The organism is Aeromonas sp. QDB11 (assembly GCF_027705265.1).
GTDB lineage: Bacteria > Pseudomonadota > Gammaproteobacteria > Enterobacterales > Aeromonadaceae > Aeromonas > Aeromonas allosaccharophila.
On record NZ_JAPDBM010000018.1, the window covers coordinates 1 to 57,671 of the forward strand.

Sequence of the window (57,671 nt, forward strand, 5' to 3'; positions counted from 1 at the left end):
ACCGCAGCGCCAACGGAAAAGGAACGGTAGATACCTCTTACTATGTCAGCTCGTTATCCCCCAAGCACAAGCTGCTAGGGCACTATATACGGCAGCACTGGCGGATAGAGAACAGCCAGCATTACATTCTTGATGTGGTGTTCAACGAGGATGCTTCCAGGATAGCGATGGAGGATGCGGTCGAGAATATGGCGCTATTCCGGCGGTTCGTATTGAATATCGTAAAACAGAGCAATTGTGGTGCTCGAAGTCAGAGAAACAAGCTAAAAAGAGCCGGCTGGAATGACGACTATCGGGCTCAGTTATTCTTTGGTTAAAATATCAACAAAGTGTGCTCCCGCCCTGCACTAAACACGCAGAACTAAACAAGAGTGAGACACCATGCTGGCAGCGCGGGAATGCAAAGACAGGCCAAGATACGGCAGTGGGTCAGAACACAAGATGCAAGTGGATGTAATAAGCCTCAGGAGAGGCTGAATCACAACCATGAACATCAATGAGAATAGGCAAGATGTTCGCGGATCAATGAAGTATCAGAAACGAGGCGCTATTGAGGTGACAACAGCAAAAATAGGCTGCGGTGTAATCACAGAGATAAAACGATTGATGAAAATATATCAACTGACCTGACGATATTGCTCGGTCACGGTAATACGCGGTTTCATCCGGTTATTCATCACCTTGATCACCCCGAAGCGAGGCAGGGTTTTGCTGGTAGTCAATACCAGATCGGCAGTGAGGTTCAAACAGACGCTGGCCTGCTCCCCAGCCTCAATGACCATAAATTCGCCGTTGCCATGCGGTGTATTCATCCAGACCAGATCACCGTTTTGCGGGATCACCAGCGGATGCTGTTCACCAAAAAACCAGCTTTGCGGCATCAGGGGTTTATAAAAGCGACTGACCGCGATGGCGTTGAGCACCAGTTGCACCTGATGGGGAATACTCCACTCAAGTTCGGCTGCTTTATCCATCAACTGATAATAGAGGGCGGCATCATCGACACAAAAAGGCTGGGTCGCAAACGAGCTGGGCACCAATTGTCGCCCTTGATACTCGGTCGCAAATAACATGTTATCAGACAGGTCCAACATCAGACGGTCACTCTGGGCATCATAGTGCCATTGCCAGCTATCGGTCGGTTGGATAAACATGTTGGAGCCCTTACTTGAATTTCGTCTGTTGACTTTATTCCATGTCGATAAAATCAGCAACGTCAAATAAAGGGCTCCTCCCTATTTCTTATATATTGGTCACGATCTCTTTGACCAGACCCGGTCCTTTATAAATAAAACCGCTATAAATTTGCACCAGACTGGCACCGGCGGCCAATTTTTCACGGGCGGCCATGGCACTATCAATACCACCTACACCGATAATTGGCAGGGCACCATTTAGCGCCTTGGCCAGATGACGGATCACCTCGGTGCTCTTGTGTTGCAGCGGACGACCACTCAGGCCACCCGCCTCACCGGCATGGGGCATGTCGTAGATCATCTCGCGCTCGAGGGTGGTATTGGTGGCGATAACACCATCAATGCCATTACGCACCAGCGAAGCGGCCACCTGATCTATTTCTTCAAGGCTTAAATCCGGGGCAATTTTAACCGCCAGCGGCACATATTTTTTATATTGGGCGGCCAGCTCCTGCTGACGCACCTTGAGGGCGGCCAGCAATTCATCCAGCGCCTCGCCATATTGCAGCGAACGCAAACCCGGTGTGTTGGGGGAAGAGATATTGACGGCAATATAACCGGCGTGATCATAAACCTTGTCCATACAGATCAGGTAATCATCCTTGCCCTGTTCGATGGGGGTATCTTTGTTCTTGCCGATATTAATGCCGATCACCCCCTGATATCTGGCCTCTTTCACCTTGGCCACCAGATGATCCACACCCTTGTTGTTGAATCCCATCCGGTTGATGATCCCCTCTGCCGGAATAACCCGGAACAGACGAGGCTTGTCATTGCCGCTCTGGGGTTTGGGGGTGACGGTACCGACCTCGATAAAGCCAAATCCCATGGCGCCCAGCGCGTCAATGCACTCACCATCTTTATCCAGACCGGCCGCCAATCCCAGCGGATTGGCAAAAGAAAGCCCCATAACAGTGACGGGGCGTTTCGGCAAATTCTGGCGGAAGAAACAATCGAGTGGCGTACCGAGAAGGCGGGGCAAATATTTCATGGAGAGATCGTGCGCCTGTTCCGGGTTGAGCTTGAACAGGAAATGCCTGGCGATGGGGTACAACATCTTTGCTCCTTAAAGAAAGCCCCGGCAACTGGCCGGGGCTTTGGGTGTAATGTCGGTGTCATGCCTTAATCTGGCAATTAAAGTGCCCGACAGTTCAACTGGAGCAGGTTCAACTCTCGCAAGGCCACCGAGAACTTGGCGAACTCGTGAGTGCTGGTGGTCTTGAAGTCGGCCAACATGTGGGTCCAACGGGACAAGAGTTGCTCATGCTCCGAAATCCAGTCGGCCAGTATGGTAGCGCATTCTCCCTCTCCTTTGCACCCTTCCAGTACCACAGAAGTGAGACTGCGTTGCTGCCAGTCCAAATCTTCGCGGAAAGAGGCGCGCGCCATCGCCTGCCAATGGTTACCGACCGGCTGATGGTTGATCTGGTCGAGGAACCAGTGCAGATCCAGTTTGGCCCCGAGGCGATAGTAGACATTGGCGGCGCGCAGGATATCGGTCTTGTGCTCCGCGGCAATCTGCGCCAGATCCAGACTGGAGAAGAGGCTGCTCATATGGGCGACCTGACGGGCAATGGCCTCGGGCACCTGCTTCTCCATCCATTTGGCAACAGCCTGACGATGCTCTGCAACTTCGCTCTCATCCATCACTTCGTAAAGATGTGTGCCCAGGGTTTCGAACGCCGGACGGAAGAAGGCGATGTTTTCGCTGATGCTCCAGCTGCGATTGCGGGCGCGCAGGAACCAGCGGGTGGCACGACGCACGATGCGGCGGCTGTAGAACATCAGCTCAAGCTGAGTCTGGGCATCCACCAGGTTGTCGCACCCTTCGATATCGCGCCACAGCTGGTTCATGCCAAACACTTCGCGGGCCATGGCAAAGCAGCAGGCCACTTCGGCGACCGAGGCACCGGTCTCGTCCTTCATCCGGCTGGCGAAGTTGAGCCCCATGTCGTTGACCAGCATGTTGGCCACCCGGGTCGCAATGATTTCGCCACGCAGCGGGTGCTGGGCAAGCGCTGCACCAAACTGCTGCTGCAACTTGGCCGGGAAGCTGGTGACTAGCATGTTGGCCAGGAAAGGCTCCTCGGTGATCTCAGGGCAGTTGAGTTGCTCCTTGAGCACCATCTTGCCATAAGCCACCAGCACCGCCAGTTCGGGTCGGGTCAGCCCCTGCCCGGCCGCCATCCGCTCGGAGAGCTCTTCATCGGAGGGCAGGAACTCCAGCGCACGGTCCAGCTTGCCTTCCCGCTCCAGCCCCTGAATAAAGCGCTGCTGCTCTTTGAGTTGTTCAGCACCGCGGAAGCTGGTGACCGAGATGGACTGGGACTGGCGATAGGCGTTGGTGATCACGATCTGCGCCACGTCGTCGGTCATTTCGTAGAGCATCTGGTTACGTTGCTTGAGGGTCAGATCCCCTGCTGCCACCAGCTGGTTGAGCAGGATCTTGATGTTCACCTCGTTGTCGGAGCAATCCACCCCACCCACGTTGTCGGTAAAATCGGTGTTGATGCGACCACCCTGGCTGGCGTACTCCACCCGACCGAGCTGGGTAAAGCCGAGGTTGCCCCCCTCGCCCACGATACGGGCCCGCAAATCGCGACCATTGACCCGCAATGCGTCATTGCTGCGATCGCCCACTTCCCCATCGCTCTCGCGAGCGCTCTTCACATAGGTGCCGATGCCGCCGTTCCACAGCAGGTCGACATTGAGGCAAAGCAGCGCCTTGATCAGCTCGTTCGGCGCCATGCTGGCCTTGTCGGTACCTAGCAGGGTCTGTATTTCCGGGCTCAGCTTGATGGACTTGGCCGAGCGCAGGAAAATGCCGCCGCCCTGTGATATCAGCTCGCGGTTGTAGTCATCCCAGCTGGAGCCCGGAAGATCGAACAGGCGCTGGCGTTCGACAAAGCTCTTGGCCGCATCCGGGGTCGGGTCAACGAAGATGTGCATGTGGTTGAACGCGCCCACCAGCCGGGTGTGCTCGGAGAGCAGCATGCCGTTGCCGAACACGTCCCCCGCCATGTCGCCGATCCCGACACAGGTAAAATCTGTGGTCTGGCAGTTGACGCCAATTTCACGGAAGTGACGCTGGACCGACTCCCAGGCCCCGCGTGCGGTGATACCCATCTTCTTGTGGTCGTAACCGACCGAGCCGCCGGAGGCGAATGCATCACCGAGCCAGTGACCGTATTCGAGGCTGATCTCATTGGCGATGTCGGAGAAGGTCGCGGTACCCTTATCGGCAGCCACCACCAGGTAGTAGTCATCCTCATCGTGACGCACCACGGATTTTGGCGGGATCACCTCGCCGCCGATGATGTTGTCGGTCACATCGAGCAGGCCGCGAATAAACAGGCGATAGCAGGCCTTGCCCTCCTCCTGAATGACCGCGCGGGGCGCCCCTACCGGCATCTGTTTGCAGTAGAAACCGCCCTTGGCACCGACCGGCACGATCACGGTGTTCTTGACCTGCTGGGCTTTCACCAGACCCAGCACTTCGGTACGGAAGTCCTCCTTACGATCGGACCAGCGCAGACCGCCACGGGCCACCTTGCCCCAGCGCAGATGCACCCCTTCCACTCGCGGCGAGTAGACGAAGATCTCGAACTTCGGCAACGGCAGCGGCATGTCGGTGATGCTGGACGGAGCCAGTTTGAAGGAGATGTAGGGCTTGATGTTGCCCGCCTTGTCCAGCTGATAGTAGTTGGTGCGCAGGGTGGCGTCGATCATCTCCACATAGCGGCGAATGATGCGATCGTCATCCAGGTTGGCCACCTGATCCAGCTTGGCGGCAAGCGCCTCGTGCAGCTTGGCTTCTGCCTTGGCGTCCTGTTTGCCAGCGGGGTCGAGGCGCTGCTCGAACAGGGTAAACAGCAGTTGGGCGATATCGGGGTAGCGGGTAAGCGTCTCTTCGATATAGGACTGGCTGAAGGAGACGCCGGTCTGGCGCATGTATTTGGCGTAGGCGCGCAGCACCGACACCTGACGGCCAGTGAGGCCCGCCCCCAATACCAGTCGGTTGAAGCCGTCATCTTCCAGCTGCTTGTTCCAGATGGCGGCAAACGCCTGCTGGAAGCGCTGCTGGCTCTGGGCCAGATCAAACGGCTGCTCGCCGTGCAGCAGCATGGAGAAGTCGAGGATCCAGAACAGATCACCGCTCGGGGTGCGTACCTGATACGGGGTCTCGCCGATCACCCGCAGCCCCATGTTCTCCAGCATCGGCAGCACGTCGGAGAGATGAATAGGTTCGGTGCGATGGAACAGCTTGAGCCGTACCCGACGATCGTTCTCCTCCTCCTGCGCTCGGTAGAACAGCATGCCCAGCGGCTCGGCTTCGCTCAGGTTATCGAGCGCCATGATGTCGGCCACGGCAGAGCCCGGCAGCACATCTTCCTTGTAAGCGCGCGGGAAGGCAGTGCTGAAACGGCGACGCAGTTCGTTGCCGCGGGCTTCACCGTAGTGAGAGAGCAGCACGGAGTCGAGTCGGTCATCCCAGCTGCGGGCCGCTTCAATCAGGTTGTTCTGTACTTCGTTCACATCCACATCCACGTTGTTGTTGTTGACCCGCACTATGTAGTGGGTCCGTGCCAGCACGCCCTCGGTGAAGTAGACGTTGAACTCCACCTCTTCGTTGCTGCCAAAATATTTCTGCAAAATTTGCTGGGTCTTGATCCGCAGCGCGGTGTTGTAGCGCTCCTTGGTGACATAGACCATGCAGGAGAAGAAGCGACCATAGACATCCCGGCGCACAAACAGCCGCAGCATGTCCCGCTCCTGCATCTCCAGCACGCCAAGACCGGTGGCCAGCAGCTCCTCTTCACGAGCCTGGATCAGTTCGTCGCGGGGATAGGTTTCCAATACGTTCAGCAGCGCCTTGTAGGCGTGGGAGCCCTTCTCGTGTCCGGAGGCGGCCATGATGCGCTCGAGACGATGGCTGATGAGCGGGATCTGGGTCGCGCTGGTGTTGTAGATGGAAGAGGCGTAGAGGCCGATGAAGCGATCTTCCCCCACCACCTTGCCGTGCTCGTCAAAGCGCTTGATGCCGATGTAATCCACATAGGCCGGGCGGTGTACCCGGGACTTGCTGTTGGATTTGGTGAGGATCAGCAAGTCGGAGCTCAGGGCTGCGTGACGGGCGCTGGCCGGCATGTTGCCAAGACGCTGGCCCACCTCCTTGATGGAGTTCTTCATCAAACCCAGGCTGGAGCTGGCCTGCGGCAGGATCTCGTGATCCCCCTCCACCGCCTTGACGTCGTAACGGCGATACCCCATCAGGGTGAAGTTGTGGGCAGCCACCCATTTGAGGAAAGCAACGCAGGAGGCTACCTCCTCCTTGCTGGCCGGACTCTTGCGCTTGGGCAGTTCGTCGATGATCTCATTGAGCTTGGCCAGCATCGGCTGCCAGTCGCCGACTGCCAGCGCCACTTCACCGGCCACCGAGTTGAGCTCGGCAGCAAGCGCAGCCATCTGCTCCTCGCTGGTGAGGTGATCGATCTCGATAAGGAAGGCGGTTTCAACCGAGGTCTGCCCGTCGGTGTTGTCGAGCGCCAGAATGGCGTCAATCTTGCCATCCGTGCCACGAATGAGGTGCAGCGGTTGGTGCAGCATCATGTGGGCGGTGATATTGAGTCGCTTGAGCGCCATCCGGATGGAGTCCACCAGGAAGGGGGAATCCTGCAGGATCACCTCGACGATGGTATGGGGCGATTGCCAGCCGTGACGGGTCAGCTCGGGGTTGTAGACCCGGATATAGGGGTCGGTGCTGCTGCGCTGATTGAGGGCATTCCACAAGCTAAGGGCCGCGCCATAGAGATCGCTGTCATTACGATCATGCAGATCGGAGCTCGCCATGTTGCCGTAGAACTTGGCAACGAAGCGCTCGACCAGAGAGGCACTGTTTTTGGGCAACTTCTGATGGATCAGGCTGAGAACGTTTTCGAGCAGAACTGAGGTAGGGGCGTCTTTCAATGCCATTTTTATATTCCTTATCGGACGACATTAACCACCGACGCAGAGGCAACCACCCTGGTTACCCGCTGGTGCAGAGTTGTTGCGAAGTGTAATGGCTTGGATAAGGGAAGGCGAGGAAAGGTGCTAACGAGATGTTAAAAACAAGGTGCAGATCACGGCTTAAACTGTGAGAAATTTTGCAAATAACCAAAAATACAGAAATTCCCACTACCTTTGTGCCAGTTTGCCGGATAGATAGTGACTCAAAGCAGATAAACAGTCGGTAATCTGTTCACTTTTTGTTAATTTATGCGTTCGAGACTGATAAAGCGGTAATCGTCCTGGGTTTTCAGCCGAAAGTAGCCATGCACACCATTGATGGCGACAAAGGGCCGTATTTTTTCTATGCCAAGTTCCAGGGTCAATCCCTGTTCGCTGCGCACCACCAGCCGTCTGGCATGGCCCTGATACATCAGCATCACCTCATCGCTATTCAATGAGAGCCGAAAAGTAAACTGCTTCACGCTTGCTCCTGATCACACGACAAATCACACAATAGGGGCAGGCGCATTCACGCCCCTGCCCCGTCGACACTTACTGCTGCAGCGCCTTGCTGACCTTCTCGAACAGATCCCGTGCCAGCCCCTCAAGGTTGGCCAGACGGGTCAGCTCGGCGCGGATAAGGGCCTTGCGCGCGTCATCCAGTCGCTTGAACTGGATAAGAGGCGTGATGAGGCGGGAGGCCACCTGCGGATTGACCTCGTTGAGCTCGATCAGCAGATCGGTCAGGAAGCGGTAACCGCTGCCATCCACCGCATGGAACTGCACCTGATTGCTCATGGCGAAGCTGCCGATCAACGCCCGCAGCCGGTTCGGGTTGCGAATGCTGAAGGTGGGGTGATTCATCGCCTGCTTCACTTCGCCGAGCACATCGGCAGCCGGTTTGCTGCCAATCAGCCGCAGCCAGTTGTCCAGCACCAGTCCATCCTTGGCCCACTTGCCCTCGAAATCGGCCAGCAGCGCGGCGCGACATGGCAACAGATAGCCGTTGGCCACCTGCAGCGCCGCCAGGGTATCGGTCATGTTGTCGGCAGTTGCATACTGCTCGCGCACCATCGCATCGGCATGCTCCGCATCCAGCGCCGCCAGATAGCCAAGCACCACCCCCTTGAGGGCTCGCTTGGCCATGTCGGCGTGCACCACCTGATAACCATTCAGACGCAGGCTCTGATAGGTAGCCGCCAAGCTCGCGCCAAAGGCCTCGGCAAGACGGGTGTGGATCGCGTCGCGCACCTGATGGATGGCATCGATATCGGCCACCTCGAACAGCTCGGCCAGGGTCGCCTCGCCGGGCAGCGCCAGGATCTCCGCCTTGAGGGCCAAATCCAGCTCGCTGTCGTCCAGAATGGCGACGAAGGCGGCCAGCAGGGTCTGGGAGAGCTCGACCCCCTGCCCGTGCTGTACCCGCGCCACCCCGTCGATGACCGCCTTGTTGATCAGCATCTGGGCCGCATCCCAGCGGGCAAACTCGTTGCGAGCAAAGCGCATCAGGAAGGCGAGCGCTTCATCACTGTAGTCATAGTGCAGCTTGACCGGCGCGGAGAAGTCCCGCAGCAGGGAGGGAACCGGCTTGACCGGCACCTGATCGAACTCGAAGGTCTGCTCCGCTTCCAGCACGTCGAGCACGTTGCCGATGGCCTTGCCCTGATATTGCAACGCAATGACGGCACCTTGTTGGTCATAGAGCTCGATGTCGAGGGGGATATGCAGCGGCAGCTTCTGCGGCTGATCCTGAGTCGGCGGGGTGTGCTGGCTCACATGCAGACGGTAAACACCGCTCGCGGCATCGTACTCGTCGGTCACAGTCAGCTCGGGCGTGCCGGACTGGCTATACCAACGGCGGAAACGTCCGAGATCCACGCCAGAAGCATCCTCCATCGCCTGCACGAAATCATCGCAGGTGGCGGCAGAACCGTCGTGGCGCTCGAAGTAGAGACGCATACCCGCCTGGAAGGCAGCTTCACCCAGCAGGGTGTGCATCATGCGGATCACTTCCGACCCCTTCTCGTAGACGGTCAGGGTGTAGAAGTTGTTCATCTCGATCACCACATCTGGGCGGATCGGGTGCGCCATGGGGCCGGCATCTTCGGCAAACTGCGGGCCGCGCACGGTGCGCACGTTGTTGATGCGGTTGACGCCACGGGAGCCCAGATCGGAGGAGAACTCCTGATCCCGGAATACCGTCAGTCCCTCTTTCAGGCTGAGCTGGAACCAGTCACGACAGGTGACGCGGTTGCCGGTCCAGTTGTGGAAATATTCGTGACCGATCACCCGTTCGATACCGTGGTAGTCGCTGTCGGTAGCGGTGGCCGGATTGGCCAGCACGAACTTGGAGTTAAAGATGTTGAGCCCCTTGTTCTCCATGGCGCCCATGTTGAAGAAGTCCACCGCGACGATCATATAGATGTCGAGATCATACTCGAGGCCGAAACGCTGCTCGTCCCAGCGCATGGAGTTGATGAGACTCTCCATGGCAAAACCGGCTCTGTCCAGGTTGCCCTTGTCGACGAAGATCTCGAGGGCCACCTTGCGGCCGCTCTTGGTGGTGTAGTGGCTGCGCTCCACATCGAAATCTCCGGCCACCAGCGCAAACAGGTAGCTCGGTTTGGGGAAAGGATCCTGCCACTGTACGAAGTGACGGCCGCCATCCAGATCACCGCTGTCGACCTTGTTGCCGTTGGAGAGCAGGAAGGGGAACTGCGCTTTGTCAGCAGTAATGCGGGTGCTGTAACGCGCCAGAATGTCGGGGCGGTCCAGATAATAGGTAATGCGGCGAAAGCCCTCCGCTTCACACTGGGTGCAGTAGGCATCGCCAGACTTGTAAAGCCCTTCCAGCGCGGTGTTGGCGGCCGGATCCAGCAGGGTGACGATGGTCAGCACACATTCGGCAGGCAGGTTGAACAGGGTCAGGCTGCTCTCGCCTTGCTCGTAGTGGTCACAGGGAATGCCATCGATGGCAACGCTCTTGAGGGTCAGCTGCTCGCCATCGAGGACCAGCGGAGCATTGTGCTCGCCGTTGCGGCGAATGCGGGTGATGGCGGTGACCTGGGTCAGCGGCTCCTGCAGTTGGAAATCGAGGTCGATGGTGTCGATCCAGTAGAGCGGCGCCTGATAATCCTGGCGATATTTGGCCGTCATGGCCTGGGAGTGATCGGTCATTATTGTCTGCTTCCACGCTTGTTAAAGGCGAGAAAGAGGCTGTCACAACCAACTGACGGGGTCAAACAATTTGCATTACGTCAGATACGCCAGACAAAAAGAAAGGGCGACCGCAGTCGCCCTTGTGCATTATGGGTCGCCTTGTCAGCTGCGTTTGCTGACCTTGGCCAGATCCGCCGTGATATTGGCCGCTTCGATGAGATACTCATCGGGCGCTTCAAAATCAGCGGGCAGTTCATCCAGACTCTTCACCGCCGGCTTGCCAAGACGTGCCAGACGCTCATTGGTACGTTTGAGCGCTTTCTCATCCTGTTTCGCCTGCTCTGCAACACGCTCTGCCTCGTTGAGGGAGACCGACTTCTTGTCTTTCTCCTCCTTGTAGTCAGCGATGTCCTGCATCACATAGGCAAACTCGGGATCCTTGGCGATCCGGGCATCGTGCGCCGACTGCAACTTCGGCAGCAGGCTGGCGAAGTTGCCGAGTTTCTCGTAGTTGGCGGAGGCAATCTTGTCCCACGGCAACGCATTGAACTCACGGCTTTCGCCCGTCTCTTCCGGGGCAACCGGTGTCGGGAAGCTGATATCCGGCGCAACGCCCTTGTTCTGGGTGCTGCCACCGTCGATCCGGTAGAACTTGGCGATGGTGTACTGCACGTGACCCAGCGGCTGCTCGTAGAAGTCATAGACCTTGGCGAGGCTGCGATGCTGCTGCACCGTCCCCTTGCCGAACGAGTTTTCACCCAGGATCAGGGCGCGGCCATAATCCTGCATGGCGGCAGCGAAGATCTCGGAGGCCGAGGCGCTGTAGCGGTCGATCATTACCGACATGGGGCCGCCGTAGTAGACGTTGCCATCATCATCACCATTGACCGTGATACGGCCCATGTGATCACGAATTTGCACCACGGGACCGCTGGCAAAGAAGAGACCGCTCAGGGCGGAGGCTTCGGTCAGGGCACCACCGCCGTTACCGCGCAGATCGATGATCAGACCATCGATCTTCTGCTTGTTCAGGCTGGAGAGCTCCTTGATCACGTCGTCGTGCAGATTGACGTAGAAACTCGGGATCTCGATGACGCCAATCTTCTTGCCTTCGGCGTTAATCACCTTGGACTTGGCGGCCCTGTCTTCAAGACGCACCTTGTCGCGGGTCAGCTCGATCTGCTCGGTCTTGGCGGTTGCGCCCTTGCCGCGCTGGATCTCCAGCTTGACCTTGCTCCCCTTGGGCCCCTTGATGAGCTCGACCACGTCATCAAGACGCCAGCCAATCACATCGACAATCTTGCCATCTTCCTGCCCTACCCCGGTGATCTTGTCATCGGGCTTGAGGTGGTTGGATTTGGCCGCCGGGCCACCGGGCACCAGCGAACGGATGACGGTAAAGTCATCTTCCGCCTGCAACACGGCACCAATCCCCTCCAGCGAGAGGTTCATCTCGGTGTTGAAACGATCGGCACTGCGCGGTGAGAGGTAACTGGTGTGCGGTTCGATGGCGCGAGCGAAGGAGTTCATGAAGAGCTGGAAGACATCCTCGCTCTCGGTCTGGGACATCCGCTTGATGGCATTGTTGTAACGCTTGCCAAGCAGCTCCTTGATCTCGGGCCACTCCTTGCCGCTGAGCTTGAGGCTCAGGGCATCGAACTTGACCCGCTGACGCCACAGCTCGTTGAGCTCTGCTTCATCTTTGGGCCAAGCCGCCCCTTCCCGATCAAACACATAGTTGTCGGTCTGGGTAAAATCGAAAGGAGTATCAAGCAGTTTGAGGGCGTATTCGAACCGCTCATAACGCCGCTGCTGACTCAGGTTGAACATCTCGTAGGCGGGAGCCAGACGGCCTCTTTCGAGGTCGGTGTCAAAACCGTTACGGTACTTTTCAAAACGGCTGATATCAGAGGCCAAAAACAGGTTGCGGCTGTAGTCCAGATTCTCCAGATATTTATCGAAAATCACGGAGGAAAAGGCATCGTCCAGCTTGAACTGTTTATAGTGCGAGCGGGTAAACAGATTGGTAATTCGCTTGCTGGCCGTAGCATGTTGGCTCTCTTGAGCCAACACAGGCAAATCACTCTCCTTGAGCACCGGCTCGATGGCCTGTGCAAGCCCGGCAAGCGCCAGGCTACAGGCAACGAGGGAAAAACGAATTACGCCATGCTTCAACATTTGTCTCCTTAGAGAACCAAGTGCTCTGATTTGACCCGCACCATCATGCCGGTCTGCAGTTGGACCTGTACATCGTCCTTGGTTACTTCCTTGATGGTTGCCGGAACCGGGAATTTACCCATAACGACGCGCACATCCTGGCCCACTTTCAGCGTAGCGGCATCCACTTTAACCAGCGGAGCTTCGGCGACCGGTGCCTTGGCGGCAGCTTTCGGCTTGGCAGCTACATCAGCTTTCTCGGTTTTGCGCACAGCAGGACGACGGGGCTTCTTGGCCTTCTCATCCTTCTCTTTGGTATTGGTACGACGGCTGGCGAATACGCGCTCTTTGCTCTCTTTCAGAGCTTGCTTGGCGTGCTCGATGTGCTCTTCGGTCAGCAGTTCGCCCGGGTTGCCGTCCAGATCAACGCGAGCCTGGCCAGCTTTGAGGCCGTGCAGGTAGCGCCAGCTGGAGGTGTATTGACGCAGTGCGGAACGCAGCATGGTCTTGGAGACTCTGGCATCGTCAGCAAGACGCTCGGCCAAATCCTGGAAGATGCCAATCTTGAGCGGCTTGGCCTCTCCTTCAGCAACGAAGCAGGCCGGGAATTTCTCGACCAGGTAGGCAACGATCTCTTTACTGTTCTTCAGCTTCTCAGTGTTTTCCATGTATAACCTTGGCTTTCATATAAACGCACGGGCACGTCCCGAGCACAACAAAGGCCCCATTATAGAGAGCTTGGGGCCTTTTGCGAACCATCTAGCAATGACTTAGAGCATGCTTTCCAAAATTTGCACCGTTTCTTCGAGGCCAATCCGGTCTTCCTGGTCGAAACGGTTAAAAATCGGACTGTCGATATCGAGCACTCCGATGATCTCGCCACCACGGCGCACCGGGATCACGATTTCCGAGTTGCTCGCGCCATCGCAAGCGATGTGACCGTCGAACTGGTGGACATCGTCAATGAGTTGGGTTCTCCCCTCTGCCACTGCCGTACCACACACCCCGCGGCCAACCGGGATCCGCACGCAGGCCGGTTTGCCTTGAAACGGCCCCAATACCAGGGTCTCACCCTGCAACAGATAAAAACCGACCCAGTTGATCTCCGTCAGCTCCTGATTCAGCAGCGCGGACAAGTTGGCCAGATTGGCAATCAGATCGGTTTCCCCCTCCAGCAGCGCCTTGGCTTGCTGGTTGAGGGTGCGATAAAACGGTTGTTTTTCAATCATGATTAAATGAACTTCACTCCCTGATGGTTTGGGGAAGGTAACGCCTGGCCGGGAAATTTCAAATATTTTTTCCACTCCCCGCCCCTTGCGTCGTTATTCCCGGGCAACGGAAAGCGCCAATTGCTGGCGTTGACCATTACTCCACTCGATATTTAACAACCAGATCATGACGGGTGACGTACAGCTCCCCACCTGGGTCACCCCCTGCCACTGTCCGTCTATTTGTTCAAAGCTCACCGGAATGGTGCCCATAAACATATCTTTGCCTTCGAGCGTCGCCTTAACCGGCTTGATGGCCGGATCGCCGCCAGTAATAGCGATGGCAAAGTCATGTTCGGCGCGCAGCGGTAATTCCTTGATGGCTACCGTCAGCGGCTTGTTACCAATCAGCGCGTTGCAAGGGGTGTGGGAAAGATCACAAATCTGATCTTTTGTCTGACCAGCAGGCACGCTGCTATCGGCCGAAAACCAGGTGCGATAGGCAATCAGCGCCAGCAACAACGCCAGCACCAGTGCGAGGTGCAAAACTTTACGTGCGGTAAGTCTCTCTTTCATCAAAAACAGCCCGATTAAGATGCAATTAAAATAGTTTTTTGTGATCTCGAACAAGGTAAAAAGCCGCCATAACGAGACCGGACGGAGCCAAATATATCACTGTTTATACTGTTATTTTACCTGTCAGTTCAGTATCATTCCCATGAAGTTTTCATTTAGCCATCTTTTGCTTTTCCTTTCGTTAACAGATGTTAACAACTGGTCGGCGGTGGCTGATGAAGCCAGTCCGGTTCTCCGGATACAAAACCAAACAACAGCAGCATCGGAAGCGGAATATAACGATGAGCCATACAACTAACCATCCTGAGTACAACTATACCGTTGTTCGCCAGTTTACCGTCATGACGATTGTCTGGGGAATTGTCGGCATGTCGGTTGGCGTACTGATCGCAGCCCAGTTGATCTGGCCTGCTCTCAACTTCGAGACTCCGTGGCTGACTTACAGTCGTCTGCGGCCCCTCCATACCAACGCAGTGATCTTCGCCTTCGGCGTCAGTGCACTGATGGCCACCTCGTTTTACGTGGTGCAGCGTACCTGTCAAACCAGACTGTTCGGTGGCCCGCTGGCAACCTTCGTCTTCTGGGGCTGGCAAGCGATCATCCTCTCTGCCGCCATATCTCTGCCGCTGGGTTACACCTCCGCCAAAGAGTATGCCGAGCTGGAGTGGCCGATTGATATCGCCATCACAGTGGTATGGGTCGCCTATGCCATCGTCTTCTTCGGCACCCTGATGAAGCGCACCACCTCCCACATCTATGTGGCGAACTGGTTCTTCGGCGCCTTCATCATCACCGTCGCGGTGCTGCACATCGTTAACAACATGGAAGTGCCGCTCTCCGGCATGAAGTCCTACTCCATGTACTCCGGCGCCATGGACGCCATGGTGCAGTGGTGGTATGGCCACAACGCGGTAGGCTTCCTGCTGACCGCCGGCTTCCTCGGGATGATGTACTACTTCGTGCCCAAGCAGGCCGGTCGTCCGGTTTACTCCTATCGCCTCTCCATCGTGCACTTCTGGGCGCTGATCTCCCTCTATATCTGGGCAGGTCCGCACCACCTGCACTACACCGCACTGCCTGACTGGGCCCAGTCGCTGGGCATGGTGATGTCCCTGATCCTGTTCGTGCCCTCCTGGGGCGGCATGATCAACGGCATCATGACCCTCTCCGGTGCTTGGCACAAACTGCGCTATGACCCCATCCTGCGCTTCCTGATCGTCTCCCTGTCTTTCTACGGCATGTCGACCTTCGAAGGCCCGATGATGGCGATCAAAACCGTCAACGCCCTCTCCCACTACACCGACTGGACCGTTGGTCACGTTCACTCCGGTGCGCTGGGCTGGGTTGCCATGGTCTCCATCGGTGCGGTCTATCACCTGATCCCGAACCTGTTCGGCCAGGGCAGGATGTACAGCATCAAGCTGATCAACGTGCACTTCTGGCTGGCGACCGTGGGCACCGTGCTCTACATCGTTGCCATGTGGATTTCCGGCGTGATGCAGGGCCTGATGTGGCGTGCAGTCAACGAAGACGGCACCCTGACCTACAGCTTCGTTGAAGCACTGCAGGCATCCTATCCCTTCTATTTCGTGCGCTTCCTGGGAGGCTGCTTCTTCGTCACCGGCATGTTGCTGCTGGCTTACAACGCCTATCGCACCATCACTGCGCCCAAAGGTTCTCTGGAACCTATCGCCCAGCCAGCCTGATTGAAGAGGTCAACCCATGAGCAACAATAACCGTCACGAAATATTTGAAAAAAGCGTTCCCATGCTGGTGGTCGGCATCATCTTCGCCATCAGTCTGGGGGGCCTGGTTGAAATCACCCCGCTGTTCTTCCAGAAGCAGACCACCGAGCCGGTGGAGGGCCTAAAACCCTACACCGCTCTGCAGATGGAAGGGCGCGACATCTTCATCCGCGAAGGCTGCACCAACTGCCACAGTCAGATGATCCGTCCGTTCCGGGCCGAGACCGAGCGTTACGGTCACTACTCGGTTGCCGGTGAGAGCGTCTGGGAGCACCCCTTCCTGTGGGGCTCCAAGCGTACTGGCCCGGATCTGGCCCGTGTTGGCGGTCGTTACTCCGATGCCTGGCACCACGCTCACCTGATCAACCCGCGCGATGTGGTACCGGAATCCAACATGCCCGGTTACCCCTGGCTTGACACCAACGTGCTGACCGGCGAGATGACAGCCAAGAAGCTGGCGCTGTTCCGCGATCACTTCGGTGTGCCCTATACCGACGCCGATATTCAGGGTGCCGGGGAAGCGGTCAAAGGCAAGACCGAGCTTGAAGCACTCATCGCTTACCTCCAGTCACTGGGCCATGCGCTGAAATAAGGAGTTTCAAGATGGATTACGGCACATTTCGCGGTCTGTACACCCTGCTGTTGATGGCCATCATGATTGGCATCATCGTCTGGGCTTACAGCAAACGCCGCAAGACCTCTTTCGACGAGGCTGCCAACCTGGTTTTTGCCGATGATGAGCAACCCGGTGCTGATAAAAAGAACGCAGGAGCGAAACAATAATGAGCACTCTGTTTAGCATTTTTGTGACTGTCATCAGTCTGGGAACCATCCTCGGCTGCTTCTTGCTGCTGATGTGGTGCCGCAAGGACAAGATGGGTGTTGAAGAAGGTAAATCGATGGGCCACTCCTTCGATGGCATCGAGGAGATCAACAACCCGCTGCCGAAGTGGTGGACTTACATGTTCCTCTTCTTCATCGTCACCGGTCTGGTCTACCTGGTCGCCTTCCCGGGTCTGGGTAACTGGAAAGGTGTGCTGGGCTGGCAGAGCTCCAACCAGGATGTTCGCTCGCTGGCAGAGTCCAAAGCGGCGACCGCATCGGCCAAAGCCGAAGGTCGCGCGGTGGAGTATGACCGCGAGGTTGCCAAGGCTGACGAGATCTACGGCGCCAAGTTCCGTGAACTCACCTATGAAGCGGACGGCAAAACCTATCGTGCCATCACCGAGATCGCCAAGGATCCGGAAGCCCTGAAAGTGGGTCAGCGTCTGTTCCTGCAGAACTGTTCCCAGTGCCACGGCTCCGATGCCCGTGGTGGCCGCGGCTTCCCGAACCTGACCGACAGCGAATGGCAATGGGGCGGTCAGCCGGAGAACATCAAGACCACCATCATGGGCGGTCGCCAGGGGATCATGGCTGCCTGGGGTGAAATCCTCGGCAAAGATGGCGTTCAGGAAGTGGCTTCTTATGTGCTGAGCCTCTCTGGTCGCAAGGTCGATCTGGTCGAAGCGAAGAAAGGTGAAGCCCGCTTTGCCATCTGCGCAGCTTGCCACGGGGCCGATGCCAAGGGCGGTATCGCCGTCGGTGCGCCAGATCTGACCAACAACACCTGGCTCTACGGTGGCTCCCGCGAAGTGGTGGTACAAACCATCACCCACGGTCGTCACGGTGTGATGCCAGCCTGGAAAGACATTCTGGGTGAGGACAAGGTTCACCTGCTGGCCTCCTACGTTTACAGCCTGTCTCATCAACAGTCTGCCAAATAAGGTTCGCCCGTAACGTTGTAACATGTGATAAACACGTGATTACACAGCAAAAAGCCTCGACTCCTCGAGGCTTTTTGTTATCTTGTGTTGCGTAAAAACCATCTTCCACGTTAATCATTCGTTTCATGGCAGTAGCAATCATGACCCAATCTCTATCCAAACCGTGGTATCGCCAATTCTGGCCCTGGTTTATCATCGCCCTCCCCACTGCCGCCGTTGTCGGCAGCATCGCCACCGCCATCATCGCCAGCAAGGATGGGGTCAATCTGGTGGCCGAGGACTATTACAAACAAGGGAAAGAGATCAATCAGGACTTGAGCAAGTTTGACCGCTCCGAAGCCCTCAATATCCGCTTTGGGCTGGAGGTTGACGGCAACGAGCTGACCCTCAAACCCATCAGCGGCGATATTCCTGCCGGGCAAGCCCTCTATCTCTCATTGTTCCACCCGACCTTGGCCGGTCAGGACAGCGAACACATGATCACCGCCGATGCGAGCGGCACCTATCGCCTCCATTTCGACAAGCCACTGGTCGGCAAGTGGCACATTCGGGTCGATGCCTTTGATCACGAGTGGCGATTGCAGGAGACCGTCCAGCTGCCCACCCTGGCCCCCGTCGAACTCGACCCGAAAGGACGCTAAGCCATGACCGGCTGTTCTCACTGTGGCGAGCCGGTTCTCGCCAGCGCACCCGCTGCTCGCATCCTGCATTCAGGGGGCCATAAACCATGACCCCCTGCTTTCACTGTGGCGAGCCGGTGCCCGCCAATAGTGGCTATTCCCTCGAGATAAAGGGGATTGTTCGCCCCATGTGCTGCCCCGGTTGTCAGGCGGTGGCGGAAACCATCATGGAGTGCGGTCTTGCCAGTTACTACGATCACCGCACCGCCCCCGGCACCAAGGGAGATCTGGTGCCCGAGGAGCTGGCCGCCCTCATCCACTACGACCTGGCCGAGATCCAGCAGGAGTTTGTCACCGAAAGTGGCACCCTTCGTGAAATCCAGCTGACGGTCGAGGGGCTCACCTGCGCTGCCTGTGCCTGGCTTATCGAACGGCATCTGATGACCCTGAGTGGCCTGCGCTACATCAACGTCAACACCACCACCCACCGGGCTCGCATCAAGTGGGATCCGGCACAGCTCTCCCTGAGTGACATCCTCAAGGGGTTCGCCCAAATTGGCTATCGCGCCTACCCGTTCCAGACCCATCAACAGGAGGCGCTCTACGCCAAAGAGGTGCGCAGCTATATGTTCCGGCTGGCACTGGCTGGCCTGGGTTCGATGCAGGTAATGATGTGCGCCGTGGCCCTCTACATGGATCTCTTCATCAGCGTTGAAGATGAGTTCATGGTCTACTTCAAGTGGATAAGCCTGTTGCTCTCCACCCCCATCATGATCTACTCGGCCCAACCCTTTTACGTGGGCGCCTGGCGCAGCCTGAAACAGGGCCACCTGTCGATGGATGTGTCGGTGTCACTGGCACTGATCGGTGCCTTCATCGCCTCCATGTGGGCCACCGTATTCAACACCGGTGAGGTCTATTACGACTCCATCACCATGTTCGTCTTCTTCCTGCTGCTGGGGCGCTTTCTCGAGTTGCGGGCCCGGCGCAAGGCGTCGGAGTCGAGCTCCAACCTGGCGCGACTGGTGCCCATCATGGCGACCCGCATCGATGATGAAGGGGAGCATGAGGTAGCGGCCAAGACCTTGCAGGTCGGCGATCGAGTGCGGGTGCTGGCCGGTGCAACCTTGCCGGCGGACGGCATCATTGTCGAAGGACAAGCCAGCCTCAACGAATCCATGCTGACCGGCGAACAGCTGCCCCTGCTCAAACAGCCCGGCGATCAAGTCTATGCCGGCACCATCAACACGGATGCGCCGCTGCAGATCCGGGTCAGCCACCGTATCGAAGAGTCGCGGATCGCCCAGATCATGCGGCTGCAGGATCACGCCCTCGATGACAAACCGGCCATCGCCCAGATGGCGGATCAGCTGTCGCGCCACTTTATTCTGGTGCTGCTGATCATTGCCGCCGCAGTCTGGACCTTCTGGCACTTCCATCAACCGGATCAGGCGTTCTGGATCACCCTCGCCGTGCTGGTAGCCACTTGCCCTTGCGCCCTGTCGCTGGCAACCCCGACGGCGCTGACCTCGGCCACAGCCAATCTGACTCGCAACGGTATCCTGCTGCGCCGCGGTCATGTGCTGGACGTGCTGACCAAGGCCAACCGGATCGTGATGGACAAGACAGGCACCCTGACCACAGGCAACGTCAGCCTGACGCAGACTCAGGCGTTGGCCGACCTTGACGAGGCGCACTGCCTCGCCATCGCCCGGGCCATGGAGGCGCAATCCGAACACCCCATTGCCCGTGCCTTCCGGCTGCCCGCCGACAACATCACAGTGCTGCCATCCGCCCGCGAGATCACCCCGGTCATCGGTCACGGCATCACAGCGCTGGTAGATGGCGTACGCTACCGCCTCGGCAGTGCCCGCTGGCTTGGGCTGGATCCGGCGCAAGAGCACGGCCGCGGTCTGGCTATCTATCTGGCTAACGAGCAGCAGGTATTGGCGCGCTTCAATCTGGAAGATACCCTGCGCCCCGATGCCAAGGCGTTGATCGGGGCATTCAAGGCGGCCGGTCTGCAAACCACTGTGCTGACCGGTGACAGCTCCCTGCAGGCAGACGAGATTGCCCGCGAGCTGGGAGTGGATGAGCTGGTCAAGGGGGTCTCACCCGATGGCAAGCTGGCCTATCTCAAGGCTCGTGAAGCCGAGGGTGATATCAGCATCATGGTGGGCGATGGCATCAACGACGCCCCGGTACTGGCCGGGGCTCACGCCTCGTTCGCCATGGCCGGTGGCACCGATCTGGCGAAAAACAGCGCCGATGCCATCCTGCTGGCCGATGACTTGAGCCGACTGCTTGAGGCCAGAGTGCTGGCAATGCGTACCCGCAAGATCATCATTGAGAACTTCGCCTGGTCCATCGGTTACAACCTGCTGGTGTTGCCGCTGGCAGCCTGCGGCTGGCTCCCCCCTTATCTGGCGGCGGCGGGCATGTCGCTCAGCTCGCTCATCGTGGTGACCAACTCCATGCGTCTCAACCGATGAGGCTGGTGGCGGAAAATAGCTGAAAATGTGGCCTGCCTCCGATGCAGGCCACATTTCTAATTGATAGCGGCTGGCCCCCTGCCCGAACAGGGTTACCATAGGGGACGCTTGCCAAGGATGAACGCCAAGGTACCTCTCATGAATATAATTTTTGTCCTGATCCCCATCGCCATCCTGTTTGTGATCATCGCCGGGGTCGTCTTCTTCTGGGCAATTCGCTCCGAGCAGTTTGAAGATCTCGACCGGCAGGGTTCCAACATCCTGTTTGACGAAGAGCAGCCCGCCCGCAAACCCGCAAAGCCTGCTGACCATGACCCACAACCTTGATCTGGCCGGGGCCCTGCTGGTAGGACTGGCAGGCTCTGCCCACTGTATCGGCATGTGCGGTGGCGTCTCCGCCGCGCTCTCCATGGCGATCCCCGCCAACAAGCAGCACTTCTGGGGACGACTCGGCTATCTGCTCAACTACAACCTCGGCCGGATCCTGAGCTATGTCATTGCAGGCGCCTTGGCTGGCGGGCTGCTGGCGACCACCAGCGAGCTGGGCGCTGGCAAACACGCCATCGCCGGATTGCGCCTGGTGGCGGCGCTATTGATGATTGCGCTTGGCCTTTATCTGGCGGGGTGGTGGCAAGGGATCTTGTTGCTGGAGCGGCTCGGCGCCAGGCTTTGGCCCCGAATCAAACCGCTGGCGGGCAAGTTTCTCCCCTTTACCTCACCGCTGCAGGCACTGCCCTTTGGCATGGTGTGGGGTTGGCTTCCCTGCGGGCTGGTCTACTCCATGCTGACCTGGAGCGCGGCGGCGGGTTCAGCCAGTGGCGGGGCGCTGATCATGCTCTTTTTTGGCCTCGGCACCCTGCCCACCTTGTTCGCGCTGGGAGGGCTTGCCGATCGCCTGAGATACTGGCTCACCCTGCGCAGTTTGCGCCTTGGTGGTGCCCTGCTGCTCATTTTGTTCGGGGTGCATACCCTGTGGATTGGCATTGCTTCCTTTTGAAACCCTATCCAAAACGGATGAGTTGATGGTAAACTTGTTTGATATAAATCAATTCTTCGTATGAGCCTATGATCCCGGAAAAGAAACCTGGCAGACGTATCCAGAGCGGTGGCTGTGCAATTCATTGCCAGGATTGCAGCATCAGTCAGCTCTGTATTCCCTTCACTCTGAACGACAACGAGCTTGATCAGCTGGACAGCATCATCGAGCGCAAAAAACCGATCCAGAAGGGTGAAGAGCTGTTCAAGGCTGGCGACGAGTTCAAATCGCTCTATGCCATCCGTTCCGGGACCATCAAGTCTTACACCATCACCGAGCAAGGGGATGAGCAGATCACCGCGTTCCACCTCGCGGGTGATCTGGTCGGTTTCGATGCCATCCACAAGCAGGCACACCCCTCCTTCGCCCAGGCGCTGGAAACTGCCATGGTGTGCGAGATCCCGTTTGAAGTGCTCGACGATCTCTCCGGCAAGATGCCCAAGCTGCGTCAGCAGATCATGCGTCTGATGAGCAACGAAATCATGGGCGATCAGGAGATGATCCTGCTGCTCTCCAAGAAAAATGCCGAAGAGCGCCTCGCCGCCTTCCTGCACAATCTGTCGGTGCGCTTCTCCGAGCGCGGCTTCTCCGCCAAGGAGTTCCGTCTCTCCATGACCCGTGGCGATATCGGCAACTATCTGGGGCTGACCGTCGAGACCATCAGTCGTCTGCTCGGCCGCTTCCAGAAGTCCGGTCTTATCAGCGTCAAAGGCAAATACATTACCGTGCTGGATCAGGTCGCCCTTGGCATGATGGCCGGTGCAACCCGACCAGCCTGTGGCTAAGCACACGTCTTAAATCCCGCTTTCTCTGCCGGATCCTTTCCTCTGGAATGTGATCCGGTACGTTCCCGATACCCTCCTCCTGCGCTAAGCTGTAATAGCTAACATTCTGCTGTCATTGGACTTTTCCAAGGAGGAGAAGATGGTCAAATATCAGAATATTCTGGTGGTTATCAATCCAGAAGAGGAGCGTCAAATCGCCCTCGAACGGGCAGTCAAAGTCGCCGAGCTGGACGAAAACGCCCATCTGACCCTGCTGCTCACCATCTATGACTTCTCGTATGAAATGACCGCCATGCTCTCGGTGGACGAGCGGCAAGAGATGCGCGACGGCGTCATTTCACAGCGACGTGAGTGGCTGGACGAGATCCTGACCCCCTATCGCGCACAGGGGATCGCCTGCGAGGTGAAGGTGGTCTGGCACAATCGCCCCTTCGAATGTGTCATTCAGGAGGTACTGGAGCAGCACCACGATTTGGTGGTCAAGGCCACCCACCATCACAGCTTCCTGCAAACCTTCATCTTTACCCCCACCGACTGGCATCTGCTGCGCAAATGCCCCTGTCCGGTGCTGCTGGTCAAGGAGGGTCATTGGCAACGGGGCGGCAATATCATCGCCGCCATCAACTGCTCAAGTGACGATCCGGATCAGAAACTGCTCAATGAACGGATCACCCAGGAGGGGAGCGATATCGCCGAGCTGCTGGGCTCCAACCTCTATCTGGTCAACACCTATCCGGGTACACCGGTCAACGTAGCCATCGAGCTGCCGGAGTTTGACCCCAACGCCTATAACGAGGCTATCCGTAAACATCATGAAAGCCTGCTGCTGAGCCATGCCGACAAGTTCGGGATTGGTCATCTCTGGACCCGGGTAGCAGAAGGACTGCCGGAAGAGGTGTTGCCGGATATGGCCGAAGAGCTCAAGGCAACTTTAATGATCATGGGCTGTGTAGGGCGTACCGGGCTTTCTGCTGCTTTGCTCGGCAATACCGCCGAACATGTGATTGACCGCCTCTCCTGCGACATCCTGATCCTCAAACCGGCGGACTACAGCTGCCCGGTCGACAGTCGTCGCAATCAATCATAAGGTGCCTGGCACCTTGCCCTCCCCCGGGACATGGCTATAATAACGCGCTTATTTGTGTCCCGGGTTTTACGAGCATGCTAGAAGAGCTGAACGCCAAAGAAAAATACAGTTTTAACAAACTGCAGAAGCGCCTGCGGCGCAACGTGGGTCAGGCCATTGCCGACTTCAACATGATTGAAGAGGGCGACAAGGTCATGGTCTGCCTCTCCGGCGGCAAGGACAGCTTCGGTATGCTCGACATACTGATGAGCCTCAAAGCCAGCGCCCCCATCCATTTCGATCTGGTTGCCGTCAACCTGGATCAGAAACAGCCCGGTTTCCCCGAGCATGTGCTGCCCGAGTATCTGAATTCCCTCGGCATCGAGTACAAGATCGTCGAAGAGGATACCTACTCCATCGTCAAGGAGAAGGTGCCGGAAGGCAAAACTACCTGCTCCCTCTGCTCACGGCTGCGCCGCGGTATTCTCTACCGCACCGCCCAGGAGCTGGGTTGCACCAAGATTGCCCTTGGCCACCACCGCGACGACATCCTCGAGACCCTGTTCCTCAACATGTTCTACGGTGGCAAGCTCAAGTCCATGCCGCCCAAGCTGGTGAGCGACGATGGCAAGAACGTGGTGATCCGCCCGCTGGCCTACTGCAAAGAGAAGGATCTGATCCGCTACGCTGACGTCAAAGCCTTCCCCATCATTCCGTGCAACCTGTGCGGCTCGCAGGAGAACCTGCAGCGTCAGGCCATCAAGCAGATGATGCAGGATTGGGATCGCCGCTTCCCCGGTCGTATCGAGACCATGTTCACCGCCATTCAGGACGTGATCCCGAGCCACCTGCTCGATCACAAGCTGTTTGACTTCAAGAGCATCAACCGCGACTCCGGCATCATCGATGGTGGCGACAAGGCGTTTGATCCGCCCGAGATGCCGAAGGCGCCGCTGCTGGATATCGACGAGATGGACATGCTGGATGTGATTGAAGTGCGCTAAGCCGCGCTCACAGGGCAAACGCCACGCAATAAAAAAGGAGCGATCATCGCTCCTTTTTTACTTTCTTGATCTGCCTGTTACCAACGTGACAACACCATCGGCATCAGCCCTTGTGCAGCCAGGGGGTCAGTCGCAGCACGTCACCCTGCAGGCGCAGTTGCCCGGCAGCGAACGCGGCCAGCTGCTCATTGCTCAGCTGCAGGTGGCCTTCCTGCCAGGACAGCGCCTCCTGACGGGCGCCATCAATCAGATAAGCTGTTCCGCTCTGCTGCACCAGGGTAATGCGTACCCCTTCCATCTTCGGCAGGAAGTGCTTGCCGACCATGCCCGCCATCTTGTCGAGCAGCGACTGCATCTGCTGCTGACGGGCCGCCAGCTCGGCCAGCGGCAGCTCGGGTCCGTTCGGCGCATCGGCCATCACCTGTACCGTCATATCGCATGTGGCGTGCTCTTCTTTCAGGCCAACGGTCACGATCCCCTTGTCGAGGTTGAGATCCTCATCAAAAGGCAGGCGCAGTTCGCTATCGACCGTTACCTCGCCCGCCACTTCCTTGCTGTCGGTTGCAACCCGGGCAAAGGTGAGGCCGCAGCGCTGACCATTTTGCGGATCGGTCAGATAAAACCCCAGTCTGGCGTGACCAAACTCCCCTTTGGCAAAGGTCTTCATCTGGCTGTAGAAGGTGCTGTATTGCAGATCCAGCACCGGCTCAGCCAGCGCCAGCCCAGGCAGCAAGAGCGTGGCCAGCAGACTCTGGCGCACAGCCTTGGTCACTCCATATCGACGGGTCATTCAACATCCTTTTGCATCATGCATTGAAATGGTTGGGGCCTTCTGTCACCTCGTTAACCTCTACCCCCACCCCGCAGAGATCCCGATAGAGGATCCCCTTGCAGTTGAAATAGAGCGGTGCCACCCAGATAAGCCCCAACCCCATGGGGATCAGAGCCAGGAAGAAGAGCGCGGTCATCACGCCGTGGAACAGCACAATGCTGGGCCAGCCGCGAGCAAAGAGTTTGAGAGAAACCAGAATGGCCTGGGGCGGCGTCAGGCCACGCTCCAGCACCAACGGGACGGTAAAGAGCAGCCCCATGCCGATCAGGGCCGAGGGGATGAAAGAGAGTACGGCGGGCAATCCCAGCAGATCGAATAGCGGGCCAAACAGGCTGGTGAGCAGACTGCCAAGCAGGCTCAACATACCTAGGCGTACAAAGTGGCGGAAGAAGTCGAACACCTGGTTGGCGCGGGCGCGCACCCCGACCGACTGCTGCAACCCCAGCATATCGAGGGAACTGGTCATGGGGGCCATCACCACCGTCATCAGCAAGCTCAGCACCATGGCCACATTCATCTGGCTGTCATCCCCCAGATAGGGCAACAGCAGCACATTGCTAAGCAGGATCCAGATCGCCGTCACTCCGACAATCGCCAGCAGCAGGCCAAATCCGGTACGGCGGGTCTGTTGCCATCCCTCCTGGATGACCCCTTTCAGATCAAGGCGGTAGCCCTGGTTCAGAGACTGCTCAAGGGAGCCGCCAATACGCATTTTATTACTCAATTGACTATCCAATATCGAAAACGACCAAATCAGGTGGCACATTATAGCGATTTGGTCTGCTATTCGTAGCCGTTTTTCCTGCGCAGTTGCGGCTAATTCGGGCCAAAAAGCCTTTGATTTCATGGATTGGCTGCATAGAATGCGGCCCTCTTTCAACACGATGGCCACTGGCTGGGGTGAGACTGGCGGATGATGAACAATCCACAGGTAATTGTCGCGCTGAACAAGATCAGCAAAAAATACGATGGCAAGGTGATCCTGAGTGACCTTGACCTTGAAATCTATGACGGTGAATTTCTTACCCTGCTGGGCCCTTCCGGCTGTGGCAAGACCACCCTGCTGCGCCTGCTGGCCGGGCTCGAATCGGTCGATGGTGGCACCATCCATCTGGCCGGTGACGAGATCACCCATATCCCCGCCGAACACAGGCACATCAACACCGTGTTCCAGAGCTATGCGCTCTTCCCTCATATGACGGTGTTTGAAAACGTCGCCTTTGGCCTCGAGATGCAGAAAGTGCCTGTCAACGAGATCCGCCAGCGGGTCGAGGAGACCCTCGCCATGGTGCAGCTCACCGAGCTGGCCAACCGCCGCCCGGATCAGCTCTCCGGCGGTCAGCAGCAACGGGTCGCCATCGCCCGCGCCGTGGTCAACAAGCCCCGCCTGCTGCTGCTCGACGAATCCCTCTCGGCGCTCGACTACAAGCTGCGCAAACAGATGCAGAGCGAGCTCAAGGCGCTGCAACGTCGCCTTGGCATCACCTTTGTCTTCGTTACCCATGATCAGGAAGAGGCGCTCACCATGTCTGATCGCATCCTGGTGATGGAAGGCGGCAAGATAATCCAGCGCGGCACCCCGCGCGATATCTACGAATCGCCAGCCAATCTGTTCGTGGCCCGCTTTATCGGCGAGATCAATGTGATGGATGGCAAGCTGATCAGCCAGCGTGAGCCCGGTATCTGGCAAGCGGAGGTAGAGGGGCGCGAATGCCTGCTTCATACCACATTGCCGTTCCAGCCAGACGACAAGGTGCTGGTGCTGCTGCGCCCGGAAGATCTGCGCATTCTCGATCAGGATGACGATCAGAGCGGCGCACTGCGGGGCAATATCCGCGAGCGCAACTACAAGGGGGCGACGCTGGATTCGGTGATCGAGCTCGAAAGTGGCAAACAGCTGCTTATCTCCGAGTTCTTCGACGAGGATGACCCCGACTTTGACTACCGTCTGGGTCAGGAGGTGGCGATCCACTGGGTTGACAGCTGGGAGGTGGTGCTGCCCTATGAGCCTCACTAATCTGCGGGTAGCGCACAGCTTTGCCCACAACGGCTTTCGCAACGGGGCCATCGCGCTGATCCTGGGCTGGCTGACACTGTTTGTCTTCCTGCCCAACCTGATGATCATCGGCGTCAGCTTCCTGACCCGTGACGAGTCCGAGCTTATCGCGCCGCTCTTTACCCTGAGCAACTATGGCCGCCTGCTGGACCCGCTCTATTTCGAGGTGCTGCTCCACTCCCTCTGGCTGGCGCTGCTCGCCACAAGCATCTGCTTGCTGGTGGGTTACCCCTTTGCCTGGCTGCTAGCCCATCTGCCAGCGCGTATCCGCCCGCTGCTGCTGTTTCTGGTGGTGGTGCCGTTCTGGACCAACTCCCTGATCCGCACCTATGCGCTGAAAGTGCTGCTCGGCACCCGGGGGCTGATCAACGGCTGGCTGCTGGATCTGGGGCTTATCGAGCGGCCGCTGCAGATGATGTATACCGAGGTGGCCGTCATCATCGGACTGGTCTATGTGCTACTCCCCTTTATGGTGCTGCCGCTCTACTCCAGCATCGAAAAGCTGGATAGCCGTTTGCTGGAGGCGGCGCGAGATCTCGGCGCCAACGGCTGGCAGCGGCTGATGCGGATCATTCTGCCCCTCACCCTGCCAGGCATCATCGCCGGTTGTCTGCTGGTGTTCCTGCCCGCCATGGGGATGTTCTATGTCTCCGACTTGCTGGGCGGCGCCAAGCACTTGCTGATTGGCAACCTGATCAAGACCCAGTTCCTCAACAGCCGTGACTGGCCCTTTGGTGCGGCCATCAGCGTGATGCTGACGGTACTGATGGCACTGTTGGTCTACTGCTACTGGCGGGCGGGCAAGCTGCTCAGCAAGAAGGGGGAGCTGGCATGATGCGCGTACTGAAGGCTCTGTTCTTGCTGCTGGTGTTTGGCTATCTCTATGTACCCATCGGAGTGCTGATCGCCAACTCCTTCAACCTGTCGAAATATGGCATCGACTGGCGCGGCTTTACCCTGGGCTGGTATGAGAAGCTGTTTGCCAGCGCCAGCCTGATGCAGGCGGCCCAGCACTCCCTGACCATCGCCGCCCTCACCGCCACCGCAGCCACCCTGATCGGCACCCTCACCGCCGTGGCGCTGTTTCGCTATCGCTTTCGCGGCAAGCAGTACGTGAGCGGCATGCTGTTCGTGGTGATGATGTCCCCCGATATCGTGATGGCCATCTCCCTGCTGACCCTGTTTGTAGTGACCGGCATTGCGCTCGGCTTCTGGTCGCTACTGATTGCCCACATCACCTTCTGCCTGCCGTTCGTGGTGATCACCGTCTACTCGCGGCTGTGTGGCTTCGATGTGCGGATGCTGGAGGCAGCGCGGGACCTGGGGGCTGGCGAGTGGATCATCCTGCGCCGCATCATACTGCCGCTGGCGCTGCCGGCGGTGATGGCGGGCTGGCTGCTCTCCTTTACCCTGTCGCTGGACGACGTGGTGGTGAGCTCCTTTGTTACCGGCCCAGCCTACGAGATCCTGCCGCTCAAGATCTACTCCATGGTCAAGGTGGGGGTCTCCCCCGAGGTCAACGCCCTGGCCACCCTGATGCTGGTCGCCTCCCTCGGGATGGTGCTGCTGGCGCAACTGTTACTGCGTAAACGGCAGGGTTGACCCAGCCTGTTTCGTCCCCGCCATCTTTGGCGAACTCTGTCACGGTGGGCCGCAAGGCCCCATAACCCCAAGGAGTTGTTGATGACAATCCAACACAAGGCCGGCGCCCTGCTGGCAGCCGCCCTCACCCTCACCACCCCGCTGCTGAGCCAGAGTGCTCACGCGGCCGACGACAAGGTGGTCTACTTCTACAACTGGTCGGAATATGTGCCGGACGGCCTGCTGGAGCAGTTCCAGCAAGAGACCGGTATCAAGGTGATCTACTCCACCTACGAATCCAACGAGACCCTCTACGCCAAGCTGAAAACCCATGGCGACGGCTATGACGTAGTGGTGCCCAGCACCTACTTCATCTCGAAAATGGCCAAAGAGGGGATGCTGCAGCCGCTGGATCGCGCCCAGCTGCCCAACTTCAAGCACCTCGACCCTACCCTGCTCAACCACGAGTACGACCCGGACAACCGCTACTCCATCCCCTATATCTGGGGCGCAACCGGGATCGGCACCAACACTGACATCATCGAGCAGCCGGTGACCAGCTGGAAGCAGCTCTGGGCACCGGAGTGGAAAGAGAGCCTGCTGCTGATGGACGATGCCCGCGAGGTGTTCCATATCGCGCTGGTGCAACTGGGCTACAGCCCCAACACCCAGGACAAGGCGCAAATTGCCGAAGCGTTCGAATACCTGAAAAAGCTGATGCCCAACGTCAAGGCGTTCAACTCCGACAACCCGGCCGACCCCTTTATCGCCGGTGAGGTCAATATCGGCATGCTGTGGAACGGCTCGGCCTACGGCGCCCAGCGCGAATACCCCTCCATCCAGATGACCTACCCCGTAGAAGGCGCCGTGCTCTGGATGGACAATCTCGCCATCCCGGCCAAGGCCAAGCATGTGAAAGAGGCCCACGCCCTGATCAACTTCCTGATGCGCCCCGATGTGGCCGCCAAGGTGGCCGAGGCGATTGGCTACCCTACTCCGGTCAAGGATGCCATTCCCCTGCTCACCCCGGCGTTTCGCAATAACCCCATGGTCTTCCCGAGCGACGAGATCAAGCGCAAAGGAGAGTTCCAGTCCGATGTGGGTGATGCCTCCCGCCTCTACGAGCAGTACTTCCTGCAGTTGAAAGCCATGGTGGCCAAAGCCGGTTAAGTCAGCGGTTAATCGGCCCTGACGGGGTTAATGGATTAAGGGAGCAATCGCTCCCTTTTTCATCTTCACCTCTTCGATGCCTAAACACGACAGCACACCGATCGACACATGGCGCGCCTCGTGTCTGGCCTCCATCAAGCTGGCCCATCGGCTCGAAAATGAGGCCAATAAAGACGCCGAGAAAATCAACCCAATGTACCAGCCAGGACCACACCAGATAGTGGCTGACCACTGAGTGTTTTTTGCGTGACCTCAAGGAAGAAGATTAACGCCCAAGAATGAACATATATGTGCACATATGTATAAATGTGTACATGTGTGCGCATTTCTTCTACACTAAACTCAAGTTAACATTTCACGCGCCAGACAGCCGTCTGGCGCTGACTATAGTAAGGAGGACATATGGCCAACACTGCACAAAAAGCCCTGAAAAATGGCGCCATTGACCCCAGTAAGGCACTGCCTGTGGTATTCCGTATCCTGGATAAGTGGCACTGCAATACAGATGAACAGCTGAAACTTCTTGGCATTTCATCCCGTTCAACATTGAACAAATACAAAGAGTCAAACGGCGGGATCCGTCTGACCGTGGATATGCAAGAACGGATGAGCTACATCCTCAATATCCATAAGTGTCTGAGGATGCTGTTCAGTGCCGACGACAGCATCTACGGCTGGGTGCGCAAACCCAACAGCCATCCCTTCTTTGCCGGGCGCAGCGCGATGGACATTATGAACGCTGGCCGCGTGGCTGATTTGTATGAAGTGGCCACCCGTCTGCATGCCTGGCGCGGGGGTATGGCCTGATGCAAGAGCCGCCACTGATTGAACTCAAGGGGGAGCGAGCCTATCGGATCATTCCAAGCCGCTACCCCACCATCGATCTCTATGAAGACGTAGCTAATGCGGACGAACTGGAGGCCGTCTGGGCCATAGAGTCACTGACCAATGATCGGTTGAATGAAGCGGCGGGTAATCTGTCGTTGGTACCGAAAGAGGATTGGTTGGTCGGGCTAAATGGCAGCAGCTATGTGATGGCAGCCTTCACCCATATCAACCCGGAAGGAGCCCGATTCACCACTGGCGATTTTGGCGGTTACTACTGCGCCCCCCTGCTCGATACTGCCATCAAAGAGACTGTGTATCACCAAGAGCGCATGTTCGGCTACACCAACGAACCCGCTCAGAAAGTACAGATGCGGGTGCTCTATACCGAGTTCAACGCCAATCTGGTCGATATCACCAGCGCGGAATTTCTCTCCACCCCGCTTTATCACGCAACCAACTATGGTCAATCCCAAGCTTTCGCCCAAGAACAGAAAACCAAGGGGATAGACGGTATCCACTACCGTTCTGTGCGCCACAGCGGTCATAACTGCCATGTGCTCTATCGCCCCCGTCTGGTCACCAAGATCCACCAAGCCCAGCATCTGGAATACCACTGGAATGGCAGTGCCATCGCCAATGTGTTGGAAATTAAGCTATATGGGGAATAAGGTTCTGTCTTATTGATAATAATTGCGGTGCTCCCCTTCAAGCCTGAAAGGATCATCGCAAAAAGGATCTGTATTCCCGCACACGGGCATCAGTCTTCCACCTGCATGATTTCTCACAGATAGAGTGCATCGCGAGGCGGGAGCGCTATTGCCCCCCCAGTCCTTTCAGTACCAACTTGCCACCCCTCAGTCGTCAGCGATGCCATCAAGCTCAGCAACATCTGGTTCGAGGTTTTGGCCAAGGGGTTTAGGGTGTGGGCAAACAGCAAAGCGGCCAAAGTCGATTAATTCTGCACTTTTTCATCACCCCTCAGGGGTGTAGATTGGTTGGGGGGCAAGCGTTGCCCCCTCTCTTTTTTCATGACCCTCCGTGGTGTTACGCGAAACAATCTTTCGCCGATATTGCGGGTGGCCTGAGCCAATCAGGAGTATTCATGTCCGATCTGACCCTCTATTTCGCTCCCGGCACCTGCGCCATGGCCGTGCAGATTGCCCTGCTGGAAGCAAATGCCCCGTTCCAACCCCGTCTCGTCAACCTCGCCGCAGGGGAGCAGCGTGATCCTGCGTATCTTGCCATCAACCCCAAAGGGCGGGTGCCTGCCCTTGTCACCGAGCAGGGCACCCTGACCGAGACACCGGCCCTGCTGCTTTATGTGGCACAGCGCTTCCCCGATGCCAAACTGGCGCCGCTGGACAACCCGTTCCTGCTGGCCCGCATGCAGGAGGTCAACAGCTTCCTCGCCTCCACCGTGCATGTCTCCCACGCCCACGGTCGCCGTGGCAGCCGCTGGGCCGATGACGAGCAGGCCATTGCCGCCATGCAGCAGAAAGTCGCCAGCAATATGCGCGATGGCTTTGCCCAGATTGAGCAGCACTATCTGGCAGGCCCCTGGGTGCTGGGCGAGCAGTTCAGCGTGGCGGATATCTATCTGTTCGTGGTCGCGGGCTGGCTGAAAAGCGATGGGGTCGAGATCAGTGAATTCCCCAAGGTTGCCGATCATTATCAGCGCATGCTGAGCCGTCCGGCGGTCGCCAAGGCACTGGCCAACTAACCATAAAATCAATAGCTCGATAAATAACAAGGGTGTCAGGGCTCTGCTGACACCCTTCCTGCCGCCTCCCCTGCACTTCTTCTCCCGCCTTTGAGATCGTTTTCACATTTCCGTGGTTTTGCCGTGGCCCTTCCTTAGTAAAAAGCCTATCTTTGCGCCATGACGCAACCGGTTGCGTAACCGGTTGCCTAGCGGTTCACAGATTGACGGGCCAAGGCCTGATGAGGTGCTGTATGAAACGAGGCGTACTGCTCAATGCTCCCCTGAGTGCTCTGATGGCACAGATGGGCCACACCGACGAGATCACCGTCTGCGATGCAGGCTTGCCCATTCCGGCAGGTCCGGAGCGGATCGATCTGGCGCTGATGGCGGGGACGCCCAGCCTTGAAACCATACTGACCGCCCTGCTCACCGATCTGGTGGTGGAGAAGGTGATCATGGCAAGCGAGATCAAGCAGATCAGCCCCGCCGCCCATCAGGCGCTGGTCGATCAGCTTGAGGCCCACGCAGCCGCCCAGGGCAAGCCCATCGCCATCGAATACTGTCTGCATGAGGAGTTCAAAACCCGATCCCGTCAGAGCAAGGCGATCGTGCGCAGCGGCGAGGTGACTCCCTACGCCAACCTGATCCTCTGCGCCGGTGTGGCGTTCTGACATTCTTCAAAGAAGGCCTCTTCAAGGAAGCTGCAAATGAGCACAACCTCCCCCCTCTCACCCATTCTGGAGCTGACCGGGATCGTCAAGACCTTCCCCGGTGTGCGCGCCCTCGACGAAGCGGGTCTGCGGGTCTATCCGGGCCAGGTGATGGCCCTGCTCGGTGAAAATGGCGCCGGCAAATCCACCCTGATGAAGGTGCTGACCGGCATCTATCAGGCCGATGCGGGCAGCGTCAGCTACCGCGGTCAGTCGGTCCACTTCAAGGGCCCCCGCGACTCTCAGGATCAGGGGATCAGCATCATCCATCAGGAGCTGAACCTGCTGCCGGAGTTGTCGATTGCCGCCAATATCTTCCTGGGGCGCGAACCCCGTACCCGTTTTGGCAGCATCGATCACCAACAGCTGCGCGAGCGGGCAAGCGGCCTGCTGGCGCGACTTGGTGTCAAGCATGGGCCGGATACCCGGCTCGGGGATCTCTCCATCGGCGAACAGCAGATGGTGGAGATCGCCAAGGCGCTGTCGTTCGATGCCAGCGTCATCATCATGGACGAGCCGACCGATGCGCTGACCGATACCGAGACCGAGCAGCTGTTCAAGGTTATCCGCGAGCTGCGCGAACAAGGCTGCGGCATCGTCTATATCTCCCACCGCCTCAAGGAGATCTTCGAGATCTGCGATCGGGTCACTGTGCTGCGCGATGGCAAGTGGATCGGCGAGAAGGCGGTGAGCGATCTGGATGAAGACAAGATCATCGAGATGATGGTGGGCCGCCGACTGGAAGAACAGTACCCGCGTCTTGAGCGCGAGCTTGGTCCCGTCAGCCTGCAGGTGAAGGATCTGGCCGGTCCCGGCGTGCGCGGGGTGAGTTTTTCCCTGCGTCAGGGGGAAATTCTGGGCTTTAGCGGCCTGATGGGCTCCGGCCGCACCGAGCTGATGAAGCTGATCTACGGCGCCAGCCCCATCAGCGCCGGTGAAGTGCAAGTTGACGGTCATGCTCTGGTGCCCAAAAGCCCGGCCGATGGGCTGGCCGCAGGCATCGCCTATATCTCCGAGGATCGCAAGGGGGATGGGCTGGTGCTGGAGCTGTCGGTGCGCGAAAACATGAGCCTGTGCGCCCTCGACGAGTTCATCAGCAACGGCAAGATTGACGGCAAGGCCGAACGGCAGGCGGTGAGCGACTATGTGCGCCTGTTCAACATCAAGACCCCGAGTCAGGATCAGCTGATAAAGCTGCTTTCCGGCGGCAACCAGCAGAAGGTGGCCATCGCCAAAGGGCTGCTGACCCGGCCCAAAGTGCTGATCCTCGACGAGCCGACCCGCGGCGTCGACGTGGGGGCGAAGAAGGAAATTTATCAGCTGATCAACCAGTTCAAGAAGGAGGGGATGAGCATCATTCTGGTCTCCTCCGAAATGCCGGAAGTGCTCGGCATGAGTGATCGCATCATGGTGATGCACGAAGGGCGCATCAGCGCAGAGTTCAACACCCGCGACGCCAATCAGGAGAAGCTGATGGCGGCGGCAGTCGGTAAACAGTGGCAAGCAGAGCAAGAGGCATCCCAATGACAACCCAAACCCTTTCCCGCCGTGGCGTCATGAGCAAGGCGTGGTGGATCGAGAACAAATCCCTGGTCGCGCTGCTGGTCCTGATTGGTGTGGTCTCTTTCCTGAGCCCCAACTTCTTCACCGCCGACAACCTGCTCAACATCCTGCGCCAGACCTCGGTCAACGCCATCATGGCAGTCGGCATGACGCTGGTTATCCTCACCGCCGGCATCGATCTGTCGGTCGGCTCGGTGCTGGCCCTGTGCGGCGCGCTGGCCGCGACCATGGTCGCTATGGAGCTGCCGATCTGGCTGGTGGTGCCCCTCACTCTGGGGGCCGGTGCCCTGCTTGGCGGCGTCAGCGGCCTCATCATTGCCAAGGGCAAGGTGCAGGCGTTTATCGCCACCCTGGTCACCATGACCGCCCTGCGCGGCATCACCATGGTCTATACCGAGGGTCGCCCCATCTCCACCGGTTTCAGTGACGGCGCCGATCACTTCGCCTGGCTCGGTACCGGTTACCTGTTCGGTCTGCCGGTACCCATCTGGCTGATGGCCATCGTCTTCCTGCTCGCCTGGTTCATGCTCAACCACACCCGTCTCGGTCGCTACATCTACGCGCTGGGCGGTAACGAGTCTGCCACCCGCCTCTCCGGCATCAATGTGGATCGGGTGAAGCTGGCGGTGTATGGTCTGTGCGGCGCACTCTCGGCGCTGGCTGGGCTTATCGTTACTTCTCGCCTCTCCTCTGCCCAGCCGACGGCGGGCATGGGTTACGAGCTGGATGCCATCGCTGCGGTGGTGCTGGGCGGAACCAGCCTGATGGGCGGCAAGGGCCGCATCATGGGCACCCTGATAGGTGCCTTGATCATCGGTTTTCTCAACAATGCCCTCAACCTGCTCGACGTATCGTCCTATTACCAGATGATCGCCAAGGCCAGCGTGATCTTGCTTGCCGTGATGATCGATAACAAAAGCAACCGTTAATAAGACAAGCCACACACAAGGAATGAAATGATGAAAAAGCTCAATACCCTGCTCGCTGCCGCCATCATGTCCGTGCTGGGCACTGCCCAGGCCGCCGATCAAACCCTGGCGATGGTGGTCTCCACCCTCAACAACCCCTTCTTCGTCACCATGAAAGAGGGTGCAGAAGCCAAAGCCAAGGAGCTTGGTTACGAGCTGGTGGTGCTGGATTCCCAGAATGACCCGGCCAAAGAGCTCTCCAACATGGAAGATCTCACCGTGCGCAAGGTCGGCGCCATCCTGATCAACCCGACCGACTCCGAAGCAGTCGGCAACGCCATCCGTCTGGCCAACCGCGCCAACATTCCGGTGCTGACCCTGGACCGCGGCGCCGCGCAAGGCGAGGTGAAAGCCCACATCGCCTCCGACAACGTGGCGGGCGGCAAGCTGGCCGGTGACTTCATCACCGAAAAACTGGGTACCGGTGCCAAGGTGATCCAGCTGGAAGGGATTGCCGGTACCTCCGCCGCCCGCGACCGTGGCGAAGGTTTTGCCCTGGCCGTGGCAGCCAACAAGCTGCAGGTACTGGCTTCCCAGCCTGCCGACTTTGACCGCACCAAGGGTCTGAACGTCATGGAAAACCTGCTGGCAGCCCACCCGACCGTACAGGCCGTGTTCGCCCAGAACGACGAGATGGCGCTGGGTGCCATCCGCGCGGTGCAGGCTGCCGGTAAAGAGGTGATGATCGTCGGCTTCGACGGCACTGACGATGGCAAAGCCGCCGTTGCCAAGGGTAAACTGGCCGCCACCGTGGCCCAGCAACCTGCCCTGATCGGTGCCATCGGCGTCGAGACTGCCGACAAGGTGCTCAAGGGTCAGCCGGTCGAGAAATCCATCCCGGTTCCGCTGCAAGTGGTCAGCAAATAAGTGCACAAGGGGGAGGCTCGCCTCCCCTTTTTCCCCTCAGTCGCGGTGCCTCCCGGCTTGAGCTCACTCAGTCATTGTGTTCAAGCCAAGATGCATCAGGAGTAGTCAACATGAAACGTCTCGTCGTTCTGGGCAGTGTCAATGCAGACCATGTGCTGCGCGTTCCCCACTTTCCTCGCCCGGGTGAAACCCTGACCGGTCACAGCTATCAGGTGGTCCCGGGTGGCAAGGGGGCCAATCAGGCGGTTGCTGCCGCCCGTCTCGGCGCCCCGGTCTCCTTTATCGCCCGTATCGGTGATGACGCCATCGGCCACCAGATGAAAACCGGCTTTGCCAAAGATGGCATCGACGTCAGTGCCGTCGAGCTCGACGACACCCTGCCCACCGGTATCGCCATCATCTATGTCAGCGATGAGGGGGAGAACAGCATCGGCATCTCCGCCGAAGCCAACGGTGCCATCACCCCTGCCGTGGTGAAAAACCACGAAGCGATGATTGCCGACGCCCATACTCTGCTGCTGCAGCTGGAAGTGCCGCTGGAGAGCGTCCATGAAGCTGCACGTTTGGCGCGTGCCCACGGCACCCGGGTGGTGCTCAACCCCGCCCCTGCCCGTCCGCTCTCCGCTGAGCTGTTGGCGCTGGTGGATCTCATCACCCCCAACCAGACCGAAGCGGAACTGCTGACCGGCGTCAAAGTCACCGACGAAGCCAGCGCCCGCGAGGCGGCCACCCGTTTCCACCAGATGGGCATTGCGGATGTGATGATCACCCTGGGCTCCCAGGGGGTCTATTGCAGCAACGCCAAGCAGCAGCAACTGATCCCGGGTTTTCGGGTGAAAGCGGTCGACACCACGGCTGCTGGCGATACCTTCAACGGCGCCCTGCTGGCCGCCGAGCTGGCCGGGGCCGACTTCAACGGCGCAGTGCGCTTTGCCCACGGCGCAGCGGCGCTCTCTGTCACCCGGTTTGGCGCCCAGAGCTCCATCCCGAGCAAGCAGGAGGTTGACGCCTTCCTGCTTGAGCAGAGTGCACAGGGGCACTGATGGCCAATATCAAGGAGGTGGCGGCGCTGGCGGGGGTCTCTACCACCACCGTCTCCCATGTCATCAACGAGACCCGCTTCGTGGCCGAGGAGACCCGTGAGCGGGTCTTCGCCGCCATGCGCGATCTGAACTACGCCCCGAGCCTGGTGGCCCGCAGCCTCAAGGTGAAGGAGACCAACAGTATCGGCATGCTGGTCACCACCTCCAGCAACCCCTTCTTTGCCGAAGTGGTGCGCGGGGTGGAGCGCTACTGTTTCGAGCAGGGCTACAACCTGATGCTGGGCAACACCGAGGGGCAGGCCGAGACGGCGCTCTCCTACCTCAAGATGATGTTGCGCAAGCGGGTCGATGGCCTGCTGATCATGTGCAGCGAGGGCCAACAAGAGGTGTTCAACCAGCTCGACTGGCTCAAGAGCCTGCCGGTGGTGGTGATGGATTGGGGGCTGGTCAGCGAGGATGTGGATCTTATCGCCGACAACTCCTTCCACGGCGGTTATCTCGCAACCCGCCATCTGATTGAGCTGGGCCATACCGCTATCGGCTGCATCTCCGGCCCCCAGAGCCGTGCCCCCGCCAACCAGCGCCAAGCTGGCTTTGAGCAGGCGCTGCAGGAGGCGGGTCTCACGATCAATCCGGAGTGGATCCAGGAGGGAGACTTTGATTGCGCCAGCGGTTTTGCCGCCATGGAGCGGCTGCTGGCACTCCCTTCGCGCCCCACCGCTCTCTTTGTCTGCAACGACATGATGGCGATGGGAGCCATCAGTGCCGCTCATCAGGCGGGCATTGTGATACCGCGGGATCTCTCCATCGTCGGCTACGACAACGTGGCGCTGGCGCAATACCTCTCGCCGCCGCTCACTACCGTCAACCAGCCCAAAGAGGAGCTGGGACGGCTGGCCGTCACCCGCCTGCTGGCGCGCATCAACGGCGAGGCGGTGGAGAATCACCTGATCACCGTCGACCCGGATCTGGTGATCAGGCAATCCTGCGCCCCCCTGCCCGCGCAATCGTAACGGGCACCCGCTATCGGACAAAAACGCCGCGGAAAACAAAATCACCACACAACAAAAAGGCGACTCCCCGAGTCGCCTTTTGCTTTTCTGCTATCCCTAGTACCTAGCGTTCACGCATCTCCATCCAGTTGTGCCCCTCGACCTGCCGGGGCTGATGGATGCCGCACGCCTCCAGCAACTCATCGACATAGGCGGGCACCAGCAGAGAGGCGGGGCCATAGCGCTTCTCGTCAAACTGGCTACCCACCTCGCTCGGCTCGAGATTGAGCTCGATGGTGTGCGCACCGTTGAGGCCCGCCTCATGGACAAACCCGGCGGCCGGATAGACAGCCCCCGAGGTGCCGATGGAGATAAAGAGATCGCACTGGGCCAGCGCGCTGTAGATCCGATCCAGCCCGAGCGGCATCTCGCCAAACCAGACCACATGGGGGCGCATCGGCTGGGGAAACTGGCAGCAGGAGCAGAGCTCGTCCTGATGGAGATCGCCGCGCCACTCGATCACCTGACCAGACTCGGGGCAGCGGGCCTTGAGCAGCTCGCCGTGCATATGGATAAGGTTCTTGCTGCCCGCACTCTCGTGCAGATTGTCGATGTTCTGGGTCACCAGGGTGACCGTGCCGGGCAGCAGTCGCTCGAGGCGAGCCAGCGCATAGTGGGCCGGATTGGGGTGAACCTGGGGCTGTTGCAGCTGTTTGCGGCGAGAGTTGTAAAAGCGCAGCACCAGATCGGGATCCCGGGCATACCCTTCGGGGGTCGCCACATCCTCGACCCTGTGCTCTTCCCACAAACCGTCGCAGGCGCGAAAGGTCTTGATGCCGGATTCCGCCGATATCCCCGCTCCGGTCAGGATCACGATATGTTTATATGACTGCGCCATAAGCTGCTCCGTCTATCCCCGCACAATAAATGTGACCTTAGCACAGGGAAAAAAGTGTCACTATTCGCCCTTGGTCTTAAGCGGCGCCGCTGGCGGCACGGACAACCAGGCGTCCAGTACCGACAGATCCAGCCTGACAAACACCATCTCCCGCCCGGTCACCAGCGTCAGCGGCAAGCCAAGGCGCTTGAGCAGGGTCAGCATGGGACGATTCTGGGCCAGCACTTCCGCCGTCCACTCGCGGATCCCGTCCGCCCTGGCCAGCAACGCCAGCGCCAGCAGAATGCGCCGCCCCGCCCCCTTGTGCTGAAAGTGATCCGCCACGATGCAGGAGAACTCCGCCCGATCGGGATGAAGACGGCGGCGGATCGATTGCGCCTGCGCCAACGGCTCACCAGCGAGATCGGTCAACAGCAGCGAGATCTGATGTTCGGGATGGTAATTGAGAAATTGCGCGACCTGTTCCGGTAGCGGCGCCCGTTTCGGGCGCATAAAGCGCAGATAGATGCTCTCTTCGCTAAGCGCATCATAGGCCGCCAGTATGCGGGCTGGCGCCACACCGTGCAGCTCGCGCAGCAAGCAAGGCACCCCTGATATCTGCATCGCCAATGGCAGCGCGGCCCGGGATTCTGGATGGGGCCAACCCTCCAGCCCTTTGCCAAGGCGCTCCCGATGCATGGGCCAGCAGAGGTAGCGCGCCATGGCTTACCAGCGCCCCGTGATACCGCGCTCTCGCCACAGGTCGACATCGAGCAGGTTGTAAGGGTCATCCAGATAGACGGCGATCCCCAGCTCCCGAACCCGGGCCATAAAGCGTCCCAGCAGGGAGTCGCCAGTCAAGGACTCCATCTCCGGCAGGATCCCCTGCCCCAGCAGCAAGGCTTGCAGCGGCAGACGCTCCAGCAGATCGAATGGCAGATGCTGGCTGTTGTCGAGCAGCAGCGCCAGCTTGCTCCCAGCCAGACTGGCTTGCAGCACCAGTGCGAAGCGGTCGGCATTGCCGAGCAGGTGATCACGCCGGTGGATCAGCAAGGTCAATTCGGATGGCGCACGCGACTGCTCCGCCAGCCACTCCTTGAGGGCATCCCAGCGGCTGGGCAAACCCGTCACCGCCAGCCAGACCGGATGTGGAGTCGCGGGGCTGGAGAGCAGACCAAGCTGGCCTTGCACCTCCCCCTGCCAACTACGAATAGTGCGGCGCTGGCCACTCAAGCGCTGCTGACGCAACGGCCCCAGATAGAGTCGGCGCAGCAACCTGAGCAACGCATCACAGTCGAGGGGCTTGGCCAGCGCCGCCAGAATATTGAAACCGGCATCGTGCAGCAGCCGACGGGCACCGTCGATCAGCGTCTGCTCATGGGCAGAAAGCAGCACGATGGGCAACCCCTCTTGCTGCAACCGGGGCTGGCTCATCAGCAGGCTGATGGCATCCTGCTCCACCAGACTGAGATCGCACACCAGCAGGCGAGTATCGCCCGCCGCCAGTGCGGCAAGGCAGGCCGCCTCATCCTGCACCCACTGGCAGGAGAGCCCCAGCGCGGCGATGGTTTGCTGCAACTGCATCCCCTGAAACGGGTGATCCTCGAGCAGCACTATCTTGTTGGCCGCCAGCCAGCAGCACCAGTCACGGTAACTGGCCGCGAGCCCTCCCAACCAATCCTCGCCGATGGCATAAATCCCCTGATGCGACTGCATCTGGGGAAAATAGTCTGCCTGCTGATGAGCGGCGGGATCGTAAAGCGCGATGGCGCCAGCCGCAAACAGCCCTTCCCACTGCCAGCAGGCATCCGGTTGAGTGCGGTGCAGCGTCACATAGGAGGGTAGTGTCGTGGCGCTGGCCAGTGCATGAGAGACGCCATCAAGGGCATAGAGCACGATGGGGCAAAATCCTGCCGCCTCGTGCTCTTCCGCATCGAGCAACGCCAGTAATTCTTCATCAGTGATGATCATCTTGAGCCCTCTTTGAAAACTGCTGGCTGAACTCATCCAATGCCCGGTTCAATCTGGCTTGCAGCGCCGGATGGGGCGCTTGCTGCCACTCTTCAATGACCGCCACCAACGCAGTCGCCCCTACCATTCTGGCGGCCCCCTTCAACTTGTGTAAAGCAGCATTCACGCCAACTTCATCTTCTTCTGCGCAACAGCGCTCAAGTTCGGCCAAATCATCACGGGTCGCCTTCAGATAAAGGGCGGCCAGTTCATCGGTCAGCAGCGAGACAACCGGTGTCGGGGCGACGGCATTGCCCCCTGCTCTGGCAATATGACGCAGCAAGGTCGCCAGCTCCTTGAGGGCGACCGGCTTGTCCAGATGGCCATCGCAACCACAGGATTGCAGCTCATTGGCAGCCTGTTCGCTGAGATCCGCGGTGATCACATAAACCGGCAGACGGGCCCAACGGTCAGATTGGCGCAACGCTCTGCACAGCTCGGCGCCGTTCATCACCGGCATCTGCAGATCGGTCAGCACAAAGTCCACCTCGTGCTGCGCCAGCAGATCCAGCGCCAACTGCCCGTTTGCGGCAGTGATGACGCTGGCACCGAGTTGCCCAAGTTGCAGGCTGATCAGCTCGCGATTGACATCGTGATCTTCCACCAACAGGACCCGCATGCCAAGCCCGGGCTGGGTACCGGCGATCGGCTGTTCAGGGGTTAATCGCGGTTGCAGCAGGGTAATGATGGTGCCGGGTACCCAGGACTCCCCCTGCCAGGCCCAATAGTAGAGGCCCTGTTCGTCCACCTCCGCTTGCAGCGTATCCACGGCGTTGCTGACGGTGGCGATCCCCAACCGGCTGAGCCAGGGCGAAAGGGCCTCTGCCTCATCGTGAGGTAAAGAGAGCGCCAGTTGCCGCACTCTGGGCTGCCACTCCGGCTCCTGCGCCACCCGTTTGAGGGGTAACTCGCAGAAGAAGCGGCTGCCGCCACCGACGCGCCCCTCGACATCGATAAGGCCGCCCATCTGCTCGATCAGCTGCTTGCAGATCGCCAGACCAAGGCCGGTGCCTGGTGCCCGCAGTTGCCCTTCAACGGCAAACTGTTCGAATGGCATAAAGAGCGTGGGGCGCATCCTGGCGGTGATCCCCGGTCCCTGATCATCGACCCCGAAGCGCAGGATCGCGTCTGCCAGCTCGGCCCACAGCACCACCTCCCCACGCTGGCTGAACTTGATGGCATTGGAGAGCAGATTGTGAAGCACTTGCCGTACCCGGTGAGGGTCGAGGGTCTGCAAGGCAGGCAGCGCCGGATCCAGCTGCAAGCGCAGTTGCAATCCCTTGGCCCGCGCCTTGGTCCAGTGCACCGCCGCCACGTGCTCGCACAGCTCGGCAAAATCGGTAGGCTGGGGTGAGAGGGAGAGTTGACGGCTTTCATTGCGGCTAAAATCGAGCACATCGTTGAGCAGGCCAAGCAGCTCGTCCCCCGCCTGCCGTACCCGCGCCAGTGCCGACCCTTGTTCCTGTGACAACGGCGTCGTGGCCAACCACTCCAGCAGGCCGAGAATGGCATTCATCGGCGTGCGGATCTCGTGACTGATAGCAGCCAGAAAACGGCCCTTGGCCTGTACCGCCTGCTGCGCCTGCTCATGAGAGTGCTGCAATGCCTGATCCTGCTCGACCCGGGCGGTGGCATCCTGCATCACCGCATAGATCCGCCACCCCTGCGGCTGACTGCGGCCACGGCCATAGAGCTGCAACCAGCGCACGCCCTTGGTGGGATGGTGATAACGCAGGGTGAATGCGAAGGGTTTGCCTGCCTGCAACATGGCGAACATCTCGCGCCGCACCCGGCTACGATCCTCGCGCTCCAGCATAGCGAGCACCCGTTTCGGCTCACGGCGGATCTGCTGGCTCGCCAGCCCCAGCAGCTCGTAACAGCCGCGGCTGATAAACTCGATGGCCCCCACCCGCCCCCGCTCGAACATAAACTGCAGCACCACGCCGGGCACGGTATTGGTCAGGGCGCGCAGACGGCGCTCTGCCTGACGCAGGAAACGGGCCTGCTCACGCAGCACACTGATATCCGACAGGGCGATGAGATCGGTGGCGGGCGCCTGCTTGTCCAGCCGCAGTGGATGCTGGGCATAGGCGAAGACCTGATCCCCCAGCACCAGCTCCCCTTCGCTCTTCTGGGGCTGTACCGGCGGCAACATCAGCTGCTGCGAGTAGCGCAGGGCCAGACGTCGCCCCTGCTTGTTGGATTTGATCACCTTGCCCTCACTGTTGCGCAGATAGACGGGCACCGGCAGCGCCTGAAACATGGTTTCGCGCAACTCGCTCTCGATGGCCAGCGCCTTCTCGGCGGCGTGACGCTGGGCCACTTCCCGTGCCAGTTGCTGGCGAGAACGCCAGATCCCGCCGATGACGATACCGCTGATCAGCAGTGCCATGGCGATGGAACCAAACCAGGCGGCATAGCTCACGCCGGGCTGCTGCACGACGAGCAAGCGGCGCCAGCGCTGGTTAAGCTCATCGATCTGGGTGCTGGTCAGGGCCATCAGGTTGCGATCCATCACCCCGGCCAGCTCGGTCTGGTCTTTGTTGATGGCAAAACCCAGGCCGAAGCGATCCTCCAGCTCCTCGATATCGAGCCCTTCCAGCAGGTTGGTGCGCTGGGGATATTGCAGCTGATAAAGCTCGCTTAGCATGGCGTCAGCCTTGCCCTGTTTGATCACCGCCAGCCCTTGTTCCAGTCCATCGGTACGAAGCCACTCCTGATCACCGAGCAGGGCGAGCAGGGAGGGATCGTAGAGGGATTCCGGCACCAGAATGCGCTGGCGCTTGAGCTGGGTGATGTGATCGGCGACCACCTTGCGCTTGCTGATCAAGGCAAACCGGTTGATGGAGATCGTCCGGCTAAAGATGAATTCGTCCGTCAGTGCCGGGGACTCCGGTAAACCGGCCATCATGTCGGCCTCACCGCGGCGCAGCTTTTCTATCGCCTCAGCCTTGCTGGCGGCAGCCACCAACTGGTATTTCAGGCCGGTCTCCTGGGTGACCCAGCGCAGCACATCCGCACTCCACCCTTTCGCCTCCCCCAGCTCATTGACGCCGCTATAGGGCATCAACTCGGGATTAACCACCAGACGGACGGTGCGCCCCCGGCCAGAGAGCCAGGCCTGTTCGGTATCGCTGAAGTGCAACTGGTTGACATAGAGCGACCCTTGATCGAGGTAGCGACCCAGATCGGCATAGAGGCTGCCGGCAGGCATGTAGCGGATAGCGGTATCGATCAGGCGAGCCAGTTCCGGTTCGCCACGCATCATCAAGCGATAACTGACCACCCGCTCATCCCCCAGCAACCTGCGCAGTCGCAAGCCATCGGCGGGAAATTCGCGCATCAGATAACGCAATTGCAGGTAGTCACCCAGATAGGCATTCCCTTTGCCGCTCTCCAGCGCCGAATAGAGATCTTCCCCCTTCGGCAGTTGCCTGATCACCGCATTCGGGTAGAGCGCCCTGAGCATCCTGCCGGAGCTGGTAGCAGCCGGAACCAGAAAGGTCGCATGTTCGAGATCACCACGGTAGAGAATGGCGGCATCCGTCTCCATCATCGCCCGGCTGACCAGCATATCGGGCAACACGGTCGAGATCGGACCGACATGAGGGACTATGTCGCAGTGGCCTCGCAGCAGCGCATCGCGCACCGCTTGCCAGTCGGGCAGTTCGTGTACCTTGAGCGGGACTGGCAGCACGGCGGCCAGCTTGGCGATCCGATCCTTGAGCAGACCTCCCCCCGCTAACAAATAAGGGGGCGGAAGGGTTGCGGGATAACAGATCTCCAGCTGGGTGATGGAGTCGACATAGGCCTGGGTCGCCGGTGCCAGCGGCAGCACTGTGGTCTGCAATCTCGTAGACTGCGGCGGCTTGGCTTGCAACGGCATGACCAGCACACTGGTCAGAAGCAGAAGGGGAAATTTTGTCATCTGAAAACAAAAGCCAGGCATCTGCCTGGCTTTTTATCACTCGTTGGGTTCAACATTTTCTACCCTGGCCTTGAGCTTCTGGCCAGGCCGGAAGGTCACCACGCGACGGGCGCTGATAGGAATATCCTCGCCCGTCTTGGGGTTACGTCCGGGACGCTGATTCTTCTCACGAAGGTCAAAGTTACCGAAGCCTGAAATCTTGACTTGTTCACCACGCTCTAGCGCCTGTCGGATTTCCTCAAAGAAGGCTTCCACCATATCTTTGGCTTCACGCTTGCTCATCCCGAGTTGGGTGAACAGGTGCTCTGCAATGTCGGCTTTGGTAAGCGCCATAGATCAATCCCTCAAGGATGCATTCAACTCTTCACCAAGGGCCCGCACGACATTGTCTACGGTCTCGGCAATCTCTTTCTCCTCCAGGGTGCGCTGGGTATCTTGCAATACAAGACTGATGGCCAGGCTCTTCTTGTCCTCTGCCATACCAGCACCCTGGTATACGTCAAACAAGTTTATTCCAACTACCTGATTTCCGCCAACTTTTTTAATTACCGCAAGCACATCACCTGCCAGAACCTGACGATCGACCACGACGGCGATGTCGCGACGGTTCGCCGGGAACTTGGAAACTTCGGCAGCCACCGGCACCTTGGCCGGGGTCAGCTTGTCCAGCTCCAGCTCAAACATCACCGCACGGCTCTTGAGGCCCAGCTTCTTCTCGAGGCTCGGGTGGATCACGCCGATGTGGCCGATGATCTCGCAATTACGCAGGATGGCTGCGCTCTGGCCCGGGTGCAGGGCGCTGTGCTCGGTACGCTCGAAGGTAAAGGTGGCCCCTTCGGCGGTCAAGTCCAGCACCGCTTCCAGATCCCCTTTCAAATCAAAGAAGTCGGCTGCGCGGGTTTTGATGTCCCAGTGCTCGTCACTCTGGTTGCCAGTGATGATACCGGCCAGCATCGGCTCTTGACGGATGCCGTTCTCGGCGCTTTCATCTTTGATGAAACGCAGACCCTGCTCGAATAGACGCACGCGCGGCTGCTGACGGTTCTGGTTGTAGACGACGGCTTGCACAAGACCCGGGAACAGAGAGACGCGCATAGCGGACATCTCGACCGAAATCGGGTTCGGCAGCACGATGGCATCGCTCTGCGGGAACAGGGTTTGCTGGGTCTTGGGATCGACGAAGCTGTAGGTGATCGCTTCCTGGAAACCGCGGTCAACCAGCAGGTCACGCACGCGCTTCAGGGTCACCTGCCCTTCTGCCTGCTCAACCATCGCCAGAGAGGCGGCGGGTTTGAGGTTCGGGATATTGTTGTAGCCGTAGATGCGGGCCACTTCCTCAATGAGGTCTTCCTCGATAGCGATATCGAAACGCCAGGAGGGCGCCAGCGCAGTCCAGCCGTCAGCATCCACAGTGACCTGCATGCCGAGGCGAGTCAGGATCTCAACCACTTGGGCATCAGCCACGCTGATACCGATCACCTTGTCGAGCTTGCTACGACGCAAGCGGATGGGTTCCGCTTTCGGCAGATGGGCATCGGATTTGACCTCGATGACCGGACCGGCTTCGCCGCCACAGATATCCAGCAGCAGGCGGGTGGCACGATCCATCACCTTGGCTTGCAGCTCGGGATCCACCCCGCGCTCGAAGCGATGGGAAGAGTCGGTGTGCAGACCGTAAGCGCGAGCACGACCGGTGATGGAGAGCGGCGCAAAGAAGGCACACTCCAGCAGGATGTCGGTAGTGGTCTCGGAAACACCGGTGCGATTGCCGCCGAAGATGCCGGCCATGCAGGCAGGGCCTTTGGCATCGGCAATCACCAGAGTAGTCTCTTTGAGCTTCACTTCGTTGCCGTCGAGCAGAGTCATCGGCTCATCGCTACGAGCGCGACGCACCACCAGTTCCCCTTCAAGCGTCGCCAGATCGAAGGCATGCATCGGCTGACCGAATTCCAGCAGCAGGTAGTTGGTGATGTCGACGATAGCGTCGATGGAGCGAATGCCGCCACGACGCAGCTTCTCTTGCATCCAGAGCGGGCTCTGGGCCTTGAGGTTCAGCCCCTTGATGACGCGCCCCAGATAACGGGGGCAGTCGGCTGGCGCCTCCACCCGGATCGGGAAGGTCGCATCGATAGTGGCAACAGCTGGCGCCCAGGTCGGCTCGACCACGTCCACGCTGTTGAGCACACCGATCTCACGGGCCAGACCGGCGATACCGAGGCAATCGGCTCGGTTCGGGGTCAGATCCACGTCGATGGAGACGTCGTTCAGATTGAGGTAGTCGCGAATATCGGTACCGATGGGGGCATCGGCCGGCAGCTCGATGATGCCATCGGCTTCAACGTCGATACCCAGCTCACTGAAAGAGCAGAGCATGCCGTGAGACGGCTGGCCACGCAGCTTGGCTTTCTTGATGGTGAAATCACCCGGCAGGGTCGCCCCTACTTTGGCCACACACACTTTCAAGCCCTGACGGCAGTTCGGCGCACCGCAGACGATATCAAGCAGCTCGGCCTCGCCCACGTTGACCTTGGTCACCCGCAGCTTGTCGGCGTCCGGGTGCTGGGCGCACTCGACCACTTCACCCACCACCACATTGTTGAACTGGCCAGCCACCGCTTCCACGGCGTCCACTTCCAGACCGGCCATGGTGATCTGCTCGGCCAGTGCATTGTCACTCAACTCGGTGCGGACCCACTCCATCACCCAGGATTTGCTGAATTTCATGTTCTCTCGCCCTTACTTGAACTGCTTGAGGAAGCGCAGGTCGTTTTCGAAGAAGGCACGCAGGTCGTTGACCCCGTAACGCAGCATGGTCAGGCGCTCAACGCCCATGCCGAAGGCAAAGCCGGAGTATTTTTCCGGATCGATACCAACCGAACGCAGTACGTTCGGGTGCACCATGCCGCAACCCAGCACTTCCAGCCACTTGCCATTCTTGCCCATCACGTCTACTTCGGCACTCGGCTCAGTGAACGGGAAATAGGAAGGACGGAAGCGAATGGTCAGGTCTTCCTCGAAGTAGTTGCGCAGGAAGTCGTGCAAAATGCCCTTCAGCTCGGTAAAGCTGGCATGCTCGTCAACCAACAGACCTTCAACCTGATGGAACATCGGGGTGTGGGTCATGTCGTAGTCGTTACGATAGACGCGGCCCGGTGCAATGATGCGGATCGGCGGCTGTTGCTGCTGCATGGTGCGGATCTGCACACCGGAGGTGTGGGTACGCAGCATCAGATCAGGATTGAAGTAGAAGGTATCGTGATCGGTACGCGCCGGATGGTGAGCCGGAATATTCAGCGCATCGAAGTTGTGGAAGCCATCTTCAATCTCGGGACCACGGGCCACCTTGAAGCCCATCTCGCCAAACAGGCGCTCGATGCGTTCGATGGTGCGGGTTACCGGGTGCAGACCGCCATTCTCGATGCGGCGGCCCGGCAGGCTGACGTCGATGGTCTCTGCGGCCAGCTTCTGGTTCAGCACGGCGACTTCGAGTGCTTCACGACGCTCGTTCAGGGCATCCTGAACCTGCTGTTTGGCCTGGTTGATCACGGCGCCCGCGGCGGGACGCTCTTCGGCAGACAAGGCACCCAGGCCCTTCATCTGCTCGGTAAAAAAGCCCTTTTTACCCAGATATTTGACCCGGATTTCGTCGAGGGTAGCGATATCGCTCACGCCCTCAATTTCGGCTCTGGCTTGGCCGACTACTTCTTCAAGCTGTTGCATGTCTTCCTCGTCACCACTCCCGGTACAGGAGCCTTTAGGCTAAATAAGGTCAAGAGGGGAATAATACAAAAAAAGCCCCTTCGCTGACCATAGTTAAGGTGGGCTTTTCTCCCTACAAATCATTTTGTTATATCAAGCGAGTCTCATCGGCTCACCGCCACTCTTGAAATAGTGGAACAAACATCTAGTTTGTTGGCATATGAACCATTTGTAGAACAAGTCATCTCGCACATATCACCTTGTGTGGAGAAATCTGTAGCGCGTGTAAAACAGTGGACAGAATATGGACGGGAGAATGGAAAAAGTGATGTAAAACCGTGAATGACAGATACAAAAAAGGAGGCCTGAGCCTCCTTTTAACGTTTATAACAGGACTGGATTAAACCAGAGCTGCTTTAGCTTTTTCAACCAGGGCGGTGAAAGCCATTTTGTCGTGAACGGCGATATCGGACAGGATCTTGCGATCGATCTCGATAGAAGCCTTCTTCAGACCGTTGATCAGACGGCTGTAGGACAGACCGTTCTGACGGGCTGCAGCGTTGATACGCGCAATCCACAGCTGACGGAACTGACGCTTTTTCTGGCGACGGTCACGGTAGGCATACTGACCAGCTTTGGTTACCGCTTGTACCGCTACGCGGTAAACACGGGAACGGGCGCCGTAGTAACCTTTGGCGGCTTTCATTACTTTCTTGTGACGAGCTCGAGCAGTCACACCACGTTTAACTCTTGGCATTTTTCACATCCCCCCTTATGCGTACGGCAGACAAGCGACAACACGTTTGTGGTCGGCAGCAGAAACCATGAATTTCGGTCCCAGCTGACGCTTACGCTTGCTGCTCTTCTTGGTCAGGATGTGACGCAGGTGGTTGTGCTTGCACTTGAAGCGACCCGAGCCAGTCTTTTTGAAGCGCTTTGCAGCACCCCGGTTGGTTTTCATCTTCGGCATTTCATACTCCGCATTGTGAGTGACAACAAAATCGCAAGGCGAACCGACTCACGGGCGAACCCGTGAGTCAATTTCTTGTGGGCCTTAAGATTTCTTCTTGGGTGCGAGGACCATCACAGCTTGACGGCCTTCGACTTTCGGGAACGACTCGACTACGGCCAACTCTTCCAGATCGTTCTTGACGCGTTCCAGAACCTTGATACCAAGATCCTGGTGGGCCATTTCACGACCACGGAAGCGCAGGGTGACCTTAGCCTTGTCCCCGTCTTCCAGAAAGCGAACCAGGTTGCGTAGTTTTACCTGATAGTCGCCTTCGTCAGTGCCAGGACGGAATTTGATTTCCTTGACCTGGACGACTTTCTGCTTTTTCTTCTGTTCTTTGGTTGTTTTGCTCTTTTCGTAGAGGAATTTGCCGTAATCCATGATCCGGCAAACGGGCGGCTCAGCATTTGGACTGATCTCGACCAGATCAACTCCGGCCTCTGCGGCCAAGTTCAGAGCATCCTGAATGGTAGTGATGCCGATGGCTTCACCATCCAGACCAGTCAGACGAACTTCTTTCAGACGGATCTCTTCATTGATCCGGTGAGCGCGGGCTTGCGGTTGCTTGCCCAGTTTTTTTCCGCCTTTTATAGCTTATTCCTCCACTTTCTTTTGTCCGCGGGTCTGAACTTCCTGGGTCAACAGAGCGATGAACTCTTCAACAGGATAAGTGCCCAGGTCAGCCCCTTTACGAGTCCGTACTGCAATCTTACCGGCTTCAACTTCTTTATCGCCGCAGACCAGCATGAAAGGTACTCGTTTCAAAGTATGCTCGCGGATTTTAAAGCCAATCTTCTCATTTCTCAAGTCCGCTTTTGCGCGAATGCCCGCATCATTCAATGCTTTGGCTACTTTCACCGCATAATCGGCCTGATTATCCGTGATATTCATGACCACAGCCTGAGTCGGCGCCAACCAGGTCGGGAACAGACCGGCGTACTCTTCTGTCAGAATACCGATGAAACGCTCGATAGAGCCCAGGATGGCCCGGTGGATCATCACAGGGACATGACGCTCGTTGTTTTCACCCACGTAAGTGGCACCCAAGCGACCAGGCAGGGCAAAGTCGAGCTGCACGGTACCACATTGCCACGCACGATCAAGGCAATCGTGCAGAGTAAATTCAATCTTGGGACCGTAGAACGCCCCTTCACCCGGCTGCAGATCGTACTTCAGACCGTTGAGCTCCAGCGCTTCGGCCAGTGCTTTCTCGGCGCGATCCCACATCTCGTCGGAGCCGATACGCTGCTCGGGACGAGTGGAGAGCTTGACCACGATGTTCTCGAAGCCAAAGGTACCGTAGACGTCATAGACCATACGAATACAGCCGGAGACCTCTTCCATGATCTGCTCTTCGGTACAGAAGATGTGAGCGTCATCCTGAGTGAAGCCGCGCACCCGCATCAGACCGTGCAGGGAACCGGACGGTTCGTTACGGTGGCAGGAGCCAAACTCGGCCATACGCAGCGGCAGATCACGGTAGGACTTCAAACCCTGGTTGAAGATCTGGACGTGACCCGGGCAGTTCATCGGCTTGATGGCGTACTCGCGGTTCTCGGACTGGGTGGTGAACATGGCCTGGGCATATTTTTCCCAGTGACCTGAACGCTCCCACAGCACACGGTCCATCATGAACGGACCTTTCACTTCCTGATAGTCGTACTCTTTGAGCTTGCCGCGGATAAAGGTTTCCAGCTCACGGAAGATGGTCCAGCCATCGTTGTGCCAGAACACCATACCGGGCGCTTCTTCCTGCATGTGATACAGGTCGAGCTGCTTGCCGATCTTGCGGTGGTCGCGCTTGGCGGCCTCTTCCAGACGCTGCAGATAGGCCTTGAGCTGCTTCTTGTCAGCCCAGGCAGTACCGTAGATACGCTGCAGCATCTTGTTGTTGGAGTCGCCACGCCAGTAGGCGCCGGACATCTTCAGCAACTTGAAGTGGTGGCAGTGACGCATGTTGGGCACGTGCGGGCCGCGACACATGTCGATGTACTCTTCGTGATGATAGAGACCTGGCTGGTCATCACGGGCAATGTTCTGATCCAGGATTTCGACTTTGTAAGACTCGCCGCGCGCCTCGAATACATCGCGCGCTTCTTGCCAGGAGACTTTCTTCTTGATGACGTCGTAATCCTTGGCTACCAGCGCCAGCATGCGCTCTTCCAGGGCAGCCAGATCTTCATCGGTCAGGGTGCGGTCAAGATCAACGTCGTAGTAAAAACCGTTGTCGATGACAGGACCGATGGCCATCTTGGTCTGGGGCCAGAGTTGCTTGATAGCGTGACCCAGCAAGTGGGCACAGGAGTGGCGCAGGATGTCCAGACCTTCTTCGTCTTTGGCGGTGATGATGGCCAGCGCAGCATCGGCTTCGATCAGCTCGCACGCATCCACCAGTTCACCGTTTACCCGACCGGCAATGCACGCCTTGGCGAGACCGGGACCGATGTCCGCGGCCACATCCATGACGGAAACAGAGTGGGCAAATTGACGTTGGCTGCCGTCAGGCAGAGTAATGATTGGCATTATGTGTTTCCTTATACAGTGGTGACCCCTACCAAAGGTCACATGCGGGATGGAAAAAGAGATTCGAATAAGGTGATGTTCCGGTTCTCCACAGCACTTTGCGAAGACGGCCTGACACGTAAACAGCATGTCTAACGTGACAAACCAAGCCAAAACGGCACCATGCTACCAGAAGTCACCGTGGCTGTATCGGATTTGATGAGATTTTCTACAGTTAAATGAGTCGCTTGCCGACTATTCACCAAGCAGGGATTGCCAGTTGAAGTCAAAACGACTGTTCCCCTCCTCGGCTAGTGCCAGCTCCTGCAGCACCTGAAGCGCCAGCTTGTTGCCCTTTTGCGCTGCCTGATAGAGCCACTGTTTCGCCTGAGAAAGATCGACACGCCCACTCGCCCCCATCAGATGAAGCACCCCGACTTTCAGCATGGCCGGCACATCGCCATTGCGGGCAGCCAGATCCATCCAGTGAAAGGCTTGACGCAGATCCCGCTTCACGCCTGCTCCGCGCAAATAGACATCCGCCAGCCGATATTGACCGAAGGGATCCCCCGCCTGCGCCGACTGATTATAGAGCGTGATGGCCCGATTCATATCCTGCTCACTCCCTTGCCCCACCTCATGACTCCAGCCCATCAGCGCCTGCGCCCTTGGTTGCCCCTGCGCCGCCAGTGGCGACCAGATCCGGGTCGCCTCATCGAAGTGACCGGTACGCCAGGCACGGTTGGCGGCAGCCATCTCCTGCTCTGTAGAGAGCGGGAGCAGACGCCAGATAACTAGAGCAAGCAGACCAATAAACAGCCAGCGGGAAGTGGTGGGGCTCATGATGATTTCCGTGATCCAGTTCTCATTTTGTCTATGTAAACGAAATGTAGCGCCGCAATCAAGCAAGAGATCCCTGCGACAACCCTTTTTGCACCCGGTCGCTCAGCAGTAGTTGTCATTTGTCCGGGGCACCTGCAAAATAACTGTATGTATAACCAGTACTAGTGCGCACCATGGCAGGACGAGGCAGCCCCCACAATATCGATCACCGTTTTAGCGGCCCCCTTGTCGAAACGGTCGATGACGGCTGGCAATCGTCCGATTGGGATGCCGCCTTCACCCCCTCTGTGCCTAGCACCAAGGTACGGGAGATCGATGCACGCAGCATCATCAGCTACAACAGCTCGCCGGATGTACCGTTTGGTCGCTCCATCAACCCCTATCAGGGGTGTGAACATGGCTGTATCTACTGCTATGCCAGACCCAGTCACGCCTATCTGGAGCTCTCCCCCGGCCTCGATTTCGAGAGCAAGCTGTTTGCCAAACGCAATGCAGCCGATCTGCTACGTCGGGAGTTTGCCAAACCGGCCTATCAGCCACAGACCATCGTCATTGGCGCCAATACCGACCCCTATCAACCCATCGAGCAGCGCTATCGCCTCACCCGGCAGTTGCTGGAAGTGATGCTGGCCCATCGCCATCCGGTCGGCCTCATAACCAAGAGCGCCATGATCTTGCGTGACCTCGATCTGTTGACCGAGCTGGCCAGAGAGGGACTGTGTCAGGTGATGGTGTCGGTGACGACCTTGAACGAAACCCTGCGGCGACAGCTGGAGCCCCGCGCCAGCACGGGTGCCGGCCGCTTGAAAGTGATCGAGAAGCTGGCCAACGCTGGCGTGCAGGTGGGGGTACTAGCCGCCCCCATGATCCCGCGGCTCAATGAGCCGGAGCTGGAGCAGATCATCAAATCGGCCGCCGAGGTTGGCGCCAGCTGCGCCGATTACATCCTGCTGCGATTACCCCACGAGTTGGCTCCGCTATTTGGTGACTGGCTCGATACCCACTATCCGGGCCAGAAGGAGGCTATTTTGAATCAGTTGCGAGCCAGCCGCGGTGGCGGGCTCAACAGTACCGCCTTCGGCACCCGCATGCGCGGTGAGGGGCATTTTGCCGATCTGCTGGCCCAGCGCTTTCGCCTTATCAGCAAGCGCCTTGGACTTGGCAAACGCCATATTCAGCTCAGGCTGGATGGGTTTATCCGCCCAGGGGAGCAGCTGTCGCTCTTCTAATCCCCCTCTCATGCCCTGCATATATCAGGTGCACAGCCCTTGCCTGCCAAGAGGTCGAGAGGAAGACCTGCCGCGACACATCCTGTAGGAACCCCGCTTTTCCGAATTTTCCAACGGATTAGCTATGTCACGACATGATCGCACTATCCGGTAAAGACAGGGCAAGCGCCTTAGCCTGCTCGCTGATCCCGACCCTGTTGCACCATTTCAACCGGCAGTCGCGAGGGTTCATGGGCCACTTCGTGCTCATCCTCGCCATACTGCGGCACCGCTGACGCTCCCCATACCCGGCTCCACCAAATTTCCCACGTGATCCAACTGGTCATATGCAGCTCCTGACGGTGAAGGTGATGGCAACGGCGCACCACTCGCTCGGCAGGATAGCGGCTGGGGATGACAGGGAAATGACAAAAAAATCACTTGTAAACAGGCAACGGGCCGTGGCGGGGAAAAGCCGAAACAGCTCACATATTCGGCGAAACAACCCTGAAAGCGGTCACAAATCTGCAGGTTGTGGATTGCAGCCCACCTTGTTCCCGCCAAAGCTGGCTTGCCCATTCAAGCATGTATAAAAACAGGGACACAATAATGAAACACACAGCGGGAATCTGGGCGATCGCAGGCATGCTGATCGCTCCCTTGGCGCACGCCGATGTCATACTGCACGCCTTCAACTGGAAGTACAGTGAAGTGACCGCCAAAGCCGACCTTATCAAGTCGGCCGGTTACAAACAGGTACTCATCTCACCGCCCCTGAAGTCCTCGGGCAACGAGTGGTGGGCCCGTTACCAGCCGCAGGATCTGCGCCTTGTCGACACCCCCCTTGGCAACAAGCAGGATCTCGAGCAGCTGATCGCCGCCATGAAGGCGCGCGGTATCGCCGTCTATGCCGATGTGGTGCTCAACCACATGGCCAACGAGAGCTGGAAGCGCCAGGACCTCAACTACCCCGGTAGCGAACTGCTCGGTCAGTACGCCGCCAACCCAGCCTATTTCGAGCGCCAGAAGCTGTTTGGCGATCTGGGGCAAAACCTGCTGGCTGCCGCCGATTTTCATCCAGAAGGGTGCATCAGTGACTGGAGCGATCCGGGCCACGTCCAGTACTGGCGCCTGTGTGGCGGCGCGGGTGACAAGGGTCTACCGGATCTGGATCCCAACAACTGGGTGGTGAGCCAGCAGCAGGCCTATCTCAAGGCGCTCAAGGGGATGGGGATCAAGGGCTTTCGGGTCGATGCGGTCAAACATATGAGCGATTACCAGATCAACGCCGTGTTCACCCCCGAGATCAAACAGGGGATGCATGTGTTTGGCGAGGTGATCACCACAGGGGGCGCCGGCAGCACCGATTACGAGCGCTTCCTCAAACCCTACCTCGACAACAGCGGTCAGGGTGCCTATGACTTTCCGCTGTTTGCCTCCCTGCGCGGGGCGTTCAGTTACGGTGGCAGCATGAACCTGCTGGCGGATCCGGGTGCCTATGGTCAGGCCCTGCCGGGTAGCCGCGCCGTCACCTTTGCCGTGACCCACGACATCCCCACCAACGACGGTTTCCGCTATCAGGTCTTAAGCCAGACAGACGAGAAGCTGGCCTATGCCTACCTGCTCGGGCGCGATGGTGGCTCACCGCTGGTCTATTCGGATCACGGCGAGACCCAGGCCAAGGACGGCCTGCGCTGGCAGGATTACTACCTGCGCGCCGATCTCAAGGGAATGATCCGCTTTCACAATGCGGTGCAGGGTCAGCCGATGCAGTTGGTCGGCAGCGGCGACTGCTTCGTGCTGTTCAAACGGGGCAAGCAGGGGCTGGTCGGTATCAACAAGTGCGACGACGAGCAGGAGTACTGGCTCGATACCGCTAGGTTCGAAATGAACTGGTATCGCAACTATCGGGACGTGCTCGACCAAGGTGCCGTGCTCAACGTGCAGAGCCAATGGGTACGGGTCGCCATGCCCGCCCGCAGCGCCAGAATGTGGCTGCAGGAGTGATCCCGCCAGCACCCTGCCCTACTTTTATCTGGCAGTCATAAAAAGCAGACAAATAAAAAGAGCGACCACCTGGGTCGCTCTTTTTGCTGAGGCAAGTGACTCAGGAGACGATTACTCGTCGCCCGCTTCCCCTGCATCGACCGCATCAGTGCCGGTCGCGGTATCGGTACCTTCAGATACCTCACCGTCCACGGCCAGAGCGTCGTTCTCGTTCTCGTCTTCGTCACTCTCGGCGATGCGCTGCAGGCCAACCACGGTCTCGTCTTCACCGGTACGGATCAGACGGACACCGCCGGTGTTACGGCCAATGACGCTCACCTCGGCAACACGGGTACGCACCAGGGTGCCGCCGTTGGTGATCAGCATGATCTGGTCGGTATCTTCGACCTGGATCGCATCGATCACCTTGCCATTGCGCTCATCCACCTTGATGGAGATAACGCCCTGGGTACCACGGCTCTTGGTCGGGTAC

The 57,671-nt window shown here is 58.5% G+C and carries 52 protein-coding genes (1 of these 52 running past the window's edge); 27 read left to right on the forward strand and 25 right to left on the reverse strand.

What is annotated here, in order from left to right; genetic code table 11:
* The coding region (locus tag OKC40_RS08200; protein ID WP_270794777.1) for an ISAs1 family transposase at positions 1-317 on the forward strand (317 nt) is incomplete at its 5' end.
* A gap of 300 nt (positions 318-617) precedes the next feature.
* Here the strand turns inward: OKC40_RS08200 and OKC40_RS08205 are convergent.
* From OKC40_RS08205 to OKC40_RS08245, 9 genes are all read right to left on the reverse strand, one after another.
* A complete protein-coding gene (locus OKC40_RS08205; protein WP_182939748.1) occupies positions 618-1,154 on the reverse strand; it encodes a cell division protein ZapC in 537 nt (178 codons plus the stop codon).
* 88 nt (positions 1,155-1,242) lie between these two features.
* Positions 1,243-2,253: a quinone-dependent dihydroorotate dehydrogenase gene (gene pyrD / locus OKC40_RS08210; protein ID WP_182937444.1), complete on the reverse strand. Its 1,011-nt coding sequence runs from the start codon at positions 2,251-2,253 to the stop codon at positions 1,243-1,245.
* 77 nt (positions 2,254-2,330) lie between these two features.
* Positions 2,331-7,169 carry an NAD-glutamate dehydrogenase gene (locus OKC40_RS08215; RefSeq protein WP_270794779.1) on the reverse strand — a complete coding sequence of 1,613 codons (4,839 nt, stop codon included), beginning with the start codon at positions 7,167-7,169 and terminating at the stop codon, positions 2,331-2,333.
* A 278-nt stretch (positions 7,170-7,447) separates the two neighbouring features.
* Positions 7,448-7,669, reverse strand: coding sequence for a DUF2835 family protein (locus tag OKC40_RS08220; RefSeq protein ID WP_005351919.1), 222 nt, complete (start codon positions 7,667-7,669; stop codon positions 7,448-7,450).
* Between the two features lie 70 nt (positions 7,670-7,739).
* Positions 7,740-10,364: an aminopeptidase N gene (gene pepN, locus OKC40_RS08225; protein WP_270794781.1), complete on the reverse strand. Its 2,625-nt coding sequence runs from the start codon at positions 10,362-10,364 to the stop codon at positions 7,740-7,742.
* A 144-nt stretch (positions 10,365-10,508) separates the two neighbouring features.
* Entirely contained in the window at positions 10,509-12,524 is a 2,016-nt protein-coding gene (prc, locus tag OKC40_RS08230) for a carboxy terminal-processing peptidase (RefSeq protein ID WP_042062350.1), read from the reverse strand.
* An 8-nt stretch (positions 12,525-12,532) separates the two neighbouring features.
* On the reverse strand, positions 12,533-13,171 hold the full coding sequence (gene proQ, locus OKC40_RS08235) for an RNA chaperone ProQ (protein ID WP_042062349.1): 639 nt from the start codon (positions 13,169-13,171) through the stop codon (positions 12,533-12,535).
* Between the two features lie 102 nt (positions 13,172-13,273).
* Positions 13,274-13,732, reverse strand: a complete 459-nt coding sequence (locus tag OKC40_RS08240) for a GAF domain-containing protein (protein ID WP_042062348.1) — start codon at positions 13,730-13,732, stop codon at positions 13,274-13,276.
* 93 nt (positions 13,733-13,825) lie between these two features.
* On the reverse strand, positions 13,826-14,287 hold the full coding sequence (locus OKC40_RS08245) for a hypothetical protein (protein WP_182939749.1): 462 nt from the start codon (positions 14,285-14,287) through the stop codon (positions 13,826-13,828).
* A gap of 281 nt (positions 14,288-14,568) precedes the next feature.
* On the opposite strand from OKC40_RS08245, the gene ccoN reads away from it, so the two are divergent.
* The 11 genes from ccoN to ttcA all read left to right on the forward strand — a co-directional run bounded on the left by ccoN (position 14,569) and on the right by ttcA (position 24,801).
* Complete coding sequence (gene ccoN, locus OKC40_RS08250; RefSeq protein ID WP_042062346.1) at positions 14,569-15,993, forward strand: cytochrome-c oxidase, cbb3-type subunit I; 1,425 nt, start codon at positions 14,569-14,571, stop codon at positions 15,991-15,993.
* 16 nt (positions 15,994-16,009) lie between these two features.
* Positions 16,010-16,624, forward strand: a complete 615-nt coding sequence (ccoO, locus tag OKC40_RS08255; protein WP_042062345.1) for a cytochrome-c oxidase, cbb3-type subunit II — start codon at positions 16,010-16,012, stop codon at positions 16,622-16,624.
* Between the two features lie 11 nt (positions 16,625-16,635).
* Positions 16,636-16,815, forward strand: a complete 180-nt coding sequence (locus OKC40_RS08260) for a CcoQ/FixQ family Cbb3-type cytochrome c oxidase assembly chaperone (protein ID WP_005336620.1) — start codon at positions 16,636-16,638, stop codon at positions 16,813-16,815.
* Positions 16,815-17,798: a cytochrome-c oxidase, cbb3-type subunit III gene (gene ccoP / locus OKC40_RS08265; RefSeq protein ID WP_042062344.1), complete on the forward strand. Its 984-nt coding sequence runs from the start codon at positions 16,815-16,817 to the stop codon at positions 17,796-17,798. The genes OKC40_RS08260 and ccoP overlap by 1 nt, the downstream gene beginning before the upstream one ends.
* A 140-nt stretch (positions 17,799-17,938) precedes the next feature.
* Positions 17,939-18,439: a FixH family protein gene (locus OKC40_RS08270; protein WP_139411796.1), complete on the forward strand. Its 501-nt coding sequence runs from the start codon at positions 17,939-17,941 to the stop codon at positions 18,437-18,439.
* An 86-nt stretch (positions 18,440-18,525) separates the two neighbouring features.
* Positions 18,526-20,910: a heavy metal translocating P-type ATPase gene (locus OKC40_RS08275; RefSeq protein WP_270794784.1), complete on the forward strand. Its 2,385-nt coding sequence runs from the start codon at positions 18,526-18,528 to the stop codon at positions 20,908-20,910.
* A 138-nt stretch (positions 20,911-21,048) separates the two neighbouring features.
* Entirely contained in the window at positions 21,049-21,237 is a 189-nt protein-coding gene (gene ccoS / locus OKC40_RS08280; protein ID WP_042657770.1) for a cbb3-type cytochrome oxidase assembly protein CcoS, read from the forward strand.
* Positions 21,221-21,907 (forward strand): sulfite exporter TauE/SafE family protein, encoded by a 687-nt coding sequence (locus OKC40_RS08285; RefSeq protein ID WP_270693857.1) that lies wholly within the window; start codon positions 21,221-21,223, stop codon positions 21,905-21,907. The genes ccoS and OKC40_RS08285 overlap by 17 nt, the downstream gene beginning before the upstream one ends.
* A 68-nt stretch (positions 21,908-21,975) precedes the next feature.
* A complete protein-coding gene (locus OKC40_RS08290) occupies positions 21,976-22,731 on the forward strand; it encodes an FNR family transcription factor (protein ID WP_042062338.1) in 756 nt (251 codons plus the stop codon).
* 139 nt (positions 22,732-22,870) lie between these two features.
* On the forward strand, positions 22,871-23,818 hold the full coding sequence (uspE, locus tag OKC40_RS08295; RefSeq protein WP_182937456.1) for a universal stress protein UspE: 948 nt from the start codon (positions 22,871-22,873) through the stop codon (positions 23,816-23,818).
* Between the two features lie 74 nt (positions 23,819-23,892).
* Complete coding sequence (gene ttcA / locus OKC40_RS08300) at positions 23,893-24,801, forward strand: tRNA 2-thiocytidine(32) synthetase TtcA (RefSeq protein WP_128816148.1); 909 nt, start codon at positions 23,893-23,895, stop codon at positions 24,799-24,801.
* A gap of 103 nt (positions 24,802-24,904) precedes the next feature.
* Here ttcA and OKC40_RS08305 read toward each other — a convergent pair whose 3' ends face one another.
* A complete protein-coding gene (locus OKC40_RS08305; protein WP_270693860.1) occupies positions 24,905-25,591 on the reverse strand; it encodes a DUF2987 domain-containing protein in 687 nt (228 codons plus the stop codon).
* A 16-nt stretch (positions 25,592-25,607) separates the two neighbouring features.
* Positions 25,608-26,345, reverse strand: coding sequence for a hypothetical protein (locus OKC40_RS08310; protein WP_005351939.1), 738 nt, complete (start codon positions 26,343-26,345; stop codon positions 25,608-25,610).
* A gap of 201 nt (positions 26,346-26,546) precedes the next feature.
* Between OKC40_RS08310 and potA the strand changes: the two genes are divergently transcribed.
* The 13 genes from potA (at position 26,547) to OKC40_RS08375 (ending at position 39,134) form a co-directional block, all read left to right on the forward strand.
* Positions 26,547-27,650, forward strand: coding sequence for a spermidine/putrescine ABC transporter ATP-binding protein PotA (gene potA, locus OKC40_RS08315; RefSeq protein ID WP_270794786.1), 1,104 nt, complete (start codon positions 26,547-26,549; stop codon positions 27,648-27,650).
* The gene (gene potB / locus OKC40_RS08320) at positions 27,637-28,524 is read left to right on the forward strand and encodes a spermidine/putrescine ABC transporter permease PotB (RefSeq protein ID WP_270693864.1); all 888 of its coding nucleotides are present in this window, start codon (positions 27,637-27,639) and stop codon (positions 28,522-28,524) included. The genes potA and potB overlap by 14 nt, the downstream gene beginning before the upstream one ends.
* Positions 28,521-29,291 (forward strand): spermidine/putrescine ABC transporter permease PotC, encoded by a 771-nt coding sequence (gene potC / locus OKC40_RS08325; RefSeq protein ID WP_270794787.1) that lies wholly within the window; start codon positions 28,521-28,523, stop codon positions 29,289-29,291. The genes potB and potC overlap by 4 nt, the downstream gene beginning before the upstream one ends.
* A gap of 81 nt (positions 29,292-29,372) precedes the next feature.
* Entirely contained in the window at positions 29,373-30,440 is a 1,068-nt protein-coding gene (locus tag OKC40_RS08330) for an extracellular solute-binding protein (protein ID WP_201992192.1), read from the forward strand.
* 402 nt (positions 30,441-30,842) lie between these two features.
* Positions 30,843-31,247 carry an MbcA/ParS/Xre antitoxin family protein gene (locus OKC40_RS08335; protein ID WP_005336648.1) on the forward strand — a complete coding sequence of 135 codons (405 nt, stop codon included), beginning with the start codon at positions 30,843-30,845 and terminating at the stop codon, positions 31,245-31,247.
* Positions 31,247-31,936 (forward strand): RES family NAD+ phosphorylase, encoded by a 690-nt coding sequence (locus tag OKC40_RS08340; protein ID WP_182937465.1) that lies wholly within the window; start codon positions 31,247-31,249, stop codon positions 31,934-31,936. Before OKC40_RS08335 ends, OKC40_RS08340 begins: the two co-directional genes overlap by 1 nt.
* A 434-nt stretch (positions 31,937-32,370) precedes the next feature.
* Complete coding sequence (locus OKC40_RS08345; RefSeq protein WP_042061676.1) at positions 32,371-32,988, forward strand: glutathione S-transferase family protein; 618 nt, start codon at positions 32,371-32,373, stop codon at positions 32,986-32,988.
* A gap of 233 nt (positions 32,989-33,221) precedes the next feature.
* Positions 33,222-33,641 (forward strand): D-ribose pyranase, encoded by a 420-nt coding sequence (gene rbsD / locus OKC40_RS08350; protein ID WP_270794789.1) that lies wholly within the window; start codon positions 33,222-33,224, stop codon positions 33,639-33,641.
* Between the two features lie 36 nt (positions 33,642-33,677).
* The gene (rbsA, locus tag OKC40_RS08355) at positions 33,678-35,207 is read left to right on the forward strand and encodes a ribose ABC transporter ATP-binding protein RbsA (protein ID WP_182970999.1); all 1,530 of its coding nucleotides are present in this window, start codon (positions 33,678-33,680) and stop codon (positions 35,205-35,207) included.
* Positions 35,204-36,172 (forward strand): ribose ABC transporter permease, encoded by a 969-nt coding sequence (gene rbsC, locus OKC40_RS08360; RefSeq protein WP_005336670.1) that lies wholly within the window; start codon positions 35,204-35,206, stop codon positions 36,170-36,172. Before rbsA ends, rbsC begins: the two co-directional genes overlap by 4 nt.
* A gap of 30 nt (positions 36,173-36,202) precedes the next feature.
* A complete protein-coding gene (rbsB, locus tag OKC40_RS08365) occupies positions 36,203-37,078 on the forward strand; it encodes a ribose ABC transporter substrate-binding protein RbsB (protein ID WP_042061682.1) in 876 nt (291 codons plus the stop codon).
* A gap of 110 nt (positions 37,079-37,188) precedes the next feature.
* Positions 37,189-38,121 carry a ribokinase gene (gene rbsK, locus OKC40_RS08370; RefSeq protein WP_182937469.1) on the forward strand — a complete coding sequence of 311 codons (933 nt, stop codon included), beginning with the start codon at positions 37,189-37,191 and terminating at the stop codon, positions 38,119-38,121.
* Positions 38,121-39,134, forward strand: a complete 1,014-nt coding sequence (locus tag OKC40_RS08375; RefSeq protein ID WP_234601367.1) for a substrate-binding domain-containing protein — start codon at positions 38,121-38,123, stop codon at positions 39,132-39,134. Before rbsK ends, OKC40_RS08375 begins: the two co-directional genes overlap by 1 nt.
* A gap of 103 nt (positions 39,135-39,237) precedes the next feature.
* On the opposite strand, the gene cobB is transcribed toward OKC40_RS08375, so the two are convergent.
* The 12 genes from cobB to OKC40_RS08435 form a co-directional block, all read right to left on the reverse strand.
* On the reverse strand, positions 39,238-40,011 hold the full coding sequence (gene cobB, locus OKC40_RS08380) for a Sir2 family NAD+-dependent deacetylase (RefSeq protein WP_042061687.1): 774 nt from the start codon (positions 40,009-40,011) through the stop codon (positions 39,238-39,240).
* Positions 40,012-40,071: 60 nt separating this feature from the next.
* Positions 40,072-40,713: a GNAT family N-acetyltransferase gene (locus OKC40_RS08385; protein ID WP_182937473.1), complete on the reverse strand. Its 642-nt coding sequence runs from the start codon at positions 40,711-40,713 to the stop codon at positions 40,072-40,074.
* A gap of 3 nt (positions 40,714-40,716) precedes the next feature.
* Complete coding sequence (locus tag OKC40_RS08390; protein WP_182937475.1) at positions 40,717-41,961, reverse strand: response regulator; 1,245 nt, start codon at positions 41,959-41,961, stop codon at positions 40,717-40,719.
* Positions 41,948-45,949 carry a response regulator gene (locus OKC40_RS08395; protein WP_182937477.1) on the reverse strand — a complete coding sequence of 1,334 codons (4,002 nt, stop codon included), beginning with the start codon at positions 45,947-45,949 and terminating at the stop codon, positions 41,948-41,950. Before OKC40_RS08395 ends, OKC40_RS08390 begins: the two co-directional genes overlap by 14 nt.
* Positions 45,950-45,964: 15 nt before the next feature.
* The gene (ihfA, locus tag OKC40_RS08400) at positions 45,965-46,261 is read right to left on the reverse strand and encodes an integration host factor subunit alpha (RefSeq protein ID WP_005300715.1); all 297 of its coding nucleotides are present in this window, start codon (positions 46,259-46,261) and stop codon (positions 45,965-45,967) included.
* Between the two features lie 3 nt (positions 46,262-46,264).
* Positions 46,265-48,652, reverse strand: a complete 2,388-nt coding sequence (gene pheT, locus OKC40_RS08405) for a phenylalanine--tRNA ligase subunit beta (RefSeq protein ID WP_075113581.1) — start codon at positions 48,650-48,652, stop codon at positions 46,265-46,267.
* A gap of 12 nt (positions 48,653-48,664) precedes the next feature.
* On the reverse strand, positions 48,665-49,648 hold the full coding sequence (gene pheS, locus OKC40_RS08410) for a phenylalanine--tRNA ligase subunit alpha (protein ID WP_005351972.1): 984 nt from the start codon (positions 49,646-49,648) through the stop codon (positions 48,665-48,667).
* A gap of 379 nt (positions 49,649-50,027) precedes the next feature.
* On the reverse strand, positions 50,028-50,384 hold the full coding sequence (gene rplT / locus OKC40_RS08415; protein WP_005336687.1) for a 50S ribosomal protein L20: 357 nt from the start codon (positions 50,382-50,384) through the stop codon (positions 50,028-50,030).
* A 15-nt stretch (positions 50,385-50,399) separates the two neighbouring features.
* Positions 50,400-50,597, reverse strand: a complete 198-nt coding sequence (gene rpmI / locus OKC40_RS08420; RefSeq protein ID WP_005336688.1) for a 50S ribosomal protein L35 — start codon at positions 50,595-50,597, stop codon at positions 50,400-50,402.
* An 84-nt stretch (positions 50,598-50,681) separates the two neighbouring features.
* On the reverse strand, positions 50,682-51,230 hold the full coding sequence (gene infC, locus OKC40_RS08425) for a translation initiation factor IF-3 (RefSeq protein WP_075113580.1): 549 nt from the start codon (positions 51,228-51,230) through the stop codon (positions 50,682-50,684).
* A gap of 3 nt (positions 51,231-51,233) precedes the next feature.
* Positions 51,234-53,162 (reverse strand): threonine--tRNA ligase, encoded by a 1,929-nt coding sequence (gene thrS / locus OKC40_RS08430; RefSeq protein WP_111808229.1) that lies wholly within the window; start codon positions 53,160-53,162, stop codon positions 51,234-51,236.
* A gap of 234 nt (positions 53,163-53,396) precedes the next feature.
* Positions 53,397-53,984 carry a tetratricopeptide repeat protein gene (locus OKC40_RS08435; RefSeq protein ID WP_182937483.1) on the reverse strand — a complete coding sequence of 196 codons (588 nt, stop codon included), beginning with the start codon at positions 53,982-53,984 and terminating at the stop codon, positions 53,397-53,399.
* Between the two features lie 173 nt (positions 53,985-54,157).
* Here OKC40_RS08435 and OKC40_RS08440 point away from each other — a divergent pair, with 173 nt between their 5' ends.
* Complete coding sequence (locus OKC40_RS08440; RefSeq protein ID WP_270694132.1) at positions 54,158-55,213, forward strand: PA0069 family radical SAM protein; 1,056 nt, start codon at positions 54,158-54,160, stop codon at positions 55,211-55,213.
* Between the two features lie 170 nt (positions 55,214-55,383).
* Here OKC40_RS08440 and OKC40_RS08445 read toward each other — a convergent pair whose 3' ends face one another.
* Positions 55,384-55,539 (reverse strand): hypothetical protein, encoded by a 156-nt coding sequence (locus tag OKC40_RS08445; protein WP_182937487.1) that lies wholly within the window; start codon positions 55,537-55,539, stop codon positions 55,384-55,386.
* Positions 55,540-55,801: 262 nt separating this feature from the next.
* Here OKC40_RS08445 and OKC40_RS08450 point away from each other — a divergent pair, with 262 nt between their 5' ends.
* Positions 55,802-57,199, forward strand: coding sequence for an alpha-amylase family protein (locus OKC40_RS08450; RefSeq protein ID WP_182937489.1), 1,398 nt, complete (start codon positions 55,802-55,804; stop codon positions 57,197-57,199).
* Between the two features lie 111 nt (positions 57,200-57,310).
* Here the strand turns inward: OKC40_RS08450 and gyrA are convergent, their stop codons facing one another.
* Positions 57,311-57,671, reverse strand: partial view of a DNA topoisomerase (ATP-hydrolyzing) subunit A gene (gyrA, locus tag OKC40_RS08455; RefSeq protein ID WP_111807006.1) — the 3' portion only. 2,393 nt of this gene lie beyond the right edge of the window; 361 of the gene's 2,754 nt are visible here — the last part of the coding sequence; its start codon lies off the right edge, out of view; its stop codon occupies positions 57,311-57,313.

What these genes read in the sequence shown, in the direction of transcription:
- rbsK (WP_182937469.1), top strand. Translation starts at nt 37,189, where the DNA reads ATGAAACGTCTCGTCGTTCTGGGCAGTGTCAATGCAGACCATGTGCTG.
- potC (WP_270794787.1), top strand. Translation starts at nt 28,521, where the DNA reads ATGATGCGCGTACTGAAGGCTCTGTTCTTGCTGCTGGTGTTTGGCTAT.
- OKC40_RS08335 (WP_005336648.1), top strand. Translation starts at nt 30,843, where the DNA reads ATGGCCAACACTGCACAAAAAGCCCTGAAAAATGGCGCCATTGACCCC.
- OKC40_RS08385 (WP_182937473.1), bottom strand. Translation starts at nt 40,713, where the DNA reads ATGGCGCGCTACCTCTGCTGGCCCATGCATCGGGAGCGCCTTGGCAAA.
- OKC40_RS08435 (WP_182937483.1), bottom strand. Translation starts at nt 53,984, where the DNA reads ATGAGCCCCACCACTTCCCGCTGGCTGTTTATTGGTCTGCTTGCTCTA.
- OKC40_RS08345 (WP_042061676.1), top strand. Translation starts at nt 32,371, where the DNA reads ATGTCCGATCTGACCCTCTATTTCGCTCCCGGCACCTGCGCCATGGCC.
- ccoO (WP_042062345.1), top strand. Translation starts at nt 16,010, where the DNA reads ATGAGCAACAATAACCGTCACGAAATATTTGAAAAAAGCGTTCCCATG.
- OKC40_RS08205 (WP_182939748.1), bottom strand. Translation starts at nt 1,154, where the DNA reads ATGTTTATCCAACCGACCGATAGCTGGCAATGGCACTATGATGCCCAG.
- OKC40_RS08375 (WP_234601367.1), top strand. Translation starts at nt 38,121, where the DNA reads ATGGCCAATATCAAGGAGGTGGCGGCGCTGGCGGGGGTCTCTACCACC.
- ccoN (WP_042062346.1), top strand. Translation starts at nt 14,569, where the DNA reads ATGAGCCATACAACTAACCATCCTGAGTACAACTATACCGTTGTTCGC.
- potA (WP_270794786.1), top strand. Translation starts at nt 26,547, where the DNA reads ATGATGAACAATCCACAGGTAATTGTCGCGCTGAACAAGATCAGCAAA.
- pheT (WP_075113581.1), bottom strand. Translation starts at nt 48,652, where the DNA reads ATGAAATTCAGCAAATCCTGGGTGATGGAGTGGGTCCGCACCGAGTTG.
- OKC40_RS08290 (WP_042062338.1), top strand. Translation starts at nt 21,976, where the DNA reads ATGATCCCGGAAAAGAAACCTGGCAGACGTATCCAGAGCGGTGGCTGT.
- OKC40_RS08395 (WP_182937477.1), bottom strand. Translation starts at nt 45,949, where the DNA reads ATGCCTGGCTTTTGTTTTCAGATGACAAAATTTCCCCTTCTGCTTCTG.
- potB (WP_270693864.1), top strand. Translation starts at nt 27,637, where the DNA reads ATGAGCCTCACTAATCTGCGGGTAGCGCACAGCTTTGCCCACAACGGC.
- thrS (WP_111808229.1), bottom strand. Translation starts at nt 53,162, where the DNA reads ATGCCAATCATTACTCTGCCTGACGGCAGCCAACGTCAATTTGCCCAC.
- pyrD (WP_182937444.1), bottom strand. Translation starts at nt 2,253, where the DNA reads ATGTTGTACCCCATCGCCAGGCATTTCCTGTTCAAGCTCAACCCGGAA.
- OKC40_RS08440 (WP_270694132.1), top strand. Translation starts at nt 54,158, where the DNA reads ATGGCAGGACGAGGCAGCCCCCACAATATCGATCACCGTTTTAGCGGC.
- OKC40_RS08275 (WP_270794784.1), top strand. Translation starts at nt 18,526, where the DNA reads ATGACCCCCTGCTTTCACTGTGGCGAGCCGGTGCCCGCCAATAGTGGC.
- rbsB (WP_042061682.1), top strand. Translation starts at nt 36,203, where the DNA reads ATGAAAAAGCTCAATACCCTGCTCGCTGCCGCCATCATGTCCGTGCTG.
- ttcA (WP_128816148.1), top strand. Translation starts at nt 23,893, where the DNA reads ATGCTAGAAGAGCTGAACGCCAAAGAAAAATACAGTTTTAACAAACTG.
- OKC40_RS08260 (WP_005336620.1), top strand. Translation starts at nt 16,636, where the DNA reads ATGGATTACGGCACATTTCGCGGTCTGTACACCCTGCTGTTGATGGCC.
- OKC40_RS08390 (WP_182937475.1), bottom strand. Translation starts at nt 41,961, where the DNA reads ATGATCATCACTGATGAAGAATTACTGGCGTTGCTCGATGCGGAAGAG.
- prc (WP_042062350.1), bottom strand. Translation starts at nt 12,524, where the DNA reads ATGTTGAAGCATGGCGTAATTCGTTTTTCCCTCGTTGCCTGTAGCCTG.
- OKC40_RS08450 (WP_182937489.1), top strand. Translation starts at nt 55,802, where the DNA reads ATGAAACACACAGCGGGAATCTGGGCGATCGCAGGCATGCTGATCGCT.
- rbsA (WP_182970999.1), top strand. Translation starts at nt 33,678, where the DNA reads ATGAGCACAACCTCCCCCCTCTCACCCATTCTGGAGCTGACCGGGATC.
- pheS (WP_005351972.1), bottom strand. Translation starts at nt 49,648, where the DNA reads ATGCAACAGCTTGAAGAAGTAGTCGGCCAAGCCAGAGCCGAAATTGAG.
- OKC40_RS08285 (WP_270693857.1), top strand. Translation starts at nt 21,221, where the DNA reads ATGACCCACAACCTTGATCTGGCCGGGGCCCTGCTGGTAGGACTGGCA.
- rpmI (WP_005336688.1), bottom strand. Translation starts at nt 50,597, where the DNA reads ATGCCGAAGATGAAAACCAACCGGGGTGCTGCAAAGCGCTTCAAAAAG.
- proQ (WP_042062349.1), bottom strand. Translation starts at nt 13,171, where the DNA reads ATGGAAAACACTGAGAAGCTGAAGAACAGTAAAGAGATCGTTGCCTAC.
- OKC40_RS08240 (WP_042062348.1), bottom strand. Translation starts at nt 13,732, where the DNA reads ATGATTGAAAAACAACCGTTTTATCGCACCCTCAACCAGCAAGCCAAG.
- OKC40_RS08340 (WP_182937465.1), top strand. Translation starts at nt 31,247, where the DNA reads ATGCAAGAGCCGCCACTGATTGAACTCAAGGGGGAGCGAGCCTATCGG.
- pepN (WP_270794781.1), bottom strand. Translation starts at nt 10,364, where the DNA reads ATGACCGATCACTCCCAGGCCATGACGGCCAAATATCGCCAGGATTAT.
- OKC40_RS08310 (WP_005351939.1), bottom strand. Translation starts at nt 26,345, where the DNA reads ATGCGTATTGGCGGCTCCCTTGAGCAGTCTCTGAACCAGGGCTACCGC.
- OKC40_RS08305 (WP_270693860.1), bottom strand. Translation starts at nt 25,591, where the DNA reads ATGACCCGTCGATATGGAGTGACCAAGGCTGTGCGCCAGAGTCTGCTG.
- OKC40_RS08245 (WP_182939749.1), bottom strand. Translation starts at nt 14,287, where the DNA reads ATGAAAGAGAGACTTACCGCACGTAAAGTTTTGCACCTCGCACTGGTG.
- rbsD (WP_270794789.1), top strand. Translation starts at nt 33,222, where the DNA reads ATGAAACGAGGCGTACTGCTCAATGCTCCCCTGAGTGCTCTGATGGCA.
- ccoP (WP_042062344.1), top strand. Translation starts at nt 16,815, where the DNA reads ATGAGCACTCTGTTTAGCATTTTTGTGACTGTCATCAGTCTGGGAACC.
- cobB (WP_042061687.1), bottom strand. Translation starts at nt 40,011, where the DNA reads ATGGCGCAGTCATATAAACATATCGTGATCCTGACCGGAGCGGGGATA.
- rbsC (WP_005336670.1), top strand. Translation starts at nt 35,204, where the DNA reads ATGACAACCCAAACCCTTTCCCGCCGTGGCGTCATGAGCAAGGCGTGG.
- OKC40_RS08270 (WP_139411796.1), top strand. Translation starts at nt 17,939, where the DNA reads ATGACCCAATCTCTATCCAAACCGTGGTATCGCCAATTCTGGCCCTGG.
- OKC40_RS08445 (WP_182937487.1), bottom strand. Translation starts at nt 55,539, where the DNA reads ATGACCAGTTGGATCACGTGGGAAATTTGGTGGAGCCGGGTATGGGGA.
- rplT (WP_005336687.1), bottom strand. Translation starts at nt 50,384, where the DNA reads ATGCCAAGAGTTAAACGTGGTGTGACTGCTCGAGCTCGTCACAAGAAA.
- OKC40_RS08330 (WP_201992192.1), top strand. Translation starts at nt 29,373, where the DNA reads ATGACAATCCAACACAAGGCCGGCGCCCTGCTGGCAGCCGCCCTCACC.
- OKC40_RS08215 (WP_270794779.1), bottom strand. Translation starts at nt 7,169, where the DNA reads ATGGCATTGAAAGACGCCCCTACCTCAGTTCTGCTCGAAAACGTTCTC.
- uspE (WP_182937456.1), top strand. Translation starts at nt 22,871, where the DNA reads ATGGTCAAATATCAGAATATTCTGGTGGTTATCAATCCAGAAGAGGAG.
- ccoS (WP_042657770.1), top strand. Translation starts at nt 21,049, where the DNA reads ATGAATATAATTTTTGTCCTGATCCCCATCGCCATCCTGTTTGTGATC.
- ihfA (WP_005300715.1), bottom strand. Translation starts at nt 46,261, where the DNA reads ATGGCGCTTACCAAAGCCGACATTGCAGAGCACCTGTTCACCCAACTC.